This window comes from Janthinobacterium sp. SUN120, assembly GCF_030397735.1.
Lineage (GTDB): Bacteria > Pseudomonadota > Gammaproteobacteria > Burkholderiales > Burkholderiaceae_D > Janthinobacterium > Janthinobacterium kumbetense.
The window spans coordinates 334,591-379,647 of sequence record NZ_JAPUBW010000005.1; the positions used below are offsets into that span (position 1 = coordinate 334,591).

The window sequence follows — 45,057 nt, forward strand, 5'->3', positions numbered from 1 at the left end:
AACGCAGGAAGCGTTTGCGGGACTGGCTGCCGACCTGGCCCAGTTCAAGGATTTGCACGTGGTGGTGGGCTTGCCCCTGCAAGACGAGAAGGGCGTGCGCCACAATGCCGCCTCCGTGCTGCTGAACGGCGAAGTGCTGGGCACCTACCGCAAGCACGACTTGCCGAATACGACCGTGTTCGATGAAAAACGTTACTTTACGTCATCCGACCAGGCTTTCGTGTTTGGCGTGAAAGGCGTGCGTTTCGGCATCAATATCTGCGAAGACACGTGGTTCGAGCATGCGCCCATGCGCGCCCGCGCGGCCGGCGCGCAAGTGCTGCTGGTGCCGAACGGCTCGCCCTACCACATGAACAAGCAGCATCTGCGCTATGACACCATGCGCAAGAATGTCAGCGCGCAAGGCATGGCCCTCGTGTACGCCAACCTGGTCGGTGGCCAGGATGAGCTGATTTTCGACGGCGACTCGTTTGTCATGGATGCGGCCGGCACGATCTGCGCCCAGCTGCGCCATTTCGGGGAAGACTTGCAGGTCGTCGACTTCGACGGCGCCACGCCCGTGCCGCAGCCGCTGGCCGCGCCATTGACGACGGAGGCGCAGGTGTACCAGGCGCTGGTGCTGGGCGTGCGCGACTACATAGGCAAGAACGGCTTCCCTGGCGTGCTGATCGGCATGTCGGGCGGCGTCGATTCCGCGCTGACCCTGGCGATCGCCGTCGATGCGCTGGGCGCCGACAAGGTGCGCGCCGTCATGATGCCGTCGCAATTTACGGCCGATATCTCGTGGATCGACTCGCGCGACATGGTAAAACGCCTCGATGTGCGCTACGATGAAATTCCGATCAAGCAAACCTTCGACGCCTTCCGCGCCACCCTGGCCGAGGAGTTCGCGGGACTGGCGGAAGATGCGACGGAAGAGAATATCCAGGCGCGCATCCGCGGCACCTTGCTGATGGCCCTGTCGAACAAGCATGGCAGCATCGTCTTGACGACGGGCAACAAGAGCGAGATGGCCGTCGGCTATTGCACCCTGTACGGCGACATGGCGGGCGGCTTTGCCGTGATCAAGGATATCGCCAAGACCCTCGTCTACCGCCTGTGCGCGTACCGCAACAGCGTGTCGGACGTGATTCCCGAGCGCATCCTGACGCGCGGACCGTCGGCCGAACTGCGTGCCGACCAGCTGGACCAGGATTCCTTGCCGCCGTATGAAATACTCGACGGCATCATGCAGCTGTACATGGAAGAAAATCGGCCGATCGCCGACATTATCGAGGCTGGCTACCCGCCGGCCGACGTGGCGAAAATCACGCGCCTGATCAAGATCAATGAATACAAGCGGCGCCAGTCGCCGGTGGGCATCCGCGTCACGCACCGTGGCTTCGGCCGCGACTGGCGCTATCCCATCACTTCCAAGTTCTACGAGTAAGCAGCCATCTGTCCACAATCCAACAATTTTAAGGAGTAGCCATGAAACAGATTACCGCCATCATCAAACCATTCAAGCTCGACGAAGTACGCGAGGCCCTGGCCGATGTGAACGTGACGGGCTTGACCGTGACGGAAGTAAAGGGCTTTGGCCGCCAGAAAGGCCATACCGAGCTGTACCGTGGCGCCGAGTATGTGGTCGACTTCTTGCCGAAAGTCAAAGTCGAAGTGGTGGTGGACGACAGCGTGTCGGAACTGGTGGTCGACGCCATCATCAAGGCGGCCCGCACGGGCAAGATTGGCGATGGCAAGATCTTCGTGCGCGACGTGGAGCAGGTCATCCGCATCCGCACGGGCGAAACGGGTCCAGACGCCGTCTAGCACCAGCCATAAGCTACTGCGCGTCGTGCTTTGCGGCCTGCGATGCTCACCGTGCTTCAGCACGGTTGCGCTTCTTAGCCACAAATCGCTGCCGCTCGCTACGCTTCTGGCAGGCGCTATGTAGATGTTCTTCAGCAGACCGTAGGTCGGATTAGCGCCAGCGCGTAATCCGACATGAGTTGCCAATAATATTATGGATTACGCATCAGCACCGTTCAGCGCCCCAAGCGCATGTCGAATTTCCAGCATATCAGGCGCAAGATGGTGATGCCGCTGGCGCTGGTCCACAGCGCGAAGTCGTGCTCGGCGCCGAAGTGCATCTGCAATAAATAAGCCCAGCAGCCGAAAAACGCGCAGATCGCATACGGTTTGCCGTCGCGAAACACCATCGGCACTTCGTTACAGACGATGTCGCGCATCACGCCGCCGAAAATCCCCGTAATCACCCCCATCATCGAGGCTATAAAGATCGGCATGCCGGCGCGCATCGCTTCAGCCACGCCCGCGATGGCGAACATGCCCAGGCCGATGGCGTCGGCGATGACGATCAGGCGTTCCGAGACGATCTGGCGCAAATGCTGGATCAGGGGCGCGGCCGTCAGGGCCAGCACGAAGATCAAAATTGCGTATTCCTGGTGCGACACCCAGAACAGGGGCCGCTTGTCGAGCAGGATGTCGCGCAGGGTGCCGCCGCCGAATGCCGTGATGAAGGCCACGACGAACACGCCGACCAGGTCCATGCGCTTGCGGCGCGCTTCGATGAAGCCGGAAAACGCGCCCACCAGGATGGCGATGACCTCAATGATCTTGATCAGCGAGCCAGGCGGCAATTGGGGTGGCATCATGGGTGGAGCGCTTGAGCAGGAAATAATTGTCACAGGTTAACATGACACGGCCCCGAATGGTGACAAACGGGGCCGTGTGCAGTGCGGAACTGGTGACTGAATTGTAATTGCTTGCTGTCAAGCCTAGCGGATGGGCTGCAGTGCGGAAGAAAGCAATACCACCAGCGCGCCATCGCCCCCTTCGGAGCGGCGCGCCTGGCAAAAGGCGATGACTTCATCCTTTTGCACGAGCCAGCTGTGCACCATCGATTTCAAGACCGGTTCCTGGCCTTTCGAGCCGAAACCCTTGCCGTGGATCACGCGCACGCAGCGTAGCTTGCGCCTTGTCGCCTGGTTCAGGAAGGCGCCGATGCCGTCGCGCGCCTCGTCGCGGCGCAAGCCGTGCAAGTCCAGCTCATCCTGCACGGGCCAGTGGCCCTTGCGCATCTTTTTTACGACGTCCGGTCCCACGCCGGGGCGGGCGTAGTTCAGGGCCGGATCGTTTTCCAGGTAGTGGTCGACTTCGAACAAGTCCGACAGCGATTCGCGCAGCACGGCCGCATCGTCCTCTTCCGGCGACAGCTTGCGTGCCGGCTGCTGGGCCGCCATGGCACCGGCCTTGGGCAGGCTGGGCACGTAGCGGTCCGACTCGGGCAGGCGCTTGACGCCGCCGATGCTGGCCTTGAACAGATTGCTTTCCACGGCCTGCACCTTGGCTTGCTGGACGCGCTCCGCCGCAGCTTGCGCGCGCGCGTCCGCCTGCTCCTTGAGCTGCTTGCTGACCGCTTTCAGGTCGGCAAAGTCTTTCATCGACGCCATGCGACGCTTACTCCTGGCCTTCCAGGTAGCGCTGGGCGTCCAGTGCTGCCATGCAACCCGTGCCGGCGCTGGTGATGGCCTGGCGGTAGATGTGGTCTTGCACGTCGCCGGCGGCAAACACGCCCGGCGCGCTGGTGGCGGTGGCCATGCCTTCCAGGCCCGTCTTGGTCTTGATGTAGCCGTTGTGCATTTCCAGCTGGCCTTCGAAGATGCCCGTGTTCGGCTTGTGGCCGATGGCGATGAACACGCCGTGCACGCTCAGCGCTTCAACCTTGCCGTCGATGGTCGACTTGATGTTCAAGCCCGTCACGCCGCCTTCGTTGCCCGTCACTTCGTCCAGGGTGTGGTTATATTTCAACACAATCTTGCCTTCGGCAACCTTGGCGTTCAGGCGGTCGATCAAAATCGCTTCCGCGCGGAACTTGTCGCGGCGGTGGATCAGGGTGACTTTATTGGCGATGTTCGACAGGTACAGCGCTTCTTCGACGGCCGTGTTGCCGCCGCCGACGACGGCCACTTCCTGGTTGCGGTAGAAGAAGCCATCGCAGGTGGCGCAGGCGGACACGCCCTTGCCCATGAATTCCGCTTCCGATGGCAGGCCCAGGTATTGCGCGGATGCGCCCGTGGCGATGATCAGGGTGTCGCACGTGTATTCGTGGCTGTCGCCCTTCAGGCGGATCGGTTTTTCATTCAGGAAAGTGGTGTGGATGTGGTCAAACACGATTTCCGTATTGAAACGCTCGGCGTGCTGCAGCAGGCGCTGCATCAGGTCCGGACCTTGCACGCCCATCGGGTCGCCTGGCCAGTTTTCCACGTCGGTGGTGGTCATCAGCTGACCGCCTTGTTCCACGCCGGTGACCAGCATCGGGTTCAGGTTGGCGCGGGCGGCGTAGACGGCGGCGCTGTAGCCGGCTGGGCCGGAGCCGAGGATCAAAACGCGGGCGTGTTTGGTAGTGGTCATAATGAGGCTTCTCTATGAGTGGGGTCTATCCGAATTGGGGGCATACGCGCGAAGAACAAGGGCGTATTGCGCTTGCGCAAGCAATCCACGATTATAGACCAAGCCGCCTGTAGCGACGAATCGTGGGGCCGTCCGGGGCATATATGGCTTAGAATACTTCCTTATTATGGGAAATTCCCTTTCAGAAACATTTTTCACCTTGCAGCGCTTCCCAGAATGACTAAACCAGCCCAGGCCAATCAAAATAGCTACACCCGAAAACCGGTCGAACGCCGGCCCCTGCCCAACCGGCTGGTGCGGCTGTTGTCCGAGGCGCGCTGGTTCGCGCTGGCCGCGTTTGCCTTGTATTTCGTGCTGATCCTGGCCAGCTTCAACAAGCTCGACCCTGGCTGGTCGCACGCCACCAACGTCGACAAGGTCGCCAACCTGGGTGGCAAGCTGGGTGCCACCTTTTCCGATCTGTTGCTGTATATCTTCGGTTTTTCCGCCTGGTGGTGGTGCGTGTGGCTGCTGCGGACGGTGTGGAATGGCTACCGGCGCCTGAGTAAGCGCTTCCTGCTGGAAGAGGAAGAGGTGGAGCGCGAGCACCATGTCGAGATGCTGATCCGCATCGTCGGCTTCTCCATCATGCTGATCGGCAGCATGGGCCTCGAATACCTGCGCATGGCGAAAAGCCTGCACGTGCAGCTGCCGCGCGATCCGGGCGGCGTGCTGGGCCAGCTGGTGGGGCACTCGGCCCACGTGGCCTTCGGTTTCACGGGCGCCACTTTATTGCTGTTGCTGCTGTTTGGCCTGGGTTTCAGCCTGTTCTTCCATGTGTCCTGGCTGCAAGTGGCCGAGCGCATCGGCGGCGCCATCGAAGACGCTTTCAACTGGTTCGTGCTGCGCTACCAGGACCGCGAAGACCGCCGCCAGGGCGAAGTGGCCGCCGTGCGCCGCGACGAAGTGGTGGTCATCGAGCGGGCCAAGCACGTGGAAAAGCACGTGGCCGCGCCGCCCGTGAAGATCGAGCCGCAGGTTGTGACGGTGGTGAAATCGGAGCGCGTGGAAAAGGAACGCCAGGCCCATCTGTTCGAGAACCTGGGCGATGGCAAGCTGCCGCCCTTGTCGCTGCTGGACGAGGCGCCGCCCGTGGTGGAAACGGTTTCCGTGGAAACCCTGGAATTCACGAGCCGCCTGATCGAAAAGAAACTCTCGGACTTTGGCGTGGATGCCAAGGTAGTGGCCGCTTACCCCGGCCCTGTGGTGACGCGCTATGAAATCGAGCCGGCCACGGGCGTCAAAGGCAGCCAGATCGTCGGCCTGGCGCGCGACCTGGCCCGTTCGCTGTCCTTGACGTCGATCCGGGTGGTGGAAACCATTCCCGGCAAGAATTACATGGCCTTGGAATTGCCGAACAGCAAGCGCCAGATCGTGCGCCTGACGGAAATCCTCGGCTCCAAGGTCTACAACGATGGCGTGTCCAGCCTGACGATTGCGCTGGGCAAGGATATCGCCGGCAAGCCCGTCGTGGCCGATTTGGCCAAGATGCCCCACTTGCTGGTGGCCGGCACCACCGGTTCCGGCAAGTCGGTCGGCATCAATGCGACGATACTGTCTCTGCTGTACAAATCCGACCCGCTCGACGTGCGTTTGATCCTGATCGATCCGAAGATGCTGGAAATGTCCGTCTACGAAGGCATTCCGCACTTGCTGGCGCCCGTCGTGACGGACATGCGCCAGGCCGGCCATGCGCTGAACTGGGCCGTGAACGAGATGGAGCGCCGCTATAAGCTGATGAGCAAGATGGGCGTGCGTAACCTGGCCGGCTACAACGCGAAGATTGCCGACGCGAAAAAGCGCGAAGAACACATCCCGAATCCGTTCAGCCTGACGCCGGATGCGCCGGAACCGCTGGAAAAACTGCCGACCATCGTCATCATCATCGACGAGCTGGCCGATTTGATGATGGTGGTGGGCAAAAAAGTCGAGGAATTGATCGCGCGTATCGCGCAAAAGGCACGCGCCGCCGGCTTGCACTTGATTCTGGCCACGCAGCGCCCATCTGTAGACGTGATCACGGGCTTGATCAAGGCCAACATTCCCACGCGTATCGCCTTCCAGGTATCGTCGAAGATCGACTCGCGCACCATTTTGGACCAGATGGGCGCGGAAACCCTGCTGGGCATGGGTGACATGCTGTACATGCCGCCCGGCACCGGCTTGCCGATGCGCGTGCACGGCGCGTTTGTGTCCGATGAAGAAGTCCACCGCGTCGTCAGCCATTTGAAGCTGCAGGGCGAACCGAATTACATCGAGGGCATCCTCGAAGGCGGCACTCTGGAAGGCGACGGCGCCGAAGGCGGCGCGCCGGGAGAGGGCGGCGGCGAGGCCGATGCCCTGTACGACCAGGCGGTGGCGGTGGTGCTGAAAAACCGCCGCGCCTCGATTTCGCTGGTGCAGCGCCATTTGCGCATCGGCTACAACCGCGCCGCCCGTCTGCTCGAGCAGATGGAGCAGAGCGGGGTGGTATCAACCATGCAATCCAATGGCAACCGGGAAATCCTGGTGCCGGCGGCAAGTGCCGAACAAGGGTAAAGAATGAAAAGCAATACTTTCGCAGCAAAAATGATGATCGGCGCGGCCAGCGTTGCCTGCAGCCTGTTGTTCGCTGCCAGCGCCTCGGCCAGCGCGTTGGAGCAATTCAAGAGCTTTGCTGCCGGCACCAAGTCGGCCAAGGGCGAGTTCGTGCAGCGTCAAGTCAAGAAGGCGGACGCCAGCGGCAAGGCGAAAGTGTCGACGCCCGCCAGCGGCACGTTCGAGTTTGCCCGTCCGGGCAAGTTCATCTGGACCTACCTGAAGCCGTACGAGCAGTTGCTGCAAGCCGACGGCGACAAGCTGTATATCTACGACAAGGACTTGAGCCAGGTGACGGTCAAGAAACTGGGCGACGCGCTCGGTTCCTCGCCGGCGGCCATCTTGTTCGGCAGCAACGACCTGGAAAAGAATTTCACCCTGGCCGAAGCGGGCACGCGCGATGGCCTGGAATGGCTGAAAGCGACGCCGAAAGCCAAGGATACGACTTTCGACGAAATCACCATCGGCCTGCGCAACGGCGTGCCGGAAGCGATGGAATTGCGCGATTCGTTCGGTCAGACGTCGGTGCTGGCGTTCAAGAACTTCCAGAAGAATCCGGCGCTTTCGGCCAATCACTTTAAATTTGTCATGCCCAAGGGCGCCGACGTCATTAATAATTAAGACTGTCGCGCCTTGCGTATGAGCCGGCCTCGCAGCGATGCGGGGCTTTTGCATTCTTATTAGGTAACTCATTATGGCGGATCTCTTTTCCACCGCACCGCGCCAGCCGCTGGCCGAAGCCTTGCGGCCAGCCACCCTGAACGAAGTCATCGGCCAGACGCACCTGCTGGGCGCGGGCAAGCCGCTGCGCCTCGCGTTCGAGGCGGGCAAGGCCCATTCGATGATTTTATGGGGGCCGCCCGGCGTGGGCAAGACCACCCTGGCGCGCCTGATGGCGAATGCCTTCGACAGCGAATTCATCGCCTTGTCGGCCGTGTTTGCTGGCGTGAAAGATATCCGCGCAGCCATGGACCAGGCCCGCCACAGCCTGGACCAGTTCGGCAAGCACACCTTATTGTTCGTCGACGAGATCCACAGGTTTAATAAATCGCAACAAGACGCCTTGCTGCCCTTCGTCGAATCAGGCCTGGTGACGTTCATCGGCGCGACGACGGAAAACCCCAGCTTCGAAGTCAATTCGGCGCTGCTGTCGCGCGCGCAAGTGTATGTGCTGAAATCGCTCAACGAAGACGAGATGAAGCAGTTGCTGGCCAAGGCGCAGTCCACGGCCTTGACGCACCTGAGCTTCGACGAGGCGGCGGCCGACACCCTGATCGGCTACGCGGATGGCGATGCGCGGCGCTTCTTGAATTTGCTGGAGCAGGCCGAGACGGCTGCCAGCTCGACGGGCACGACCAAAATCGACGCGGCCTTCGTCGACAATGCGCTGACCTTGAATTCGCGCCGCTTCGACAAGGGCGGCGATAATTTCTATGACCAGATTTCCGCCCTGCACAAGTCCGTGCGCGGTTCCAACCCGGACGCGGCCCTGTACTGGTTTTGCCGCATGATCGACGGCGGCGCCGACCCCCGTTATTTGTCGCGGCGCATCGTGCGCATGGCCTGGGAAGACATCGGTCTGGCCGATCCCCGCGCTTTGACCATGGTCAATGACGCGGCGGAAACATATGAACGGCTCGGTTCGCCCGAAGGCGAGCTGGCGCTGGGCCAGGCCGTGATTTACCTGGCGATTGCCGCGAAAAGCAATGCCGGCTACAACGCGTTCAACACGGCCATGGCCTTCGTCAAGAAAGATAAATCGAAGGAAGTGCCCGTGCACTTGCGCAATGCGCCGACGAAGCTGATGAAGGAACTGGGCTACGGCCACGCCTACCGCTATGCGCACGATGAACCTGATGCGTATGCGGCCGGTGAAACGTATTTTCCGGACGGCATGGCGGAACCAGGCTGGTACCAGCCCGTGCCGCGCGGCCTGGAAAGCAAGATCGCCGATAAATTGGCCTGGCTGCGCGAGCTGGACCGCAAAGCGGGAAAGCCAGCCGGCAAGGGCTGATACTACAGGCCCAGCAAGGTAAAACCGTCATCCTGCGGTGCGTAGCCCACCAGCTGGCGCGTCGCTGCGATCGACAAGCGTTTATAGCGGTTGTCCGACACCCCATGCACGACGTGGTAGCCGGGCGGCACGTCGGCGGCGATGCAGCGGGCCAGCAATTGCACCACGTCGCGCTCGCTGATGAAGGCGGCGACGTCGCGCGCGCTGTGTTGTTGACCTTTCTCAAACTGCGCCACGTTGGCGATGCGCACGGCGATCGCCGTCATGCCATGCTGGTGGGCGAATGCGGAGGCCACGCCTTCGCCGAAGGCCTTGCTGGCGCCATACATGTTCGCCGGGCGCGCCGGCATGTGCTCGTGCACCTGTACGTCGAGCGGGTAGCCTTCGATGGCTTGTGCGCTGCTGGCGAACACGACTCTTTTCACGCCTTGCGCCTGCGCCGCGCGGAAGATGTTGTGCGTGCCGATGACGTTCGGTTGCAGCAGTTGCGCATCGAAATCGGCGCTGGCGTGCGGCACGCCGGCCAGGTGCAGCACCACGTCGATGCCGGCGCAGGCGGCCAGGCAGGCGGCGTAGTTGCTCACGTCGAGCTGAATGAACGGGCAGGGCGCTTCGGCCAGCTTGCTTGTGTGCAGGTCGGCCAGGCGCAGGGAAAATTCCCCGTGCCGGCTCTTCCAGAAAACGGTGCCGATAACGCCGGCGGCGCCCGTGACGAGGACGCGCAGTGGTGGTGCTTGAGTCATGTATTCCTAGTATTCAAGGTGTGAGGCAGTGCCAGGTTCAGCCAGCGCAGCAGGACGGGGCGCGGTGCGCTTGTGCCGTGGACGCGGATGTGTCCGCTACCCACGGCTTCGACCAGCACCAGGCCGTCATTCGGTATCGTGTAGCGTTCGCCGCTGCGCAGCACGCAATCCTCGAACTGGGCGTAGGCCGTGATCCACGCCATGCCGGACAGGCATTCGATGACCTTGGCGTGCGCTTTTTCCAGGCGTAAGGGCCGTTCGCTGCGTAATTCGTGGTCGGTATGCATGGCGTCGCTCCTGTTGTGCTGACAGGAACAGCTTAGGCCCTTGCCGTGAACCATGACAGATGCAGGAAAACGAAATTGTGATGAATACAGTACACTTCGCCGTAGACTGTGCTTATCAAAAAAGCGGGCAACTGTATCTGTGCCGGCCCCGCGCGGCCGCCGCATACTGAAGGGATGAACATGAGCGCGCATTTGAATCTGTATGAGCACCTGGCCAACGAGCTGGGCGCGCTGATCGACTCGCGCGTGTTCGCGCCCGGCGACCGCCTGCCGTCGATACGCCACCTGGCGCAGCAAAAGCGCATTTCCATCAGTACCGTGATGCAAGCCTTGCGCCTGATGGAAGACCGGGGGCAAGTCGATGCGCGGCCCCAGTCCGGCTATTTCGTGCGCCACCGGGCGCCGCGCCGGCCCTGCAGCGCCGACGCCCAGCACCTGAAGGAGCCGGCCTTTGTCGGCATCAACAATCTGTTGATGCGCGTGCTGAAGGATAACGAAACGGCGAATATCGTGCAGTTGGGCACGGCATGGCCGCCCGACGAGATCCTGCCGATCAAGCGCATGCAGCGCACCATCAGCGCGGTGGCGCGGCGCGATCCCGTCCTGCTGAGTAAAGTCAGCTGCTACGACATCAGCGAAGGCAATTTCCTGCGCCAGGTGGCGCGCCGGGCGCTGGACTGGGGCAAGCTCGACCCGCACGAGATCGTCGTGACGAATTCCTGCACGGAAGCGATCAGCCTGTGCCTGCGCGCCGTCGCCAAGCCGGGCGACACCATCGCCATCGAGTCGGCCACGTATTTCGTGCTGCTGCAGATGATCGAAAGCCTGGGCATGAAGGCGCTGGAAATTCCCACCGACCCGAAGACGGGGCCGTCGCTCGACGCGCTGGAACTGGCCTTGCGCGCCGGCCTCGTGCAAGCGTGCCTGTTCGTGCCGAACGCGAACAACCCGCTCGGCTGCGTCATGCCGGAAGTAAACAAGAAGCGGCTGGCGGGGCTGCTGTCGGAATTCAATATTCCGCTGGTGGAAGACGACGTATATGGCGACCTGTGCTTTGCGCCGCAGCGGCCGTGGCCCGTGAAAGCCTACGACACGAGCGGCAATGTGCTGTTGTGCTCTTCGTTTTCCAAGGCGATCACCCCCGCGTCGCGCGTGGGCTACGTGCTGGCCGGGCGTTTCGCGCAGGAAGTGGCGCTGCTGAAAACCGTGTCGAGCGGCGCCACCAGCCATTTCTTCCAGGCCGTGCTGGCCGACTTTCTGGAAGGCAGCAGCTACGACCAGCAGCTGCGCAAGATGCGGCGCACCCTGGTGCAGCGCATCGCCCGCATGTCCGACGCCGTGGCGGCCAGCTTTCCGGCGGACTGCATGCTGTCCGAGCCGCAGGGCGGTTTCGTGCTGTGGGTGCAGATGCCGCCGCAAGTCGATGCGCTGGCCCTGCATGGCCAGGCCATCGCGGACGGCGTGGCGTATATGCCGGGCCAGCTGTTCTCGGCCTCGGGCAAGTTCGGCAATTATCTGCGCCTCAATTGCGGCAATGCGTGGACGCCGCGCATCGAGCAGGCTATCGGCCGGTTAGGGCGTCTGGTCAAGGACGCCTTGTAGAACGCCTGTCAAAACCTGCTGCGCGGCGCGCTTTGCGGCCTGCGATGCTCACCGTGCTCTAGCACGGTTGCGCTTCTTAGCCACAAATCACTGCCGCTCGCTACGGTTTTGTCAGGCATTGTTCATTCCCTTGTTTTCCCTTCAGTCCCCCATTTTCACCGTTCGCTCCCTGTTTTTCGCCGCTGGTCGCAAGCCGGTGGCGTTGTTTGCGGCCGTTGGCTAAAGTACCACCATACCAGCAGCAGTCAACGAAACAAACTAACCAGGAGTTACATCATGAACGCACTGAAAAACATGGAAATCACCTTTGTCGCCGCCGCCATCATCGCCATCGGCGCCAGCTTCGCCACCGCCGGCGCGAATACCCTGGAAGTGAGCGCCAGCAGCACCGTGATCGCCCAGGCCGCAGACAGTACAATGCCTGTCGTTACCGTCAGCGCCCGCCGCCTGACGGCTGCCGAAAAAGCCGCGTTCATTTAAGCAATAAGCCAAGCAGAAAATGTAAAGCGGGCGCGAGTGCCCGGCCAGGCCGCCATGACGATGGTTGACCTTGCGCAAAACTCATCGAAGTGAACTGGGTCTTGGTACAATGAGTGCTTTCGATACATCGGCACCGCCATCCACCCATGATAGATATCCAACTTCTCCGTAAAGACATCGCCACCGTCGCAGAACGCCTGGCGACGCGCAAATTCCAGCTCGACGTGGCAGGCTTTACCGCCCTCGAAGCCGAACGCAAGGCGATCCAGACGCGCACCGAAGAGCTGCAGGGCAAGCGCAATGCGCTGTCCAAGCAAATCGGCATGTTGAAAGGCAAGGGGGAAGACACCTCGGCCGTGATGGCGCAAGTGGCTGGCCTGGGCGATGAGCTGAAAGCCGATGAAGCGGCCCTGACCCTGGTTCAAGCCAAGCTGAGCGATTTCATCATGGCCGTGCCGAATTTGCCGCATGAATCGTCGCCCCTGGGCACGGACGAGTCGGGCAACGTGGAAGTGCGCAAGGTCGGCACGCCGCGCACCTTCGATTTCGAGGTCAAGGATCACGTCGACGTGGGTGGCCCGCTGGGCCTCGACTTCGAAGTGGCTACCAAGCTGACCGGTTCGCGCTTTTCCGTCATGAAGGGCGGCATCGCCCGTTTGCACCGCGCACTGGCGCAATTCATGCTGAATACGCATGTGGACGAGCACGGCTACACGGAATGCTATACCCCGTACATGGTCAACGCCGATTCCTTGCGCGGCACGGGCCAGTTGCCGAAATTCGAAGCCGATCTGTTCTCGGTGAAAAAAGGCGGCGCGGAAGGCGAGGGCGAGACCTTCTACCTGATCCCCACATCGGAAGTGTCGCTGACCAACATCGCCCGCGATGAAATCCTGGCGCTCGATCAATTGCCCCTGAAAATGACGGCCCACACGCCATGCTTCCGCTCGGAAGCGGGCAGCTACGGCCGCGACACGCGGGGCATGATCCGCCAGCACCAGTTCGACAAGGTGGAAATGGTGCAAGTAGTGCATCCGGACACGTCGTACCAGGTGCTGGAAGAAATGGTCGGCCATGCGGAAGCCATCTTGCAGCGCCTGGGTCTGCCATACCGCGTGATGTCGCTGTGCACGGGCGACATGGGTTTCGGCGCCACCAAGACCTTCGACCTGGAAGTATGGCTGCCGGCGCAAAACACCTACCGCGAGATTTCGTCCCTGTCGAATTGCGAAGCCTTCCAGGCCCGCCGGATGCAGGCGCGTTTCCGCAACGCGGCCGGCAAGCCGGAACTGGCGCACACCCTGAACGGCTCCGGCCTGGCAGTGGGCCGTACCCTGGTGGCCGTGCTGGAAAACTACCAGCAAGCGGACGGCAGCGTCGAGATCCCGGCCGTGTTGCGCCCGTACATGGGCGGCCTGACGCATCTGAAAGCCTGAAAGGTTCAGGCAGCCCGGTGAATGGAAGGCGCAAAATAGTCCTTCCATTTTTTCAAGCGGCTGCTATAATCTTGCCTTCTCGCAGCAATGCGGGAGAGACCGCAGCAAATGGAGAGGTGGCAGAGTGGTCGAATGTACTTGACTCGAAATCAAGCGTACGTTAAATCGTACCGTGGGTTCGAATCCCACCCTCTCCGCCAGAACAAATAGAGAAAGCTCCCGCAAGGGAGCTTTTTTTATTTGTGGCGGCGAAGAGGAGCAAGGCGCCTGCGCGCCTTGCGCGTGGGATTCGAAGACGAGCGCGTACTCGCGCGAGGCTCCCCGAATCGTCAAATTGGTTTTCACGCGTGCGCCAAGGTGGCGTCTACAAAGGCGAGCCGCGCCTTGTACGAGGCTCCCCGAATCGCCCGATCAGTTTTTTGGTTTGGCTACCAGCCCTCAGTTGCAAATCGCCAATAAAACCCCTACCCAACCCAACAATCCCCATGCTAAAATAGCGCCTCGTTCAAACAGGCACGTCAGTTTGAACGAATAGACCGCAGTAAACGGAGAGGTGGCAGAGTGGTCGAATGTACTTGACTCGAAATCAAGCGTACGTTAAATCGTACCGTGGGTTCGAATCCCACCCTCTCCGCCAGAATACATAAGAGAAGCTCCCGCAAGGGAGCTTTTTTTATGCCCACAACAGATGCCAGCCACCAGCGCATCAAACCCAGGTAGAAAAACCGCCCAAAGCGCGCAGCGCAAGGCGTTTTTTCCTCCATTCAGACTTTGAAAGCCAGCGTCCCCACTACCGCAAGCTAGTGCACGAGCTTGGCCACCGCAAACGCGACGCCCGACATGGCAATGATCGTCCCCACGCACGACAGGATGACAGCCGACTTCGCCTCAGCCACATCTGACTTGGTCGCATAATTGGAGCGCACCACAGCGAGGTCCAGTTTCAAGCCACTGACATCCGTCTTGAGAACGCCGACATCGGTCTTGAGAGCAGCGACATCAGTTTTCAGACCAGCAACACCCACCTTGAGGCCAGTGACATCCGTTTTCAGGCCGGCAACATCCACCTTGAGACCAGCCACATCGACCTTTACATCCTTTACGTCCAGTTTCACACTGGCCATGTCTTTTGCCAGTGCGTTGACTTGCTCGTCCATGGCGCAATCCTCCGTGCTTGTCACTGCATGCTCCTCGCTTTTTTCACCGCTGTCAAACAGTGTCCCGAGGGTATCGCGCATGGCTTTGCTATTGCTTGCCAGGCGTTGCGCCAGCGCCGTCACGCGCTGCAAGTCGGCCATTCCTTCGCCCTGTAGCTGCTCCGTGGCAGTCTGCAATTCGACGGTGATCTGCTCGCTGAGACTGGCTGCGACCTGCAGCCACGCATCGATCTTGCGCTGGCGTGACTGTTGCGTCAGCGCGCCATGCCGCACCTGCGTATCGCTCAGCTTGTGCATGCTGTTCATGCTGCGTCCTCTTCGCGTTGGGGCCGATGCCGCCTACGCTACTCCTCGCCGATAGTGTCCGCCTTGACCCCGCTCACCCTATGGTAATCTACCGTATCCCCATCCTGCCCCCACCAATAAAGCAATGAGCCGATTCTGGAGCACCATCGTCAGCGAGCTGACCCCCTACATCCCGGGCGAGCAACCGAAACTGCCCGGCCTGGTCAAACTCAACACCAACGAAAACCCGTACGGCCCGTCACCGCAGGTGCTGGCCGCGCTGCGCGCAGCGGCCAACGACAGCCTGCGCCTGTATCCGGACCCTTCCGCCAGCGAACTGAAGCAAACCCTGGCCACTTACCACGGACTGAGCAGCGCGCAAGTGTTCGTCGGCAACGGTTCCGACGAAGTGCTGGCGCTGGCCTTCATGGCCTTGCTCAAGCACGATGCGCCGCTGCTGTTCCCGGACATCAGCTACAGCTTCTATCCAGTGTATTGCAAGCTGTACGGCATCGATTACCGCACGGTAGCGCTCGACGAGTCCATGCGCATCCGTCCGGAAGACTACCAGGGGCCGTGCGGCGCCATCATCTTTCCTAATCCCAATGCGCCGACAGGCGTGGACTTGCCGCTGGCCGGCGTGGAAGCGCTGCTGCGCGACCATCCCGACGCCGTCGTGGTGGTCGATGAAGCGTATGTGGATTTTGGCGGCGAGAGCGCCGTGTCCCTGGTCGAGCGTTATCCGAACTTGCTGGTGGTGCAGACGTTCTCGAAGTCGCGCTCCTTGGCCGGCTTGCGCGTGGGCAGTGCCTTCGGGCATCCTGACCTGATCGAGGCGCTGGAAAGAGTGAAGAACAGTTTCAATTCGTATCCGCTGGACCGGCTGGCCTTGGCCGGCGCCGTCGCGTCGCTGCACGACGAAGCGTATTTCCAGCAGACGCGCCAGGCCGTGATCGCCAGCCGGGAGCAACTGACGGCGGACCTGGCGGCGCTGGGCTTCGAGGTGCTGCCCTCGGTGGCCAATTTCGTGTTTGCCCACCACCCGCAGCATGACGCGGCGCAACTGGCGGCCGGCTTGCGCGCCCGCTCCGTGATCGTGCGCCATTTCAATGCGCCGCGCATCAGCCAGTATTTGCGCATCAGCATCGGCAACCCGGACGAATGCGCAGCCCTGGTGGCGGCGCTGCGCGACCTGCTGTGACGCCATGCTGACCTTCTTGCCTGCCAGCCTGGCCGATGGCGAGGCGCTGGCCAGCCTGCGCGTGGCTGCCATGCGTGCAAGCCTGGAGCGCATCGGCCGCTATGATCCGCAGCGCGCGCGTGATCGTTTCCTGGCCAGCTACGACCCAGCCCGCACCTGGCAGTTGCGCCATGACGACACGCTGGCCGGCTTCTATGTGTTGCGGCCGCAAGCGGACTATCTGTTGCTCGACCACCTCTACCTGGCGCCCGGCTACCAGCGGCAAGGCATGGGCGCGGCCGTGCTGGCGCGCGTGTTTGCAGAGGCCGATGCGGCCTGCAAGAGCGTGCGCGTGGGCGCCTTGCGCGGCAGCGAGGCGAACCGCTTCTATGTGCGTCACGGCTTCGTGCCCGATGGCGAGGAAGAGTTCGACCTGTATTATCGGCGCGCCCCCGCGCCTTGAGGCTGCCGGCGGCGACTGTTTGTGCAACAATAATCGGATTCATTCATCGACAGGACGGACAATATGGCAAAAGTGGCATTCATCGGTTTGGGCGTCATGGGTTTCCCCATGGCAGGTCACCTGGCGGCGGGCGGGCACGACGTCACCGTGTACAACCGCAATCCGGCCCGCGCGGCCGCCTGGCTGGAACAGCACAAGGGCAGCAGCGCCGCCACGCCGGCCGCCGCCGCTGCAGGCGCCGAGTTCGTGTTTACGTGCATCGGCAACGATAATGATCTGTATCAAGTCATCCTGGAAGAGGGCGGCTTGCTGTCCGCCATGGCGCCGGGCAGCATCCTGATCGACCATACGACGGCTTCCGCCGAAGCGGCGCGCACCATCCATGCGGCGGCGAAAGAGCAGGGCGTGTTCTTCCTCGACGCGCCCGTGTCCGGCGGCCAGGCGGGCGCGGAAAACGGCAAGCTGACCGTGATGGTGGGCGGCGATGCGGAAGCGTATGCAAGGGCCGAGCCCGTCATTGCGCTGTTCTCGCGCGCCGTCACCTACATGGGTGCTTCCGGTTCCGGCCAGCTCACAAAAATGGTCAACCAGATCTGCATCGCGGGCCTCGTGCAAGCCTTGAGCGAAGGCATCGCCTTTGCGGAAAACGCGGGCCTCGATGCGGCCCTCGTCGTCGACGTGATTTCCAAGGGTGCGGCGCAGTCGTGGCAGCTGGAAAACCGGGGCAAGACCATGATCGAACGCAAGTTCGACTTCGGCTTCGCCGTCGACCTGATGCGCAAGGACCTGGGCATCTGCCTCGCCGAAGCCAAGCGCAACGGCAGCGACTTGCCCGTGACGACCTTGACGGACCAGTTCTATGGCGAAGTGCAGCAGGCGGGCGGCAACCGCTACGATACATCCAGCCTGATTACCCGCCTGAACAAAAAGTAAGCTCTCAGGCTCATAGTTAAAGAGCGGCGCGTCCCTGCAAAGGGCCGCGCCGCTTGTCGTTTACGCCAGCATCAACCTTAAAACGTCAGTTTCCGGAACATCCGGTTTCGATTTTCATGGAAAAGCATGGACTTCGCTAGCTCATCGTGTATTATTAAAAAACGAGATGAAATGTCCCAATTTTTAAAACATTATGAGCGGACCCGCATGAAAACCAACTCCTCAGCGATAACACGCGTTGTCGACAAGAACATTCCCTACCTGTCTTCCGCCGTCGCCATCTGGCGCCCCCGCGCCGTGCTGCGCAGCTGGCCCGGCGTGGCCATCGCGCTGGTGATCGCCCTGTCGGCCACCTTTATTTCCAGCAATTACGGCGGCCCCCAGTTGCTGTATGCGCTGTTCTTCGGCCTGGCCTTCCACTTCCTCGCATCCGACCCCACCTGCAAGCCCGGCATTGAGTTTTGCAGCAAGGTGCTGCTGCGCACGGGCGTGGCCCTGCTGGGCGCGCGCATCACCTTCAACCAGATCGCTTCCGTGGGCGTGACGCCCTTATTGATCGTCGTCGGCGGCCTGGTCGCCACCCTGGGTTTCGGCTATATGCTGGCCAGGTGGCTGAAACGGCCCATCACGGAAGGGATTTTGTCGGGTGGTTCCGTGGCCATCTGCGGCGCCTCGGCCGCGCTGGCCATCTCGGCCGTGCTGCCGCAAACCAAGGAAAACGAAAAATTCACCCTGCTGACGGTGGTGGGCGTGACGTCGCTGTCCACCCTGGCCATGATCGTCTACCCGCTGCTGGTCAAGCTGCTGGGCTTTGACCCGACGGAAGCGGGCGTGTTCATCGGCGGCACCATCCATGACGTGGCGCAAGTGGTGGGCGCCGGCTACCTGGTCAGCAACCACACGGGCGACGTGGCCACCTTCGTGAAATTGACGCGCGTCGCGTGCCTCGTGCCCGTCGTGCTGGGCCTGTCGATCATGTTCAAGCGCAAGGATGGCAAGAGCGAAGTCGATGCGCCGCCGCTCGTACCGTTCTTCCTGATCGGCTTTGTCTGGCTCGTCATCACGAACAGCCTGGGCCTGATCCCGCAGGAAGTGAATGGCTGGATCAACAATGCCTCGCGCGCCTGTCTCGTCATCGCCATCGCCGCGCTGGGCGTGAAAACGTCGTTCCAGTCGCTGGCCTCGCTGGGCTGGCGTCCCGTGATCATGCTGGTGATGGAAACGGTGTGGATTGCCGCCTTCGTCGCCATTGCCGTCCTGCTGACGCGCTAAGCGAAGCGGGCCCGCCATGAAGATCCTCGTCCTCGGCGCCGGCGTGGTCGGCACGGCATCGGCCTGGTATTTGCGCCAGGCGGGCCACGACGTGCGCGTGCTCGAGCGTCAGGCGGGCGCCGCGCAGGAAACCAGCTTCGGCAATGGCGGGCAGATATCCGTCTCGCATGCGGAACCGTGGGCCAATCCCGCCACCCTGCGCAAGGTTGTGAAATGGTTGGGCAAGGACGATGCGCCGCTGCTGTTCCGGCCCCGCCTGGATACGCTGCAATGGCAATGGGCCTTGCACTATCTGCGCGAATGCCTGCCGTCGCGGGTGGCGCGCAATATGCGCCAGATCGTCGCCCTGGCCGAGTACAGCCGGCAGAGCCTGCAAGCCTTGCGGCGCGAGACGGGCATCGCGTATGACCACCTGGAGCGGGGCATCCTGCATTTTTATACGGACCAGCAAGAGTTTGACAAATCGCAAGCGGGTGCCGCGCTGTTGCGCGAGCTGGGTTGCCCGCGCAACACCGTCAGCGCCGATGAAGTGATACGGTTGGAACCTGCCCTGGCCCATGCCCGCCGGCACATCGTCGGCGGCGATTTCACGGCCAGCGACGAGTCGGGCGACGTGCATCTGTTTACCACGGCACTGGCGGCCCGCGCCGCCGCTGTCGGCGTGGATTTCCAGTACGGCACCGCCGTGACGCGCCTGCTGGCGGACGGCGAACGCATCACGGGCGCGGAATGCATCGATGCGCACGGGTGCCACCGCCTGGAATACGCGGACGCCGTGGTGGTGGCCATGGGCAGCTTTTCCGCGCCCCTGCTGCAGCCGCTGGGCATACGCTTGATGTTGTATCCGGGCAAAGGTTATTCCGCCACCTATCCCATCCTTGACCCGTCCGCCGCACCGACCGTCTCGCTGACAGACGATGGCCATAAATTGGTGTTTTCGCGCCTGGGCGAGCGCCTGCGCGTGGCGGGCACGTGCGAGCTGAACGGCTACACGCGGGAACTCAATCCCGTGCGCTGCGCCGCCATCACGCGCCGCGTGCAGGCGCTGTTTCCCCACGCCTGCGATTACAGCGACCCCGTCTACTGGGCCGGCCTGCGCCCCCTGACGCCGTCGAACGTGCCCTACATCGGCACCACGCGCTACCGCCAGCTGTTCCTCAACACGGGTCACGGCACCCTGGGCTGGACCATGGGCTGCGGCGCGGGCAGGGCGATCGCCGACCTCGTGTCGGGACGCCAGCCGGAAGTCGATTTTGCGTTTTGCGGCGAGCCGCCCCGGCAAGAGACCGCTTTGGTTCAACTTAGGAGAGCACCACGATGAGAGACGACGCCACCCCCAGCCAGCCACCCAGCGGCCTGACCCTGGCCGGCACCACCTACCAGTCGCGCCTGCTGGTGGGCACAGGTAAATACAAGGATTTCGAGGAAACGCGCCTGGCCATCGAAGAGAGCGGCGCCGACATCGTCACCGTGACGATCCGCCGCGTGAATATCGGTCAGGAAAAGGGCGAGCCGAACTTGCTCGACTTCATCCCGCCATCGAAATACACGATCCTGCCCAACACGGGCGGCTGCTACAACGCGCGCGACGCCGTCTACACCTTGCAGCTGGCGCGCGAGCTGCTGGGCGGCCACCCGCTGTGCAAGCTGGAAGTGCTGGGCGATGAAAAGACCTTGTTCCCGAACATGCCGGAAACCTTGAAGGCGGCCGGGGAGCTGGTGCGCGACGGCTTCCAGGTGATGGTGTATTGCAGCGACGACCCCATCCAGGCGCGCATGCTGGAAGACCTCGGCTGCATCGCCGTCATGCCGCTGGCGTCACTGATCGGTTCGGGCATGGGTATTTTGAATCCGTGGAACTTGTCGCTGATCATCGAGCAAGCCCGCGTCCCCGTGCTGGTCGACGCGGGCGTGGGCACGGCGTCGGACGCGGCCATCGCCATGGAACTCGGTTGCGACGGCATCCTGATGAATACCGCCATCGCGGCGGCGCGCGAACCGATACGCATGGCGCGCGCCATGAAACTGGCAGTGCAGGGCGGGCGCGAGGCTTACCTGGCCGGACGCATGCCCCGGAGAGCGAACGCCATGAGCGCTTCGCCCTCGTCGCCGATGGCCGGGCTGATCGCCTGAGCCACCGCATTTACCCGCAATTGCAGCACCGTAGTCGATTATCGTTTCAAGCGTTTATAAAAACCACAATACCTGGAGATGACATGAAACACACACTCGTAGCGGCAGCCATCCTGGCCTCCTTCTTCGCCGGCAACGCCAGCGCCCAATCGTCCGTCACCGTGTACGGCTTGCTCGACGCGGGCCTGACGTCCGAACACGGTGGCGCGGACGGTTCCGTCACCAAGCTGGCCACCGGCGTGCAGTCGGGCAGCCGCATCGGCTTCAAGGGCACGGAAGACCTGGGCAATAATCTGAAAGCTAACTTCTTGCTGGAAAATGGCCTCGACCTCGACACGGGCGCCAACCGCCAGGGCGCCTTGTTCGGACGCAAGGCTTACGTGGGCCTGTCGGGCGGCTTCGGCGCCGTGAACCTGGGCTTGCAGCACAACCCGCTGTTCACCGCGCTGGACAATATCGACCCGTTCGAGACGGGCATGACGGGCGCCTCGATCAACCTGATGAGCGTGGCCAGCCTGCGCACGAAAAATTCCATCATGTACGAGACGCCGAAGGTGAACGGCTTGTCGGCCGCCGTCATGTACGGCCTGGGCGAAAAGCCGGACAGCAACACCCTGGGCCGCACCATCGACTTTTCCATCGATTACGCCAACGGCCCGCTCGTGCTGACCCTGGCCCACGACAACCGCAAGGACACGCCGCTGAACACGGCGAAAGTCACCTTGCTGGGCGGCACCTACGACTTCGGTCCCGCCAAGCTGCACGCCGCGTATGAAACGGACAAGGACGATGCGGGCACGGATTTCCGCAACTACATGCTGGGCGCGTCGGCCCCCGTGGGTGCGGCGGGCAGCGTGATGGCTTCGTACATCCGCAAGGATGACCGCACGAATGCGCGCCGCGGCGGGCGCCAGTTGGCCATCGGCTACACGTATGCCTTGTCCAAGCGCACGAATCTGTACACCTCGTACGGCCGTATCAGCAACGATGGCGCGGGCACCAACTTCGTCGGCGATGCATCGAGCGGCGGCAGCGTGCCCTTGCCTGGGCATAACTCGAGCGCCTTTACGGCCGGCATGCGCCTGAAGTTCTAAGCGCGACGGCGCAGCGAGGGATGGCGGCTTGTCTGTTGCGGATAAGCCGCCATTGTTGTTTCAGGAGTGGGGCAAAGTCACGGATTCCGGATTCAGGAATGAAACAGTCCGATTTTTCATGAAATTTCATTGACAGCGCATTTCGTAACCGTTAAATTGAGTACGTATTTCAAATATCGGAACAAAATATACCGATTTTTCATAAAACTGTAAGGAGACTGAGCCATGACCGATTTGTCCGACCAAAAAGCCGCCGCCGCAGCGATACCTGTAGGCCCGCAAAAGATGACGCCTTCCGAAGCGTTCGTGGAAACCCTGGCCGCCAATGGCGTGACCGACATGTTCGGCATCATGGGCTCGGCCTTCATGGATCCGATGGATATCTTCGCCCCGGCCGGCATCCGTTTGATTCCCGTCGTGCACGAGCAGGGCGCCGGTCACATGGCCGACGGCTATGCGCGCGTCTCGGGCCGCCACGGCGTGGTCATCGGCCAGAACGGCCCCGGCATCAGCAATTGCGTCACGGCCATCGCCGCCGCCTACTGGGCGCACACCCCCGTCGTGATCATTACGCCGGAAACGGGCACGATGAGCATGGGCCTGGGCGGCTTCCAGGAAGCGAACCAGTTGCCGATGTTCGAAGAATTTACGAAATATCAAGGCCACGTGACGAATCCCGCCCGCATGGCGGAATTCACGGGCCGCTGCTTCGACCGCGCCATGTCGGAAATGGGCCCGACGCAATTGAACATCCCCCGTGACTATTTCTATGGCGAAATCAAGGCGGAAATCCCGAAACCGAACCGCCTGGACCGTGGCGCCGGCGGCGAGCAAAGCCTGAACGATGCGGCGGAATTGCTGGCCAAGGCCAAGTTCCCCGTGATTATCTCGGGCGGCGGCGTCGTCATGGGCGAAGCCATCGAAGAGTGCAAGGCCCTGGCCGAGCGCCTGGGTGCCCCCGTCGTCAACAGCTATCTGCACAATGACTCGTTCCCCGCCAGCCATCCGTTGTGGTGCGGCCCGCTCGGCTACCAGGGGTCCAAGGCGGCCATGAAACTGATCGCCCAGGCCGACGTCGTCGTGGCCCTCGGTTCGCGCCTGGGACCGTTCGGCACCTTGCCGCAGCACGGCATGGATTACTGGCCGAAAAACGCCAAGATCATCCAGATCGACGCGGACAACAAGATGCTGGGCCTGGTCAAGAAAATCTCGGTGGGCATCTGCGGCGACGCCAAGGCCGCCGCGAAAGCGATTATTGCCCGCCTGGATGGCAAGAAGCTCGATTGCGACGCCACGCGCGACGAGCGCTATGCCACCGTGCAAGCCGAAAAGGCGGCATGGGAAGAGGAATTGACGAACTGGACGCATGAAAAGGATGCGTACAGCCTGGACATGATCGAAGAGCAGAAGAAAGAGCCGGGCAACTATCTGCACCCGCGCCAGGTCTTGCGCGAGCTGGAAAAAGCCATGCCGGAAGACGTGATGGTGTCGACCGACATCGGCAACATCAACTCGGTGGCCAACAGCTATTTGCGCTTTGAAAAGCCGCGCAGCTTCTTTGCGGCGATGAGCTTTGGCAATTGCGGTTATGCCTTCCCGACGATTATCGGCGCCAAGGTTGCCGCGCCGCACCGTCCGGCCGTGTCGTATGCGGGCGACGGCGCCTGGGGCATGAGCTTGATGGAAACGATGACGTGCGTGCGCCACAACATTCCCGTGACGGCCGTGGTGTTCCACAACCGCCAGTGGGGCGCGGAAAAGAAAAACCAGGTGGATTTCTACAACCGCCGTTTCGTCGCCGGGGAACTCGACAACCAGAGCTTCGCGGAAATCGCGCGGGCCATGGGCGCCGAAGGCATCACGGTCGACAAGCTGGAAGACGTGGGCCCGGCCCTGAAAAAGGCCATCGACATGCAGATGAATGAAGGCAAGACGACCATCATTGAAATCATGTGCACGCGCGAGCTGGGCGACCCGTTCCGCCGCGATGCGCTGAGCAAGCCGATCCGCCACCTGGACAAGTACAAAGACTACGTGTAATCAGTCTGCCCGATCCTTGTATGACCCCGGCAATCGCGCCGGGTTTTATGTGCCGGAATCATGTTTCATGTCTCATGCTTCATGCTTGCGTGGTTCCGGCATTTTTTTACCGAATTGGAGTCGCCATGAAAGCCCTGCACCGCATCATCGCGCAAGCCCGCGCCGTGCCGAAAAACATCGTCTTGTGCGAGGGCGGCGACGTGCGCGTGCTGCAGGCGGCCGCGCGTGCGGCCAGCGACGGCCTGGCGCACATCACCATCGTCGGCAAGCCGGCCGCCATCCTGGCCCTGGCGCGCGAACAGGCGCTGGACCTGGATGCCGTGCGCCTGGTCGACCCGGAAACGTCCGACGAGTCGGAACACTATGCCCAGCAATTGTTTGTGCTGCGTCAAGCCAAGGGCATGACGGTGGAGCAGGCGAGGATCGCCGTGCAAGATCCCTTGTGCTACGCCAACCTGATGGTGCGGCTGGGCGACGCGGACGGTTGCGTGGCGGGCGCCGTGCACACGACGGCCGACGTGGTGCGCAGCGCCATCCAGATCATCGGCGTCGATCCGGCCTTCAAGCTCGTGTCGAGCTTTTTCCTGATGATGCTGTGCGAACCTTTCCACAGCCTGAAGGGCGGTTTCATCTTTTCCGACTGCGCCCTCGTCGTCGACCCGAAGGCGGAGGAATTGGCCGACATCGCCATGGCCGCCGCCGACAGCGCGCAAGCCTTGCTGATGGAAGAGCCGCGCGTGGCCATGCTGTCATTTTCCACCAGCGGCAGCGCCCACCATGCGGCCGTCGACAAGGTGCATGCGGCAACGGACCGGGTCAAGGCCCAGCGTCCGCTGCTGGCCATCGATGGCGACGTGCAGCTCGATGCGGCCATCGTGGCCGAGATTTCGCAAAGAAAAGTCAAGGATTCCGTCGTCAACGGCCGCGCGAACGTGCTGGTGTTCCCGAACCTGGACGCGGGCAATATCGGCTATAAATTGGCCGAACGCATGGGCGGCGCCGTCGCCATCGGTCCCTTGCTGCAAGGCTTGAACAAACCGGCCAACGATCTGTCGCGCGGTTGCTGCGCTGACGACGTGTATAACGTGATTGCCGTCACGTCCGTGCAGGCCCAGGGTGGGCGCTGAGTTGTTCAGCCTGCCCGTGCTGGCGCTGCTGGGCGTGGTGGCGGCGGGCACGTATTTCCAGACCGTCACGGGTTTCGGACTGGGCATGATCGTCATGGGCGTGGCCAGCGGCCTGGGCCTGGCGTCCGTGCCCGCGCTGGCGGCCCTCGTCAGTTTGTTGTCCCTGGCCAATTGTCTCGTGGCCTTGCCGGGCGCCTTGCACCACCTGGACTGGCGCGCCATCCGCGCCGCCAGCATCGGCTTGCTGCCGGCCATGGCGGCCGGTGTCTTGCTGTTGGGATACCTGGACCAGGCGTATGCGCCCATCCTGAGACTCTTGCTGGGCGCGGCCATCGTGTATGGCGGCGTCAGCATCCTGCTGCAGGCGCCGCCGGGACCGGGCGCGGCCGACAAGCGCAGCTTCTTCATCAGCGGCGTGTGCGGTGGCCTGTTCTCGGGCCTGTTTTCGCTGGCGGGACCGCCGCTCGTGTACCAGTTTTATCGCCAGGAAATGAGTCTGACCACCATCCGTTACAGCCTGATCTTCCTGTTCGCCATCAGCGCGGGCGGGCGCTCGCTGATGGCGGGCAGCCAGGGCCAGCTCGATGCGAAAGTATTGCTGCTGTGCACGCTGGCCTTGCCCGTGGGCGTGCTGGCCACGATGGCCGGCAAGCGCTATCCGCCGCCGATCGCCCAGCGCGGCATGCGCCGCATCGCGTTCGCCGTGCTGGCCGCCATCGGCATTTCGCTGATGGCGGCGGCCGTGCCGCAATTGCTGCGCTAGGCCTTGAACGTCAATAAAGGTTTCAGGCGGGCCACCGATTGCAGCAAGCCCGCTTCCTCCTGCGCGGCGATGACGGGACCGATCTTTTTATACGCCATCGGCGCTTCCTCGACGCGGCGCTCTTCGCGCAAAGTCACGCACTGGAACGCCATTTCGTCGCCGCCCACCGTGGGCCGCATGGCGCGCATGGCCTGGCGGCGGATGCTGCGTCCCGCGCCGTGCGAGCACGACCACAGCCAGTCGGGATTGCCCATGCCCGTGGCCACATAGGAATAATCGCCCATGGAACCGGGGATCAGCGCCAGGTCGCCTTCGCGCGCGGGCGTGGCGCCCTTGCGGTGGATGTTCATGCCGTGCTCGCGCAGGATGACGTTGTGCGGCACGTCCACCACCAGGCGGGATTGATCCTGCGCAAACACCTGCGCCAGGCTGTCGCGCACCAGCTCGGCCAATACCATGCGGTTGACCCAGGCATAGCGCGACGCCACGCCCATGGCGTCCATGTATTCGCCGGCCAGTTCGCCCGTCAAGCCGTACAGGCCGGACTTCGGATGGCGCACGCCTGCCGGCCACGCCTCTTTGGCACGGTCCATCCAGCGGCTACCGACAAAAAAGCCCACGTCGCGGCTGCCGCTGTGGATCATGACGACCACTTCGCCGGGCACCAGTCCGTGCCGGTACGCGGCATGGCGGTCCATGACGGCATCGACCAGCTGGATTTCCACGAAGTGGTTGCCCGATCCCGTGGTGCCCAGGCTGGGATCGCGTATCACTTCGCGCGTGCCCACCAGCGCTTCGGGCGCATGGCGCAAGCCCCCGCCCAGTTCGCGCAAGGCGATGCAATCGTCGAGCTCGCGCAGCAAGCGCTGCTTGTCGACCCGTGGCCACAAGCCCTCATTGTGCAGGCTGTCGATGAACGCTTCCGGCCCCACGTCGAACAGGGCGGCAAACGCTTTCGAGCGCAGCGGCACGTTGCGGCCGTCTTCCAGCAGCACATGTTTGAGCTTGGCGAGCAGCTGCGGCTTGCGCGCCTCGAACTGCGCCAGGGTCAAACCCGTCGTGATCAGACGCATGCCGCAGGCGATGTCCGTGCCGGGGATGGCGGGGATCACCATGTCGGGGCTGGTGGCGACGATGCTGCCCACGGGCGCGATGCTGCCCGGGTGGAAGTCGGGCGTGGCGCACGCTTTGCAGACATGGCCATCCTGGCCCGGCACGGCGACGGCGGCAAACTCCATCAGCTGGCGCACGGCTTTTTCCTCGAGGGGAAAGTTGTGGGGCAGCAGCACGGACGCCTGGGCGTGCGGATTGCTGAGTGTATAAATGCCGTCGGCATAGGCGACAGCGATGCCCTGGCGGCGCAAGGCTTTTTGTAATCTGGATAGGGGAAACACGATTCTGCTCCGGAAATAACGAATGCACGGCCCTTTTGCAAGGGCCATGTTTGTTTTCCACGCAGCAGCGACAGGAAGTGCCGCCAGCTTAGCAAATTTTGTGCCGCTTGCAAAGCCGCCGGCCCCGACAGTGCGCGCAAGAGGGCGCACGATACGCAGCGCCACTTGCAAAATAATCAAACAGCCTTTATATTCGCGGTTCTTTCTCGAACCTCTTCCTTATTGGAGCCAAAAGTGCCTCGCTTCTTCGCCATCACCTGCTAACGCTGACGAAATGCTCTCTGCAGCATCGTTCGGCGCGTTGACGCCCCCGATTGCTGCGGCACTGTTTTTGCTCTCTCCGCACACGTATCCGAGACGCTAGTCTCGATCGTCCACGCCCGAACACGTCGTCAGCACCCCTGACCCTGTATGGACACGCCCCGGTGAACGCGGCGTGGGACGCTATGTTTTTACAATCTTTGCCCTTATTCAAATACCCGCGCACGCCGCACCTGGAAGGCTCGCGCCTGCAGGATGGCGACGACAGCTCCGACCAGATGCCCCTGAAAAAGCTGGCCGGCCGGTACGTCGTCATCGAGGAAAAAATCGATGGCGCCAACTCCGCCGTGTCGTTCAGCGACGCGGGCGAGGTGCTGCTGCAGTCGCGCGGCCATTACCTGGCGGGCGGCGGCAGCGAACGCCAGTTCAACCTGTTGAAACCGTGGGCGCATGCGCATGAACACGCCTTGCTGCACCTGCTGGAAGATCAATTTGTGCTGTTTGGCGAATGGTCTTACAGCAAGCATTCCGTGTTTTACGACCGGCTACCCCATTACTTCAACGAGTTCGACGTGTATTGCCGCCGCACGCAGATGTTTTTATCGACGGCGCGCCGCCACGCCATGCTGGCCGGCTCGCCCGTGCTGTCCGTCCCCGTGCTGTACGCGGGATTGATGCCGACTTCGCCGAAACAGCTGTGGCAGCTGCTACGCCATTCGCTGGCCAAGTCCCGCCTGTGGCGCGACGCTTTCGAAGGCGTGGTGGCGCGGGAACGCCTGCCGCTGGATCTGTGCTGGAAGCAGACGGACAAGTCCGACCACGCGGAAGGCCTGTACCTGAAGGTGGAAGACGACGAGCAGGTGCTGGCCCGCTACAAGCTGGTGCGGCATGACTTTACGCAAACCATCCTCGACAGCGGCTCGCACCACAGCACGCGTCCATTGATCCCGAATCTGCTGGCCGAGGGCGTCGACCTGTACGCGCCGCAGCCGCTGGTGACTTGGGAGAGCCTGGGCTTGCACACCTGCCAGTCGCTGGACGAACTGGCAACATTTTCAAGGAGTACTAGATGAACTGGAAACAGTTACAACAACTGGTGCCGCCGGCGGGCCAGTCGCCCGATTTCAACGCCTGCCTGGCCGCCTTCCCGCAGCTGGAGCTGGCGAAGACGACGCCGCAAAACCCCGTGTATCACGCGGAAGGTGATGTGTGGACGCATACGATGATGGTGGTGGAATCCCTGCTAGCCATGCCCGATTACCAGCAAGCCACGCGGGCGCAGCAGGAAATCGTGTTCCTGGCCGCCTTGCTGCACGACGTGGCCAAGTGCAGCACCACCGTGATCGACCCCGTCACGGGCGCCATCGGCCAGCCCGGCCACTCGCGCAAGGGCGCCCTTGATGCGCGCATCGCCCTGTGGGATGTGGATGTGCCGTTTGCCGTGCGCGAGGAAATCTGCCGCCTGATTAACGTACATCAAGTGCCCTTCTTCGCGCTGGAAACCTCGCGGCGCGGCGTGACGCCGGAATTTACCGTGCGCGAACTGTCGTGGCAAGTCGATATCCATTTGCTGGCCATGCTGGCCGAGGCCGATATCCGCGGCAGGATCTGTCCCGATCCGCAGCGCATTTTAGATGCCATCGAGCTGTTCCGCGAACTGGCGCGCGAGGAGGGCTGCTATGGCCAGCGCCGGGTGTTTGTCGACGATCACACGCGCGTGAAATATTTTCGCGGCGCCGAGGCGCATCCCGATTATTCCCTGTTCCAGGAGCCGGGCTCGCACGTGATCGTCATGTCGGGCTTGCCCGCGTCGGGCAAGAATACATGGGTGGAGAAGCACCATCCGCGCCTGCCCGTCGTCTCCTTCGACGATGCGCGCATCGCCTTGGGCTTGAAGCACGGCAAGAACGAAGGGCAGGTGGGCGACTATGCGGAAGAGCGGGCGCGCGAACTGTTGCGCAAGGGTGAACCGTTCGTGTGGAACGCCACGCATTTGTCCAGGCTGATGCGCGAAAAGACGCTCAACCTGCTCTATAAATACCATGCGCAGGTGGAACTCGTGTATCTGGAGCAGCCGCGCAAGGAGCTGCTGCGGCGCAACGGCCAGCGCGACACGTCGCTCAGCAACAAGAAGTTGCAATCGATGCTGTGGAACTGGGAAATCCCGCTGCCCATGGAAGCGCATGCCGTGCGGTACGAAGTTACTTGAGTGATTGGCGTTTGCATCCACCGAGCAACTGCGCGATCTCGCTGAACAGCTCATTGTTCAGCGAGGCGGGCAGGGTGGTGGCCAAGCTGCGGCTGTAGTAGGCGCCCAGGTCCAGCCCCAGTCCCAGCCCGCAGATTTCCACGGCGCCCTGCGCTTCGCGGCGCGCCACTACTTGCTTTAAATGTTGCGCCAGATAAAACTCGTCGTTGGCCAGATTCGTGGCTGTATCCATCGGGCAACCGTCGGATACGACGAGCAAGATGCGCCGCCGTTCCGGGCGCGCCAGCATGCGCGTGCACGCCCAGTCCACGGCTTCGCCATCGACGCCTTCGCGGTACAGGTCCGCTTTCAGCAGGGCCGCGATGTCGGGCCGCGCGCGGCGCCAGCTCGTATCGCCATCCTTGAAGACCATGTGCACGAGTTCGTTCAAGCGGCCCGGCTGGGCGGACGAGCGGGCGCGCATCCAGTCGCGCTTGACACGTCCCCCGTTCCACGCGCCCGTCGTAAAACCCAGCAACTCCGTGGCGATGCCCGCCTGGTCCAGCGCGCGCAGCAGAATGTCGAGCAGCACGGCCACGGATTCCGCATGCGTCTTCATGGAGCCGGAGCAATCGACGAGGAAGGTGACGAGGCAATCGGCGTGCGGCAGGAATTGTTCCTTGCGGAACAGCCGGCGCTCTGACGGCGAACTGATCAGCTGAGCCAGGCGCCGGCCATCGATATAACCCTCTTCCTCGCCGAACGACCAGCCGTCGCGTTGCGGCACGGCCAGCAGTTGCGTGAAACGCCGCGCCAGGCGGGCCGTGTTGATGCCCAGGCTGGCGATGCGCGCATCCATGCGTTCGCGGTATTCGAGCAGCAGGGCGCGGCGTACCAGTTCGCCCGCTTTTTCTTCGCGGTCATAAGCCGTGGAGTACGCCTTGTAGGCGCCCTTGCCATCTCTGAAGGTGCGGCTGTCGCCCAGCGGGGCGGCATCGGGCAGGTGGTCGTTGTCGCTGTCGAAATCGAGCAGCAGCTTGAAGGCCGCCTGCGCCCTGGCGTCGCCCGCGTCGTCCTGGTCGCCTTCGCGCTTCGCCTGCGCCTCCTGCAGCATGGCGTCGACGGCGTGGGCGATGGCCAGAGCGTGGCGCGCAAATGCCGCCTGGTCCGTTCGATGGCGGCGCAAGCCGGCCAGGTCACCGCTCAGTTGCGAAGACACGGACCAGCGCGTCGCCTCGATGAAATCTTCCGTCTTTTCCAGCACGGGCCTGGCCGTCAGGCGCGACCAGCACATCTGGAAAACCGTGTACAACAGCAAGCCCGACGCGCCTTCGGCCAGGCCGGAATCGTAGAACGCGTGCGACCAGGCCGTGAAACGGTGGCGCAGGTTGTGCGCCACGCCCGCATGTTGATCTGGCGCAAGCGTTTCCACCCTGAGCTGTTCCAGCAATTCGAAGACGAGCCGCGCCACGGGTTCCACCGGGCACAAGGACTTGTGCAAGGCGGCGTCCGTGTGCAGCAGGCGCAGGGCCACGCTGTCGGCCGCGCCCCGCAGCGAGGGCAAATCCTGCAGCGCGGCATCGGGCTGCAGATGGGCGGAGTGGATGGGCAGGGGGCGGTGGCCGTCGTGCAGGCGCTGGCCCCGGTAGCGGATGGAGGCAACGCCGCTCAGCGCGCGGATGGCGCCCGCGCACAACTCGTCCGTTTCCTGCTGCTCGCGCGTGTAGGGCGCAGGCGCGGTCGCTTCCGTACTCATGCCTGGCTCGCCAGCAATTCCTCATTGAAACAGCGCTGGTAATACTCGGCCACCATGGGCCGCTCGGCCTCGTCGCATTTGTTGAGGAAGGACAGGCGGAAGGCCAGCGCCGGGTCGCGGAAGATCTGGCAATTTTCCGCCCAGGTAATCACCGTGCGCGGCGACATCAGGCACGCCAGGTCGCCAGCCGCATAACCGTGGCGCGTCAGGCTGGCCACTGCCACCATGGCGGCTGCCAGTTGGCGGCCCGCCTCGTCGTTCATGGCGGGGACCCTGGCCAGCACAATCTCGGCTTCTTCCGCCTGCGGCAAATAGTTCAGGGTGGCAACGATGTTCCAGCGGTCGATCTGCGCGTGATTGAGCACTTGCGTGCCGTGGTACATGCCGTTCAAGTTGCCGAGTCCCACCGTATTCGACGTGGCGAACAGGCGGAAGTGGGGATGCGGCGTGATGACCCGGTTCTGGTCGAGCAGGGTGAACTTGCCGTCGCGTTCCAGAATGCGCTGGATGACGAACATCACGTCGGGGCGGCCCGCGTCGTACTCGTCGAAGATCAGGGCCACGGGGCGTTGCAGCGACCAGGGCACGATGCCTTCCTGGAATTCCGTCACCTGCTGCTGTTCGCGCAGCACGATGGCGTCCTTGCCGACCAAGTCCAGGCGACTGATGTGGCCGTCGAGGTTGACGCGCACGCAAGGCCAGTTCAGGCGCGCCGCCACTTGCTCGATGTGCGTGGACTTGCCCGTGCCGTGCAAGCCTTGCACCATCACGCGGCGGTTGTGGGTGAAGCCGGCCAGGATCGCCAGGGTCACATCCTTGTTGAAGCGGTAGGCGGGGTCGATGTCGGGCACGTGCGGGTCGCGTTCCGTGAAGACGGGCACGAGCAGGTCGCTGTCGATGTGGAACAGGCTGCGCACGGACTGCAAGGTTTGCGCCGCTGCGGCGGGGGGATGTTGGCGTGAATCTGGCACCTTGTTCTCCTGTGAAACCGCAGCGGGGGCGCTACGGGGTTATGAATTACCTGCCTGCAATGCGTCGTCGTCCCCGCCCGTCGTCGGCATGGTTTCCGATTCGATGGCGGCCAGGGCTTGCGCGGCGCGTTGCAATGCTGGCAAGAAATGTAAAGCCTTGTCGTGCGTCAAACGGATGATGGGCGCCTGGATGGCCACGGCCAGGTTCGAGCGACCGTTCGGGTTCGGCACCAGCACGGCCACGCACAGCAGGCCGGGCAAGAATTCCTCGTCGTCCAGCGCATAGCCGTTGCGGCGCACCAGTTCCAGTTCGCGTTCCAGCTTGACGGGGTCCGTTTCCGTCTTGTCCGTAAAGCGCGTCAATTCCATGTGGCCCAGCAGGCGGCGCCGTTGCACGGGCGTCATTTGCGCCAGGAACAGCTTGCCGCTGGACGAGCAGTGGGCCGGCACCCGCGAACCGGGATGCAGGTAGAAGCGCAGCGGGGCCGCCGTTTCCACCCGGTCCAGGTACACGACTTCGCTGCCGCTGAAGGCCGTCAGGTTGCAGCTTTCGCCCACTTCCTCGACCAGCTGGCGCAAGACCATGCGGCGGGCGCCATGGAAAGTGTTGTTAATCAGTAGGTTCGACGCGAGGCGGCGCAGGCGCACGCCCGTGCTGTAGTGGCGGCCATCGCTTTCGCGCTGCAGCACGCCCACGCTTTCCAGCTGTTGCAGCATGCGGTGCAGGGTGGGCTTCGGCAAGCCCGTTTCTTCCACCAGCGCTTGCAGCGACAGCAACTGGTCTTTTTCGGCAATCACTTCCAGCAAGGCAAACAAACGCATCGTGGGCGTGTCGCCTTCCAGTTTTTCCGGCTCAAGTTTTGGGGATGAAATCATGTCCATGGTGGCCTCGGTTGGGTAGCTCTGAGTGTGACGTCAGCTTATTTCATTTTCGAACTCAAATTGTACCGTTTCCTTGAAAATCTGTTTGACTTTTGATTGCCGAACGCTTAAATTGAATTGTATATCAAATTTCGGAACAAAATATACCGATTTTTGATAAATTAATTGATAATTCGCTGCACTTCATCACCACAGACCAGGAGACACCCATGAATGACATGACCGAGCAAAAAGCCGCCGCCGCAGCGGCCATCCCCACCGGCCCGCAAAAGATGACGCCTTCCGAAGCGTTCGTGGAAACCCTGGCCGCCAATGGCGTGACCGACATGTTCGGCATCATGGGCTCGGCCTTCATGGATCCGATGGATATCTTCGCGCCCGCCGGCATCCGCCTGATCCCCGTCGTGCACGAGCAGGGCGCCGGCCACATGGCCGACGGCTATGCCCGCGTTTCGGGCCGCCATGGCGTCGTCATCGGCCAGAACGGCCCCGGCATCAGCAATTGCGTCACGGCCATCGCCGCCGCCTACTGGGCGCACACGCCAGTCGTCATCATCACGCCGGAGACGGGCACCATGAGCATGGGCCTGGGCGGCTTCCAGGAAGCGAACCAATTGCCGATGTTCGAGGAATTTACGAAATATCAAGGCCACGTGACCAATCCCGCCCGCATGGCGGAATTCACGGGCCGCTGCTTCGACCGCGCCATGTCGGAAATGGGTCCGACGCAATTGAATATCCCACGCGACTATTTTTATGGCGAAATCAAGGCGGAAATCCCGAAACCGAACCGCCTGGACCGCGGCGCGGGCGGCGAGCAAAGCCTCAACGACGCGGCGGAATTGCTGGCGAAGGCCAAGTTCCCGGTGATCATCTCGGGCGGCGGCGTCGTCATGGGCGAAGCGATCGAAGAGTGCAAGGCCCTGGCCGAGCGCCTGGGCGCCCCCGTCGTCAACAGTTACCTGCACAATGACTCCTTCCCCGCCAGCCATCCGCTGTGGTGCGGCCCGCTCGGCTACCAGGGTTCGAAAGCGGCGATGAAACTGATCGCCCAGGCCGACGTTGTCGTGGCCCTCGGTTCGCGCCTGGGACCGTTCGGCACCTTGCCGCAGCACGGCATGGATTACTGGCCGAAAAACGCCAAGATCATCCAGATCGACGCGGACAACAAGATGCTGGGCCTGGTCAAAAAGATTTCAGTGGGCATTTGCGGCGACGCCAAGGCGGCCGCCAAGGCGATTATTGCCCGCCTGGATGGCAAGAAGCTCGATTGCGACGCCACGCGCGACGCACGCTATGCCACCGTGCAAGCGGAAAAGGCCGCGTGGGAAGAGGAATTGACGAACTGGACGCATGAAAAGGATGCGTACAGCCTGGACATGATCGAGGAACAAAAGAAAGAGCCAGGCAACTACCTGCACCCGCGCCAGGTCTTGCGCGAGCTGGAAAAGGCGATGCCGGAAGACGTGATGGTGTCGACCGACATCGGCAACATCAACTCGGTGGCCAATAGTTACTTGCGCTTTGAAAAGCCGCGCAGCTTCTTTGCGGCGATGAGCTTTGGCAACTGCGGCTATGCCTTCCCGACCATCATCGGCGCCAAGGTTGCTGCACCGCACCGTCCGGCCGTGTCGTATGCGGGCGACGGGGCCTGGGGCATGAGCTTGATGGAAACGATGACGTGCGTGCGCCACAACATTCCCGTGACGGCCGTGGTGTTCCACAACCGCCAATGGGGCGCGGAAAAGAAAAACCAGGTGGATTTCTACAACCGCCGCTTCGTGGCAGGCGAGCTGGACAACCAGAGCTTCGCGGAAATCGCGCGGGCCATGGGCGCCGAAGGCATCACGGTCGACAAGCTGGAAGACGTGGGCCCGGCCCTGAAAAAGGCCATCGACATGCAGATGAATGAAGGCAAGACCACCATCATCGAAATCATGTGCACGCGCGAGCTGGGCGACCCGTTCCGCCGCGATGCGCTGAGCAAACCGATCCGCCACCTGGACAAGTACAAAGACTATGTTTAATTAAGTGAGCCAGCCTGTGGGAATGGGCTGTGACCAAATTCTCACAGATTGTCACGAAAGCATCATAATTTCATTAAAGAATACAAGGCGTCCCGTTTTTTTGAATTATTTGATTTGACAAGGCCATGCTTAAGGCTTAAATTCAATAAAAGACAAAAAACGGAACGTAGCGTATCAAAAACGATTTACGGAGACAACCATGAACCACCCTGTACCGCACACTGACGCCGTCACCACGGACTTCCTGCAAGCGTTCGGCGATGCCTGGAACCGCCACGATATCGACGCCCTGATGGCCGCCATGGCCGACGATTGCGAATTCCACGCCGTGGCCGGTCCGGAACTTCTGGGCAAGAGCTTCATCGGCCGCGACGCCGTGCGCGCCGGCTTCGAGCTGGCATGGCAAACCTTCCCCGACGCGGCCTGGCTCAACCCCGTGCATTTCGTCAGCGGCGAGCGCGGCGTGACGGAGTCGACCTTTGCCGGCACCAAGGCGGACGGCACGCGCATCGAAGCGCGCATGGTCGATATCTTCACTTTCCGCGACGGCAAGATCGCAGTCAAGAATGCTTTCCGCAAGGATCGCCCACCCGTCGTCACAGTCTGAGCCAGCACGTTCACCAGGAATGACCATGAACAAACCTGTCGACACCCCGCCTGGCGTAATGGGCAACAACAGCACCGCCGCCCGCTCGCCCTACGACCCCGCCTTCGATCCGCTGGTGGCCCAGCGCCCCGGCCATGGCAATGCCTACGCGCCCACCTACTGGATCGGCACGGCCGGCGAGCCGCCCGCCGACGACGGCCCCATCACGCATGACATCGACGTCGACGTGGCCATCATCGGCTCGGGTTTTACCGGCCTGTCCTGCGCCATCTTTTTGGCCCAGGAACACGGCATCAAGGCCACCGTGCTGGAAGCGAACCGGGTCAGCTGGGGCTGCAGCACGCGCAATGGCGGCCAGGCCCAGTGCACGACGGGCCGCCTGAAGCGTTCGCAGTGGATAGACCGTTATGGCCTGGACACGGCCCTGAAACTGCACGCGGAAGTGTGCGACGCAATGGAAACGTTCAAGAAGATCACGGCCGACATCGATTGCGACCCGCAGCCGGGCGGCCACCTGTACATCGCCCACAAGGCGAAAGCCATGCCCGCGCTGGAAAAAGAAGCCAAGGTGATGCGCGAGATCTTCAAGTACGACGCCCGCATCCTCGACGCCGACACCGTCAAGCGCGAGTACGTCGACGACAAGGAAGCGGCCGGCGCGCTGCACGAGCCGGAAGGCATCGGCATCCATGCGGGCAAGCTGGCCTTCGGCTACCTGCGCAAGGCGCGCGCGCTGGGCGCCAAGGTGCATCCGTCCAGCCCCGTAATGGGCTGGGAAACGCGCAATGGCGTGCATTATCTGCAAACGCCGGGCGGCGTGGTGCGTGCCCGTTCCGTGGCCGTGGCCACGGGCGGCTACACCTCGCCCCACCTGCATCCGCAAGTGAAGAACCGCTTGCTGCCGATTCTGTCGAACTCGCTCGTCACGCGCCCGCTGACCCCGGCGGAAATCGAGGCGTGCAACTTCCGCACCCACCAGGTGATCACGGATACGCGCATCTTGCGCCACTACTACCGCTTGATGCCGGACAACCGCGTGCAGATCGGCAGCCGCAGCGCCATCACGGGCGCCGACGCGCCGGACGACAAATACAAACAGTTTTTGATCAACGATCTGCACCGCAAGTTCCCCGCGCTGACGGGTATCGGCATCGATTACTCGTGGTGGGGCTGGGTCGACGTCAGCCACGACATGATGCCGCGCATCGTGCAACCGGACCCGAAGCAATCGATCTTTTATTCGCTCGGTTACGGCGGCAACGGCGTCATGTACTCGGCGCAGGCGGGCCGGCGCATGGCCGAGCGCATCGCGGGCAAGGCCAGCGACACGGGCTTGCCGATCTTCAATTCGAAATTGCCGTATCCGAACATGATGGAACTGGTCGAATCGCAAGCGTTCGCCCCGTTCCGCCGCCTGGGCCAGCGCTTCCTGTACCGCTGGTATCACTTGAAGGATGAAGTGTTTTAAATAGTAATAGCAGTAGCCGTACTAAGCCGCCGTATGAGTTGACATAGAGCAACCAGCGGCGCCTCCCGCAAGGGATGAGATTGCCCGCACGTTCACACATAACAATAACTTGGAGTGAGACATGAACACATACACGAGCAAAAACACGGTATTTTCAACGCTGCGCCGCGCCGTCCTCGGCACCCTGGTGCTGGGTGTCGTGGCCGCCTCCAGCGGCACGGCCTTCGCGCAAGGCAAGGAAGTGACGATTGCCTACCAGGAAATCAACGGTCCCTTCCTGGTGGCCATCGCCAGCGGCGAAGTGGAAAAAACCACCGGCTACAAGATCAACTGGCGCAAGTTCGATTCGGGCGCCAAGGTGGCCACCGGCATGGCATCCGGCGACGTGCAGATCGGCGTCATCGGTTCGAGCCCCCTGACGGCGGCCGTCAGCCGCGGCGTCGACTTGCAGCTGTTCTGGATCATCGACGACATCAACGAAGCCGAAGCGATGGTGGCGCGCAACGGCGCCGGCATCAGCAAGCCCACGGACTTGCGCGGCAAGAAGATCGCCGTGCCATTTGTTTCCACCACGCATTTCCATACCATGTTCGCGCTGGAAACGTGGGGCATCAAGCCCACGGAAGTGAAATTGCTGAACATGCAGCCGAACCAGATCGCCGCCGCCTGGGAGCGGGGCGATATCGACGCGGCCTTCGTGTGGGACCCGGCCTTGAGCAAACTCAAGCAAAATGGCAAGGTGCTCGTCACTTCCGGCGAACTGAGCAAGAAGGGCAAGGCCACGTTTGACGGCATGGCCGTCGAGCGCGCCTGGGGCGAAGCGAACGCGGACTTCATGGCCAAGTTCGTCAAGGTAATGGCCGCTGCCGACGCCGACTACCGCGCCAATCCGAAAGCGTGGACCATCGATTCCCCGCAAGTAAAGGCCAACGTCAAGCATTCGGGCGCGGCCGCCAAGGACGTGGCCGCTTCCGTGGCCCTGTACGCCTACCCCTCGCTGCAGGAGCAGGCGTCGCCCGCCTGGCTCGGTGGCGGCGCGAAGGGCGGCGTGGCGCAAGCCTTGCTGGCCACGGCGCAATTTTTGAAGGGCGAAGGCAAGATCGACACCCTGGCAAGCGATTACGCCAAATATGTGACACCCAAGTATGCACAGGCCGCCGGCCTGCTGAAGTAAACGTTGTGCGATGGCGCGCCTGCGGGCGCGCTGACTGAACAGAATACGTTGAACTGAAGTGACTACACCTATGCGGGGCACACGATGGAAAATCTCTACGTCAAGGATGTCAGCGTGATTTATCCGGGCAAGACGGCCGGTGAACGCGTACATGCCTTAAACAATATCAATCTGACGATTAACAGCGGCGACTTCGTCGTCGCGCTGGGCGCCTCGGGCTGCGGCAAGACTACCTTGCTGAGCCTGATGGCAGGCTTTATCGCCCCCTCCAAGGGCGAGATCATGCTCGGCGACAATAAAGTGGAAGGGCCGGGCGCCGACCGTGGCGTCGTATTCCAGAAACATGCCTTGCTGCCGTGGCTGAATGTGATGGAAAACGTGGAATTCGGCTTGAAGCTGCAAGGCGTGCCGAAAGCCGTGCGGCGCGAACAGGCGGCAAAAAACCTGGCGCTCGTCGGCTTGAAGGACTTTCACGACAATATGATTTATCAATTGTCGGGCGGCATGCAGCAAAGGGTGGGCATCGCCCGCGCCCTGACCAGCAATCCCGCCATGCTGCTGATGGATGAACCGATGGCGGCGCTCGACGCGCTGACGCGCGAAACCATCCAGGAGTTGCTGCTCGATATCTGGGCCAAGTCCAGCACCATGTTCTTCTTCATTACCCACAGCGTCGACGAGGCGCTGTTCCTGGCGAACCGGCTGATCGTCATGTCGCCCCGTCCGGGCCGCATCACGCACACGTATGAACTCGATTTCAACAAGCGCTTCCTCGAGTGCCGCGATGCGCGCGCCGTGAAATCGAGCCCGGACTTCATCAAGATGCGCGAAACGGTGCTCAACATCATTTATGGCGACGAGCGCGCCGTCAATAAAGAGCTGGAGGTGTCCCATGCATAGCCCATCCGTCGTGGGATTTCCTCCCACCACCGCCAAGCGCGCCGGTTTTTTTGGCCGCCTGTTCGCCCCCCGCTGCGCCATGCCCGGCGAAGCGTTCGGCGCGCCGGGGCAGGGCAATTCCAGCCGCATCGCCACCGTCACCGTCATCGCCGTGCTCTTGCTGTGGTTTGGCGTGACGGCCAGCGGCATGGTGAAACCCTTGTTTTTACCTTCGCCGCAAGCCGTGTATGAAAAATTCATCATGGCGGCCACCACCGGTTTCGGCGGCGCCACCCTGTGGGAACACACGGTGGCCAGCCTGGTGCGCGTGTTCGGCGCCTTTGGCCTGGCTTGCCTGTTTGCCATTCCCGTCGGCGTGATGATGGGCGTCAACCGCGTGGCGCGGGGCATCTTCGATCCCTTGATCGAGTTCTACCGTCCATTGCCGCCGCTTGCTTACTTGCCACTGGTCATCATCTGGTTCGGCATCGGCGAATTCTCGAAGGTCTACCTGATCTTCCTGGCCATCTTCGCGCCGATGGCGATCGCGGCCCGCGCCGGCGTCAGCTCCGTGTCGCTGGAGCAAATCCACGCGGCCTACTCGATGGGCGCTACCCGTTTCCAGGTGATCGTGCACGTGATTTTGCGCGCGGCGATACCGGAAATCCTCACCGGCATGCGCATCGGCATCGGCGTGGGCTGGACCACCCTGGTGGCGGGCGAAATGGTGGCGGCCACGCGCGGCCTCGGCTACATGGTGCTCAGCGCGTCCGAGTTCCTGGCCAGCGACGTGGTGATCATGGGCATTATCGTGATCGGCTTCTTCGCTTTCCTGTTTGATTTGATGATGCGTTACCTCGAACGTACCCTCGTGCCATGGAAGGGCAAGGTGTAAGACGTTCCCGGGAGTGGCGTGCACGCCACAAGTGTTGCCGCCGCTCCCTTTTTTTAATCCGCAATAAGCCGTACTTACCCTCCAGCGCGCTTGCCCCTCGGGCGCCGCGCCGGGCCGCTGCATTTCCAGATTGACTTATGGAATGCGGCCAACCAGACTGATTCACACGATGTATCGATGCTGCTTGACGGTGTTGCCTAAATAAAACAAAGCCGCGCGGCAAGAACAAGCCGCAGCAGGCAGGGCGCACCGAGCTTCAGAGATTTTCAGGAGACAAAACATGATTAGCGAATCGCATAACAGTACCGGCTTGCAGCACTCGCTCAAGCAACGCCACATGAGCATGATCGCCATCGGCGGCGTGATCGGCGCCGGCCTCTTTGTCGGCAGCGGCGTCATCGCCAAGGCCGCCGGCCCGGCCGCCATCCTTTCCTTCCTGCTCACGGGCGGCCTCGTCGTCCTGATCATGCGCATGCTGGGCGAGCTGGCCTCGTCCCTGCCCGTGGTCGGCTCCTTTTACGAATATGCGCGCCTGGCCTTCGACGACAAGCCGAAAGTGTCGAAATTCCTCGGCTTCATGAGCGGCTGGATGTACTGGTATTTCTGGGTCGTCGTCGTTGCCCTGGAAGCCATTGCCGGTGCGAAATTGGTCAACTTCTGGCTGCCCGACGTGCCGTCGTGGTCGATCAGCCTGGTGCTGCTCGTGTCGATGACCATCCTGAACCTGTTCTCCGTGAAGGCGTTTGGCGAATTCGAGTTCTGGTTCGCCTCGATCAAGGTGGTCGCCATCATCGTCTTCCTGTTTGTCGGCGCCTTGTTCATCACGGGAAGCTTGCCTAACAGCATCCCGACCCTGGGCTTTTTGACCAGCAACGGCGGCTTCATGCCGCATGGCTGGGGCCCCGTGCTCAGCGGCGCCGTCGCCGCCACGGCCTTTTATTCGGGCGCCGAAATCGTCACCATCGCCGCCGCCGAAACATCGGACCCGGCCAAGGCCATCGCCCGCGCCACCAATTCCGTCATTACGCGCGTGCTGATGTTCTATGTGGGCTCCATGTTTGTCGTCGTTTGCATCGTGCCCTGGGATTCGCCGGCCATCGCCACGCCTTTCGTCAGCGCACTGACCGTCATGAACATCCCATACGCGGCCCACATCATGAACGCCATCATCCTGACGGCCGTGCTGTCGGCCTTGAATTCCAGCCTGTACGCCTCGTCGCGCATGATCTTTGCGCTGACGCGCCGCGGCGATGCGCCCACAGGCCTGGTTAAGCTGAGCAAGAACGGTGTGCCGATCCGCGCCATCCTGTTCAGCACCTTGTTCGCCTACTTTGCCATTGCCGTCTCGTATGTGTCGGCCGACCTCGTGTTCCCCTTCATCGTCAACTCTTACGGCATCCTGATCCTGTTTGTGTACCTGCTCATTGCGATATCTCAATTGCGCCTGCGTCGCCGCCTGGAACGCGAATGCCCGGAACGCATCAAGGTGCGCATGTGGCTGTTTCCTTACCTGACCTACTTCACCATCATCGCCATGCTGGTGATCCTGGGCGCCATGAGCGTGTCGTCCGATACGGAGCAGCGCGTGTCGTTCTGGTTTGGCCTGTTGAGCGTGGTCATCCTGAGCGTCATGTATTACATCAAGAAGCTGGTCAACGACGACCGCAACGGCGGTGAGGCGGCCGACACCAAAGTGGAGCTCAAACATGTCTGACACGACCTTGTTGCCCGCAGGCCGGCGCCGCTTCCTGCGCACGACGGCCGCCCTGGGCGCCGCCGCAGTGGCGGGGCCTGGGTCAGCCTTGGCCGCTTCCGTCACCTTGCCGTTTGAAAACGGTGAACGCGAACTGGTGGCCTTCCCGCAAAAGCGCCCGCTGATCCTGCTGACCAGCCGTCCGCCGCAGCTGGAAACGCCGTTCGGCGTGTTCAATGAAGGCGCGATCACGCCCAACGATGCGTTTTTCGTGCGTTATCACTGGAGCGGCTTGCCCACCAGCATAGACGGCGACAGCTACCGGCTGCGCATCGCCGGCCTCGTCAAGACGCCCTTGGAACTGTCGCTGGCGGAACTGAAGCAGCTGGCCGAGCCCGTCGACGTGGTGGCCGTGACGCAATGTTCAGGCAACAGCCGCGGCTTTTTCGCCCCCCGTGCGAATGGCGGGCAGCTGGGCAATGGCGCCATGGGCAATGCCCGCTGGACGGGCATCCCCCTGAAAACCGTGCTGGAAAAGGCCGGCATCGCGGCCAATGCCGTGCAAGTGGCCTTCAATGGCCTGGAAACGCCGCCCGTGGGCGACGGTCCCGACTTTCAGAAAGCCTTGTCCGTCGAGCACATCATGGCGGGCGACGTCATGCTGGCCTGGGCCATGAATGGCGAGGACATTCCTTTCCTCAACGGCTATCCGCTGCGCCTGATCGTGCCCGGCTATTACGGCACTTACTGGGTCAAGCACCTGAGCGACATCACCGTGCTGGACAAGCCGTTTGACGGCTTCTGGATGAGCACGGGCTACCGCATTCCCGACAATGGTTCCGGCTTCATCGAACCGGGCGCGCCCGTGGGCAAGACGACGCCGATCAGCCGCCTCAACGTGCGCTCCTTCATTACCAGCGTGCAAGATGGCGCGCAAGTGAAGGCGGGACGCGACCTGGCCCTGCGCGGCATCGCGTTTGACAGCGGCCACGGCATCAGCGAGGTGACCGTCTCGGTGGATGGCGGCCAGACCTGGCAGGAAGCCAGGCTGGGCAAGGACCTGGGACGCTTTTCGTTCCGCGAGTGGACGATGGTCATGAAGGCGCCGCGCAAGGGCAAGCATGTGCTGATGGTGCGCGCCGTCAACCGCATCGGCCAGAGCCAGCCCATGAAAGCCCTGTGGAATCCCATGGGTTATATGCGCAACGTGGTGGAAACCACGCGCATCCAGGCAGTCTGAGGAGAACCATATGAAGATATTACTTGCTGCGCTGGCACTGTCGGCGGCGGGCGGCGCGTGCGCGCTGGACATCCACTTGCCGCCGGAAACGGCGACCTATAAACCCAGCGAATTGCCTGGCTACCAGCTGGTGCAGCGCAACTGCATGACGTGCCATGCGGCCCAGTACGCATCGACCCAGCCGCCCGCCTCGCCGCGCGCCTACTGGGAAGCGACCGTCAAGAAGATGAAAAAGCCGTTCGGTGCCCAGTTTGACGATGCGGACGTGCCGGCCATGGTCGATTACCTGGTGAAAACCTATGGCGCGGAGCGGGGCGCCGCCATGCCTGCCGCCGCCGTCGCCAAACCCGTGGCAGCCGCCGTCCCGCCCGCCGGCGGCAAGGATGTCAAAAGCTTGCTGGCGGCGAACGGCTGCATGGCATGCCACGCCCTCGACCAGAAAGTGGTCGGCCCCGGTTTTGCCGAGGTGGCGGCCAGGTACAAGGGCAAGGACGGCATCGCCGCCGTGGCGGCCAACATCCGCAGTGGCGGCGCCGGCAAATGGGGCCCCGTGCCCATGCCGCCGTTCAGCCAGCTCAGCGAAGCCGATGCGGCGACCCTGGCGAAATACGTGCTGTCCAGGTAACGCCTGGCCGGGTCCGCCCGGCACCATCCCTCATCTCCCCGCTTTTTTCGCAGCCATCCGGCATGCCAGCTTCATGCTGACGTGCCGGGTGGGCCTCCCATTTTCTTCGTAGCGCCGGCCGTCGCGTGCCAGCAGTGGCATGGTCAAGGGACGTATTTGTAAGTTCATAATATTTTTTTATATCTCATTTTCATAAGAGTGTGACATGCCAGCGTGCGACACAAAAGTGCGGCGCTGGAGGCATATCTTGATGTCGGGAAAATAACATTGTTTTATATTGCGATAATAATAATTCACCATCCATTTTTTCCCATACCGGCCTGCGTGGAATAGCATTTTGCCAGTGGCAGACGGTCAACATTGTTGCACAAAGACAACGAATTTTTCTTTGAAATGCAGCATTTTTACGCTACTTCGCGGATGTTGGCGCTGCTCGTATACAAGCTGCACCAAAACGGTGAATGAGGCCTTCGGATGGGTATTTCCCCGTTCAATGGCGCGCTAAAATGGATCAATGTTGCTGGTGGGAATTTAATTTTTTCATTGTCATTGTATTTAACATTGATATCAAAAAAGTATTTTTCCATTCAGCTCTTGTATTCCCCGTCAGTGCAGCCGCAAGCGGCGAGCCTGGCGCGGGCGCGCCGCCTGAAAGGATGATCTTGAACACCAAATTACTTCCGTTGACCCTGCTGCCCTTGCTGGCGCTGATACAGACCGCCTGGGCCGTCGATCCTCCCGGTGCCGGCAGCCAGCTGCAGCAGATTCCTGTAGCGCCCTCGCTGCCGAAAGCGCCGCCCGCCATCCGCGTGCAGCAGGGCAATGTGCCCGCCGCCACGGTGGGCGACACGACGCGCATCGCCGTGCAGCGCCTGCAGATCGCGGCGCCGCCAGTCTTCACCGAGAGCGAACTGGTGGCCGCCTCGGGATTTACTCCGGGCAGCGAGCTGACCCTGGGC

At 62.2% G+C, this 45,057-nt stretch carries 40 protein-coding genes, 2 tRNA genes and 1 pseudogene (1 of these 43 only partly in view); 33 read left to right on the top strand and 10 right to left on the bottom strand.

Translation table 11 applies throughout. The annotated features are described in order from the left end of the window. On the top strand, positions 1–1,429 hold the 3' portion of the coding sequence (locus O0879_RS24245; protein WP_289919191.1) for an NAD+ synthase. It extends 188 nt beyond the left edge of the window; 1,429 of the gene's 1,617 nt are visible here — the last part of the coding sequence; the start codon falls outside the window, past its left edge; it ends in the stop codon at positions 1,427–1,429. A 41-nt stretch (positions 1,430–1,470) separates the two neighbouring features. Next, a complete protein-coding gene (locus tag O0879_RS24250; RefSeq protein WP_034758685.1) occupies positions 1,471–1,809 on the top strand; it encodes a P-II family nitrogen regulator in 339 nt (112 codons plus the stop codon). Between the two features lie 215 nt (positions 1,810–2,024). Here O0879_RS24250 and O0879_RS24255 read toward each other — a convergent pair whose 3' ends face one another. The 3 genes from O0879_RS24255 to trxB form a co-directional block, all read right to left on the bottom strand. Next, the gene (locus O0879_RS24255; RefSeq protein WP_034786156.1) at positions 2,025–2,654 is read right to left on the bottom strand and encodes a trimeric intracellular cation channel family protein; all 630 of its coding nucleotides are present in this window, start codon (positions 2,652–2,654) and stop codon (positions 2,025–2,027) included. A 123-nt stretch (positions 2,655–2,777) separates the two neighbouring features. After that, positions 2,778–3,452 (bottom strand): Smr/MutS family protein, encoded by a 675-nt coding sequence (locus O0879_RS24260; protein WP_099664817.1) that lies wholly within the window; start codon positions 3,450–3,452, stop codon positions 2,778–2,780. A 7-nt stretch (positions 3,453–3,459) separates the two neighbouring features. Continuing rightward, positions 3,460–4,413, bottom strand: coding sequence for a thioredoxin-disulfide reductase (trxB, locus tag O0879_RS24265; protein WP_034786153.1), 954 nt, complete (start codon positions 4,411–4,413; stop codon positions 3,460–3,462). Between the two features lie 216 nt (positions 4,414–4,629). On the opposite strand from trxB, the gene O0879_RS24270 reads away from it, so the two are divergent. The 3 genes from O0879_RS24270 to O0879_RS24280 all read left to right on the top strand — a co-directional run bounded on the left by O0879_RS24270 (position 4,630) and on the right by O0879_RS24280 (position 9,043). Then, complete coding sequence (locus tag O0879_RS24270) at positions 4,630–6,990, top strand: DNA translocase FtsK (protein WP_289906530.1); 2,361 nt, start codon at positions 4,630–4,632, stop codon at positions 6,988–6,990. 3 nt (positions 6,991–6,993) lie between these two features. Next, entirely contained in the window at positions 6,994–7,650 is a 657-nt protein-coding gene (lolA, locus tag O0879_RS24275) for an outer membrane lipoprotein chaperone LolA (RefSeq protein WP_035826475.1), read from the top strand. Between the two features lie 73 nt (positions 7,651–7,723). Continuing rightward, complete coding sequence (locus tag O0879_RS24280) at positions 7,724–9,043, top strand: replication-associated recombination protein A (RefSeq protein WP_251351836.1); 1,320 nt, start codon at positions 7,724–7,726, stop codon at positions 9,041–9,043. Positions 9,044–9,045: 2 nt separating this feature from the next. On the opposite strand, the gene O0879_RS24285 is transcribed toward O0879_RS24280, so the two are convergent. After that, positions 9,046–9,786, bottom strand: coding sequence for an NAD(P)-dependent oxidoreductase (locus O0879_RS24285; RefSeq protein WP_289919192.1), 741 nt, complete (start codon positions 9,784–9,786; stop codon positions 9,046–9,048). After that, the gene (locus O0879_RS24290; RefSeq protein ID WP_289919193.1) at positions 9,783–10,073 is read right to left on the bottom strand and encodes a DUF2917 domain-containing protein; all 291 of its coding nucleotides are present in this window, start codon (positions 10,071–10,073) and stop codon (positions 9,783–9,785) included. Before O0879_RS24290 ends, O0879_RS24285 begins: the two co-directional genes overlap by 4 nt. A gap of 180 nt (positions 10,074–10,253) precedes the next feature. On the opposite strand from O0879_RS24290, the gene O0879_RS24295 reads away from it, so the two are divergent. The 5 genes from O0879_RS24295 (at position 10,254) to O0879_RS24315 (ending at position 14,228) form a co-directional block, all read left to right on the top strand. Beyond that, on the top strand, positions 10,254–11,675 hold the full coding sequence (locus O0879_RS24295; RefSeq protein ID WP_289919194.1) for a PLP-dependent aminotransferase family protein: 1,422 nt from the start codon (positions 10,254–10,256) through the stop codon (positions 11,673–11,675). Positions 11,676–11,951: 276 nt separating this feature from the next. Further along, entirely contained in the window at positions 11,952–12,155 is a 204-nt protein-coding gene (locus O0879_RS24300) for a hypothetical protein (protein ID WP_070254934.1), read from the top strand. Between the two features lie 146 nt (positions 12,156–12,301). Continuing rightward, on the top strand, positions 12,302–13,591 hold the full coding sequence (gene serS, locus O0879_RS24305) for a serine--tRNA ligase (protein WP_251351832.1): 1,290 nt from the start codon (positions 12,302–12,304) through the stop codon (positions 13,589–13,591). A 110-nt stretch (positions 13,592–13,701) separates the two neighbouring features. Next, positions 13,702–13,791: transfer RNA gene (locus O0879_RS24310), tRNA-Ser, on the top strand. Positions 13,792–14,138: 347 nt separating this feature from the next. Beyond that, positions 14,139–14,228 (top strand) — tRNA-Ser (locus O0879_RS24315). 163 nt (positions 14,229–14,391) lie between these two features. Here the strand turns inward: O0879_RS24315 and O0879_RS24320 are convergent. Beyond that, on the bottom strand, positions 14,392–15,054 hold the full coding sequence (locus tag O0879_RS24320; RefSeq protein WP_289919196.1) for a hypothetical protein: 663 nt from the start codon (positions 15,052–15,054) through the stop codon (positions 14,392–14,394). 124 nt (positions 15,055–15,178) lie between these two features. On the opposite strand from O0879_RS24320, the gene hisC reads away from it, so the two are divergent. From hisC to O0879_RS24370, 10 genes are all read left to right on the top strand, one after another. After that, entirely contained in the window at positions 15,179–16,234 is a 1,056-nt protein-coding gene (hisC, locus tag O0879_RS24325; RefSeq protein ID WP_289919197.1) for a histidinol-phosphate transaminase, read from the top strand. A 4-nt stretch (positions 16,235–16,238) separates the two neighbouring features. Then, positions 16,239–16,676, top strand: a complete 438-nt coding sequence (locus tag O0879_RS24330) for a GNAT family N-acetyltransferase (RefSeq protein WP_289919198.1) — start codon at positions 16,239–16,241, stop codon at positions 16,674–16,676. 63 nt (positions 16,677–16,739) lie between these two features. Beyond that, positions 16,740–17,609, top strand: coding sequence for an NAD(P)-dependent oxidoreductase (locus O0879_RS24335; protein ID WP_099664806.1), 870 nt, complete (start codon positions 16,740–16,742; stop codon positions 17,607–17,609). Positions 17,610–17,816: 207 nt separating this feature from the next. Beyond that, positions 17,817–18,881 (top strand): YeiH family protein, encoded by a 1,065-nt coding sequence (locus O0879_RS24340; protein WP_251352042.1) that lies wholly within the window; start codon positions 17,817–17,819, stop codon positions 18,879–18,881. 16 nt (positions 18,882–18,897) lie between these two features. Further along, positions 18,898–20,202 (top strand): D-amino acid dehydrogenase, encoded by a 1,305-nt coding sequence (locus tag O0879_RS24345; protein ID WP_289919199.1) that lies wholly within the window; start codon positions 18,898–18,900, stop codon positions 20,200–20,202. Beyond that, on the top strand, positions 20,199–21,014 hold the full coding sequence (locus tag O0879_RS24350) for a thiazole synthase (protein ID WP_289911914.1): 816 nt from the start codon (positions 20,199–20,201) through the stop codon (positions 21,012–21,014). The genes O0879_RS24345 and O0879_RS24350 overlap by 4 nt, the downstream gene beginning before the upstream one ends. Positions 21,015–21,097: 83 nt before the next feature. After that, entirely contained in the window at positions 21,098–22,108 is a 1,011-nt protein-coding gene (locus O0879_RS24355; protein ID WP_289919200.1) for a porin, read from the top strand. 225 nt (positions 22,109–22,333) lie between these two features. Further along, on the top strand, positions 22,334–24,148 hold the full coding sequence (xsc, locus tag O0879_RS24360; RefSeq protein ID WP_289919201.1) for a sulfoacetaldehyde acetyltransferase: 1,815 nt from the start codon (positions 22,334–22,336) through the stop codon (positions 24,146–24,148). A 125-nt stretch (positions 24,149–24,273) separates the two neighbouring features. After that, complete coding sequence (gene pta / locus O0879_RS24365; RefSeq protein WP_099664801.1) at positions 24,274–25,275, top strand: phosphate acetyltransferase; 1,002 nt, start codon at positions 24,274–24,276, stop codon at positions 25,273–25,275. A gap of 1 nt (position 25,276) precedes the next feature. Further along, positions 25,277–26,038 (top strand): TSUP family transporter, encoded by a 762-nt coding sequence (locus O0879_RS24370; protein WP_289919202.1) that lies wholly within the window; start codon positions 25,277–25,279, stop codon positions 26,036–26,038. Here the strand turns inward: O0879_RS24370 and O0879_RS24375 are convergent. Then, positions 26,035–27,432, bottom strand: coding sequence for an RtcB family protein (locus O0879_RS24375; RefSeq protein WP_289919203.1), 1,398 nt, complete (start codon positions 27,430–27,432; stop codon positions 26,035–26,037). The genes O0879_RS24370 and O0879_RS24375 overlap by 4 nt on opposite strands. A gap of 446 nt (positions 27,433–27,878) precedes the next feature. Here O0879_RS24375 and O0879_RS24380 point away from each other — a divergent pair, with 446 nt between their 5' ends. Beyond that, positions 27,879–28,766: an RNA ligase family protein gene (locus O0879_RS24380; RefSeq protein WP_289919204.1), complete on the top strand. Its 888-nt coding sequence runs from the start codon at positions 27,879–27,881 to the stop codon at positions 28,764–28,766. Further along, positions 28,763–29,902, top strand: a complete 1,140-nt coding sequence (locus O0879_RS24385) for an AAA family ATPase (protein ID WP_289919205.1) — start codon at positions 28,763–28,765, stop codon at positions 29,900–29,902. Before O0879_RS24380 ends, O0879_RS24385 begins: the two co-directional genes overlap by 4 nt. Here O0879_RS24385 and O0879_RS24390 read toward each other — a convergent pair. Genes O0879_RS24390 through O0879_RS24400 form a run of 3 tightly spaced genes read right to left on the bottom strand, consistent with a single transcriptional unit; the run spans position 29,895 to position 33,490 of the window. Next, on the bottom strand, positions 29,895–31,637 hold the full coding sequence (locus O0879_RS24390; protein ID WP_289919206.1) for a cobalt chelatase: 1,743 nt from the start codon (positions 31,635–31,637) through the stop codon (positions 29,895–29,897). The genes O0879_RS24385 and O0879_RS24390 overlap by 8 nt on opposite strands. Next, on the bottom strand, positions 31,634–32,608 hold the full coding sequence (locus tag O0879_RS24395) for an AAA family ATPase (RefSeq protein WP_289911903.1): 975 nt from the start codon (positions 32,606–32,608) through the stop codon (positions 31,634–31,636). Before O0879_RS24395 ends, O0879_RS24390 begins: the two co-directional genes overlap by 4 nt. A 39-nt stretch (positions 32,609–32,647) precedes the next feature. Further along, positions 32,648–33,490, bottom strand: coding sequence for an IclR family transcriptional regulator (locus O0879_RS24400; RefSeq protein ID WP_099664793.1), 843 nt, complete (start codon positions 33,488–33,490; stop codon positions 32,648–32,650). Positions 33,491–33,708: 218 nt separating this feature from the next. Here O0879_RS24400 and xsc (O0879_RS24405) point away from each other — a divergent pair, with 218 nt between their 5' ends. The 11 genes and pseudogenes from xsc (O0879_RS24405) to O0879_RS24455 form a co-directional block, all read left to right on the top strand. Next, positions 33,709–35,517 (top strand): sulfoacetaldehyde acetyltransferase, encoded by a 1,809-nt coding sequence (xsc, locus tag O0879_RS24405; protein ID WP_289906731.1) that lies wholly within the window; start codon positions 33,709–33,711, stop codon positions 35,515–35,517. A gap of 199 nt (positions 35,518–35,716) precedes the next feature. Beyond that, a complete protein-coding gene (locus O0879_RS24410) occupies positions 35,717–36,124 on the top strand; it encodes a nuclear transport factor 2 family protein (RefSeq protein ID WP_289906548.1) in 408 nt (135 codons plus the stop codon). A gap of 58 nt (positions 36,125–36,182) precedes the next feature. Continuing rightward, entirely contained in the window at positions 36,183–37,592 is a 1,410-nt protein-coding gene (locus O0879_RS24415; protein WP_289912235.1) for an FAD-dependent oxidoreductase, read from the top strand. A 121-nt stretch (positions 37,593–37,713) separates the two neighbouring features. Next, complete coding sequence (gene tauA / locus O0879_RS24420) at positions 37,714–38,766, top strand: taurine ABC transporter substrate-binding protein (RefSeq protein WP_289919207.1); 1,053 nt, start codon at positions 37,714–37,716, stop codon at positions 38,764–38,766. Between the two features lie 84 nt (positions 38,767–38,850). Further along, entirely contained in the window at positions 38,851–39,666 is an 816-nt protein-coding gene (locus tag O0879_RS24425) for a taurine ABC transporter ATP-binding protein (RefSeq protein ID WP_070219220.1), read from the top strand. A gap of 79 nt (positions 39,667–39,745) precedes the next feature. Next, positions 39,746–40,540 (top strand): ABC transporter permease subunit, encoded by a 795-nt coding sequence (locus tag O0879_RS24430; protein ID WP_058049276.1) that lies wholly within the window; start codon positions 39,746–39,748, stop codon positions 40,538–40,540. Positions 40,541–40,820: 280 nt separating this feature from the next. Then, positions 40,821–42,254: an amino acid permease gene (locus O0879_RS24435; protein ID WP_099664790.1), complete on the top strand. Its 1,434-nt coding sequence runs from the start codon at positions 40,821–40,823 to the stop codon at positions 42,252–42,254. After that, positions 42,247–43,473, top strand: a complete 1,227-nt coding sequence (locus tag O0879_RS24440; RefSeq protein WP_289919208.1) for a molybdopterin-dependent oxidoreductase — start codon at positions 42,247–42,249, stop codon at positions 43,471–43,473. The genes O0879_RS24435 and O0879_RS24440 overlap by 8 nt, the downstream gene beginning before the upstream one ends. Before the next feature lie 10 nt (positions 43,474–43,483). Further along, positions 43,484–44,098, top strand: a complete 615-nt coding sequence (locus O0879_RS24445) for a c-type cytochrome (RefSeq protein WP_289919209.1) — start codon at positions 43,484–43,486, stop codon at positions 44,096–44,098. Positions 44,099–44,572: 474 nt separating this feature from the next. After that, positions 44,573–44,758: a hypothetical protein gene (locus tag O0879_RS24450; RefSeq protein WP_289919210.1), complete on the top strand. Its 186-nt coding sequence runs from the start codon at positions 44,573–44,575 to the stop codon at positions 44,756–44,758. 2 nt (positions 44,759–44,760) lie between these two features. After that, positions 44,761–45,057 (top strand): annotated as a pseudogene (locus tag O0879_RS24455) (hypothetical protein); the annotation flags it as partial.

Bases quoted from the DNA above. Each gene is read 5' to 3' on its own strand.
- O0879_RS24250 (WP_034758685.1), top strand. From the start codon at position 1,471: ATGAAACAGATTACCGCCATCATCAAACCATTCAAGCTCGACGAAGTA.
- O0879_RS24255 (WP_034786156.1), bottom strand. From the start codon at position 2,654: ATGATGCCACCCCAATTGCCGCCTGGCTCGCTGATCAAGATCATTGAG.
- O0879_RS24260 (WP_099664817.1), bottom strand. From the start codon at position 3,452: ATGGCGTCGATGAAAGACTTTGCCGACCTGAAAGCGGTCAGCAAGCAG.
- trxB (WP_034786153.1), bottom strand. From the start codon at position 4,413: ATGACCACTACCAAACACGCCCGCGTTTTGATCCTCGGCTCCGGCCCA.
- O0879_RS24270 (WP_289906530.1), top strand. From the start codon at position 4,630: ATGACTAAACCAGCCCAGGCCAATCAAAATAGCTACACCCGAAAACCG.
- lolA (WP_035826475.1), top strand. From the start codon at position 6,994: ATGAAAAGCAATACTTTCGCAGCAAAAATGATGATCGGCGCGGCCAGC.
- O0879_RS24280 (WP_251351836.1), top strand. From the start codon at position 7,724: ATGGCGGATCTCTTTTCCACCGCACCGCGCCAGCCGCTGGCCGAAGCC.
- O0879_RS24285 (WP_289919192.1), bottom strand. From the start codon at position 9,786: ATGACTCAAGCACCACCACTGCGCGTCCTCGTCACGGGCGCCGCCGGC.
- O0879_RS24290 (WP_289919193.1), bottom strand. From the start codon at position 10,073: ATGCATACCGACCACGAATTACGCAGCGAACGGCCCTTACGCCTGGAA.
- O0879_RS24295 (WP_289919194.1), top strand. From the start codon at position 10,254: ATGAGCGCGCATTTGAATCTGTATGAGCACCTGGCCAACGAGCTGGGC.
- O0879_RS24300 (WP_070254934.1), top strand. From the start codon at position 11,952: ATGAACGCACTGAAAAACATGGAAATCACCTTTGTCGCCGCCGCCATC.
- serS (WP_251351832.1), top strand. From the start codon at position 12,302: ATGATAGATATCCAACTTCTCCGTAAAGACATCGCCACCGTCGCAGAA.
- O0879_RS24320 (WP_289919196.1), bottom strand. From the start codon at position 15,054: ATGAACAGCATGCACAAGCTGAGCGATACGCAGGTGCGGCATGGCGCG.
- hisC (WP_289919197.1), top strand. From the start codon at position 15,179: ATGAGCCGATTCTGGAGCACCATCGTCAGCGAGCTGACCCCCTACATC.
- O0879_RS24330 (WP_289919198.1), top strand. From the start codon at position 16,239: ATGCTGACCTTCTTGCCTGCCAGCCTGGCCGATGGCGAGGCGCTGGCC.
- O0879_RS24335 (WP_099664806.1), top strand. From the start codon at position 16,740: ATGGCAAAAGTGGCATTCATCGGTTTGGGCGTCATGGGTTTCCCCATG.
- O0879_RS24340 (WP_251352042.1), top strand. From the start codon at position 17,817: ATGAAAACCAACTCCTCAGCGATAACACGCGTTGTCGACAAGAACATT.
- O0879_RS24345 (WP_289919199.1), top strand. From the start codon at position 18,898: ATGAAGATCCTCGTCCTCGGCGCCGGCGTGGTCGGCACGGCATCGGCC.
- O0879_RS24350 (WP_289911914.1), top strand. From the start codon at position 20,199: ATGAGAGACGACGCCACCCCCAGCCAGCCACCCAGCGGCCTGACCCTG.
- O0879_RS24355 (WP_289919200.1), top strand. From the start codon at position 21,098: ATGAAACACACACTCGTAGCGGCAGCCATCCTGGCCTCCTTCTTCGCC.
- xsc (WP_289919201.1), top strand. From the start codon at position 22,334: ATGACCGATTTGTCCGACCAAAAAGCCGCCGCCGCAGCGATACCTGTA.
- pta (WP_099664801.1), top strand. From the start codon at position 24,274: ATGAAAGCCCTGCACCGCATCATCGCGCAAGCCCGCGCCGTGCCGAAA.
- O0879_RS24380 (WP_289919204.1), top strand. From the start codon at position 27,879: ATGTTTTTACAATCTTTGCCCTTATTCAAATACCCGCGCACGCCGCAC.
- O0879_RS24385 (WP_289919205.1), top strand. From the start codon at position 28,763: ATGAACTGGAAACAGTTACAACAACTGGTGCCGCCGGCGGGCCAGTCG.
- O0879_RS24390 (WP_289919206.1), bottom strand. From the start codon at position 31,637: ATGAGTACGGAAGCGACCGCGCCTGCGCCCTACACGCGCGAGCAGCAG.
- O0879_RS24400 (WP_099664793.1), bottom strand. From the start codon at position 33,490: ATGGACATGATTTCATCCCCAAAACTTGAGCCGGAAAAACTGGAAGGC.
- xsc (WP_289906731.1), top strand. From the start codon at position 33,709: ATGACCGAGCAAAAAGCCGCCGCCGCAGCGGCCATCCCCACCGGCCCG.
- O0879_RS24410 (WP_289906548.1), top strand. From the start codon at position 35,717: ATGAACCACCCTGTACCGCACACTGACGCCGTCACCACGGACTTCCTG.
- O0879_RS24415 (WP_289912235.1), top strand. From the start codon at position 36,183: ATGGGCAACAACAGCACCGCCGCCCGCTCGCCCTACGACCCCGCCTTC.
- tauA (WP_289919207.1), top strand. From the start codon at position 37,714: ATGAACACATACACGAGCAAAAACACGGTATTTTCAACGCTGCGCCGC.
- O0879_RS24425 (WP_070219220.1), top strand. From the start codon at position 38,851: ATGGAAAATCTCTACGTCAAGGATGTCAGCGTGATTTATCCGGGCAAG.
- O0879_RS24430 (WP_058049276.1), top strand. From the start codon at position 39,746: ATGCCCGGCGAAGCGTTCGGCGCGCCGGGGCAGGGCAATTCCAGCCGC.
- O0879_RS24435 (WP_099664790.1), top strand. From the start codon at position 40,821: ATGATTAGCGAATCGCATAACAGTACCGGCTTGCAGCACTCGCTCAAG.
- O0879_RS24440 (WP_289919208.1), top strand. From the start codon at position 42,247: ATGTCTGACACGACCTTGTTGCCCGCAGGCCGGCGCCGCTTCCTGCGC.
- O0879_RS24445 (WP_289919209.1), top strand. From the start codon at position 43,484: ATGAAGATATTACTTGCTGCGCTGGCACTGTCGGCGGCGGGCGGCGCG.
- O0879_RS24450 (WP_289919210.1), top strand. From the start codon at position 44,573: ATGGGTATTTCCCCGTTCAATGGCGCGCTAAAATGGATCAATGTTGCT.